Origin of the sequence: Catenulispora sp. EB89, assembly GCF_041261445.1 — a bacterium.
Classification (GTDB): Bacteria; Actinomycetota; Actinomycetes; order Streptomycetales; family Catenulisporaceae; genus Catenulispora.
The window spans coordinates 460,243-508,373 of record NZ_JBGCCU010000006.1 but is presented as its reverse complement, the minus strand read 5'-3'; the positions used below and the strand labels follow the sequence as shown (position 1 = coordinate 508,373).

Below are 48,131 nucleotides of genomic sequence, written 5' to 3'. Positions count from 1 at the left end.
ACAGGACTCGAAGTCCTGGACACACAAGTGCTCACCTGCCAGCGGCTGTCCACCCAGGAGTCTGCCGGATGGCTCACTCCCGAGAATCATTAGGAACACGCACATGAGAAAGATCCTGTCCGCGATCGCCGCCCTGTTCATGGCATTCGCGGGATTAGTGGCCGAAACCGGCAGCGCCAGCGCGGACACGCCCCCCTTCTGGGTCTCGCACGTCTACATGAACATCGGCAACACGGCCAGCCAGACCCAGGCGTCCCAGTACACCCAGCTGATCGGGAGCCTGCGGGCCGCAGCGGGACATGCGTGGCGCGACGGGGTGATGCAGACACAGAGCTCCAGCGACCACAGTCTGATCCGGCTGGATCTGGCGCAGGGCAACGCAAGGATCGCCCTGTGGTTCACCCCCGACAACCTGTACCTGCGAGGGTTCACCACAACCAGCGGCGCCACCTTCTCATTCAACGACTTCAACCTGCAGGCCGCCATGCAGCCGGCCACCGCCTACGGCAACTCCGACCTGCTCCCGGCAGCAGCCACCGGCGGCACCTACATCACGCTGCCCTTCTCCTCCAACTACAACAACCTCGTCCAGGTCGCCGGCCGGGACCGGGCGGCCATGCCCATCTCCTGGAACGACTTCTTCAACTCGTTCTACAACCTGGCATACGCAGACCAGGGCACCCCCGCCACCAACCAGGCGATCGCCCGGGACCTGCTCTTCATGATCCAGTACACGTCCGAGTCGGCTCGCTTCAACGACGTGTTCGGCGTCATGTCTGACATCATGGGCAACGCCGCCCGCTTCTACAACGGCCTGCCGGCTCTCCAACAGGAGGTCGAGAACGACTGGACCCAGATGAGCCGGTACGCGATAAACGTGTCGAATGGGACCAACCCGGCCCCACTCTACGTCGGCCCTAACGCGGGCAACGTCTCCAGCTTCAACGACGTGCAGCGCTTCCTGGCCCTGGCGATGGGCACCTCCGGTTCCACCAGTCCCACCGGCGACTGGAACCACTCCGAGCTGTAGCGGAACGACGTACGTAACCGACACCGCACAGTCCGCCTGAAACGTCCGGCCGCCCATCCCCCTCGGCGGCCGGACTCAATCCCGTGCGGGCGGCGCTGCCCGAAAGGACGCGGGCATCCATCAGGACCCAGATCTGGGTCCTGCGCGTACCGAAGCGCCGCAAGTAAGAACACGCTGTCCCGGCCTCCCTCGCCGCTGGACTCGCAAGGCGGGCGGTCTGCTTCCCGGACCAGCGGCTCCAATGCGCCTTCCGCCGCGGTGGTCAGGATCGGGGACTCGTCCTGCAGCGCGGTGAATGGTGAATCACTGCCGGTCGAGGGCGATCAGCGTGTCCAGGATTTCGGCAGGTTCGGTGCGGGTGCTGTAGTCGGGGTGGACGTCGATCCAGCGGATGGTGCCTGCGGCGTCCACGATGACGACGGTGGGCATGGGGAGACCGTGCGTGTGGTCGGCGTTGACGGCGGTGAGGTCGAGTCCGAGTTTCGCCTGGGTCTGGCGGGCCGCATCGCTGGGAGCGGTGAGGATTCCCAGGCCTCCGGCGATCTGGTTGCCCGGGTCGGACAGGACGGTGAAGGTCAGCTCCTTGGTCTGCTGAATGCTCAGGGAACCGTCCGGGGTCTGCGGGCTGAGCGCGACCAGGGCGATCCCGCGCGAGGTGAGTTCGGGCAGGAGCTGGGTCTGATAGGTGCGTAGCGCGATGTTGCAGTACGGGCACCAAGCCCCGCGGTAGAACACCACGACGGCCGGCTTTCCTGCTCGGGCCTCGGCCAGGGTGGTGGGTCCGCCGTGGACGTCCAGCAGCTTGCCGTCGGGCATGGCGGTTCCGGCGCTGGCGATACCAGCGGGCAGGCCGCCGGCCGCCAGATCGCGCTGTTCCTTGTGGAAGACGTCTGCGACGTCCGCGGGGAGCTGGCCGGCTGGCTGCTGGTGCATCGTGTCGACCTGGTCGGCGATGGTGGGGCTGGTGGTGGTCATGGTCTGCCGTTCTGTAGGGATGGGGTGGAGCAGGAGGTGGTGCGGTGGTCTCGCCGCCGAGCTCCCGAGCCCCGGATTGGCTTGTGCAATCCACTATCGAACTCTAAAAATGGATTGTCTAATCCAAAAACTGGGTTAGACTCGCAGCATGACGAGTCGCGCCGAGCAGAAGCCCCTGACGAGGAAGGGCGAGCAGACGCGCCTGCGGATCGTCGCCGCCGCGGCCCAGCTGATGTTCGAGCACGGCGTCGCCGGCACCACGATGGAGGACGTCAAAGCTGCCGCAGGGGCCAGCAGCTCACAGCTCTACCACTACTTCGCCGACAAGCAGGCCCTCGTCCTGGCCGTGATCGCCTACCAGGACGAGACGGTCGTCGGCGGGCAGGAGCCGATGTTCGTCCAGCTGGACAGCATCGAGGGGCTGCGCACCTGGCGCGACTTCGTGGTCCAGCACCAGCGCGAACTCGAGTGCCGCGGCGGCTGCCCCATCGGATCGCTGGGGAGCGAACTGGCAGAGATCGACGCGCCGGCCCGCAGCGCGGTGTCCACCGCGTTCCTGCGCTGGGAGGCGGGGATCCGCGGCGGCCTTCAAGCCATGCACGACCGCGGCGAGCTGACCGCGAGCCCGGACGAACTGGCGTTGACGATCCTGGCCGCGCTGCAGGGTGGGCTCCTGCTCACGCAGATCCACCGCGACGTCCACCCCCTGGAAGTGACCCTCGACGCCATGATCAGCCATGTCGCGACCCAGACCATCGCCGTATCGCCGGCGCGGAGTGTTCGGGCGGCCGGTTGAGTCAGTCCTTTAACAAGTCAGAATATTCGGCCGGCTCACGGTCGCAACGCGCCCGGTCCGTTCCCACGGGGTTCCCAGGTCACGCAGCGGTTTGAAAACGGCAGCCGACCATCGCAGCCTTTGATCCGGGTCTGGCAAGCAGCCTCGTCATTCTTCCGTAAGCATCGCGCTACGTAATGTCGCAGCCGCCCGGTGACGCCGACTCTGTGTAATCGGATGGCGGAGATCCCGCCGTTCGGAAAGCACACGAGTGAGGACATCTGATGTTGATCTCCAAACGAAGGGCACTGATGGCGGGCGCCGTCGCCGCGGCCGCGGCCGGGGTGCTCACGACAGTCCTGACCACCGGGGCGAGCGCCGTCGCGGCCAGGAGCACCGCGGCCGCCACGCCGGCGCCCGGGAACCTGGGTCCGACCAGCGGCATCCTGCCCGCGGACCACCAGACGCTGGAGAGCGCGCTCCAGATCAACCTGAGCAACGAGACCGCGCGGCTGCCGCTGTACCCGGGCATCGCCTACAAAGGCACCTCCCACGAGGAGAAGGTCTGGTACGTGCTGCTGGACGCCTCCGACCAGGGCGCCGCAGCCGACCTGGGCGTGAACTACGCGCCCAAGCTGGCCAACATCGCGATCGGCGACCCGGCCGCCGTGCAGACCGTGCAGCTGGAGAACCCCACGCCGAAGGCCAACCCCTTCGGCCCGGCGACCATCGACTTCGCCGGCGCCCCGGACTTCAGCCCGACCCGCGTCGCCGTACCCGGCCCGAACGGGTTCCCGCTGGCCACCTTCCAGCCCGGTGCGGTGGCCGGTCCCGGCTACAGCCCCTTCATCAAGATCGCCGGCTCCGACACCATCTACGACGCGCCGATCGTCGCCACCGGCGACGGCCCGTTCGACGTGACGCACCACACCGACACCGGCGACCGCGTGCTGGGCGTCCACATCGGGGCACCGTCCCCGCAGGGCCAGTTCAACGAGTCCTGGGTCGACATGCTCTTCGTCAAGGGCTTCGACGCCGGCCAGCCGATCGTCTACATCTCCACCGACGCCGGCCAGCCGCTGACCGCGACCCTCGAGCGCGCCACCTACGTACCGGCACTGAACAACGCGTCCTTCAACGGCGGCGACGACTTCCTCGGCTCCGCCCGCGAGCGCCTGTTCGGCTTCATCAACGGGCAGACCGGCGCGAACAACCCCAACGCCCAGGGCTTCCAGCACCTGGCCCTGGACGGCGACGTGTCCAAGGACGCCTCGGCGGCCGACACCCAGTTCATCAACGACCTGCGCAACGGCGGAGACCTGCTCAACGTCTTCGGCGACTTCCCCACCGAAACCGACCCGCGGCACTCCAAGGCGTACAGCCCGTTGTGGGACGCGCAGCTCGGCCTGTGGACGGACAAGGCGGTCAAGGAGGGGCTGAACACCCGCCAGATCGACGAGAACCAGGTGTTCAATCTGGCCGCCACCCGCCCCGACCTGCTGACCGGCGTCGACCCGGCGACCGGCCAGCCCCAGCCCTACGGCTCGGTCGGCGTGGACATCGACTGCGCCGTGCTCGGCTACATCAACCAGCCGCCGACCGCCAACCTCGCACCCCCGGCGCCCAACTCCCAGTTCCCGCCGCGGTAAGAGACCGCCAGTACCGAGCTAGACCTGGAGAACCGGCAGCGGCCTGGCCCTTGCGTGCATCACCGCGCGACCTAGGGCCAGGCCATTGCCATCGGGAGTCGGCGTGTCGGACGGACGGGCCAGTCAGACGGCTGGTACCGGCGGATGGCGCCGCGCTCCCCGTCGACGTGGTCATGGTACGAGGTGTCTTCCCTTTTCAGGTTCACCGATGTCCGGTCCGGGTCACGTCTCCGGTCACGTGTCAGGGGTGTAGTGGCCTCGCGCCTGTAACCCGATGACCTATCTCAACATGACGGTTCATCGCGTCACAGACTTCGGAGGAACTCCTTCATGCATCGTGTCGTATCGCACCGGCATCTGAGCCGCACAGCCGTAGTAGCCATCGCCTGCTTGGCGGTGGCCGCGGGCGCTGCCATGCCGGCCACGGCCGCATCGTCCCCCTGGACGGTGGTGCCCAGCGCCGATCCCAGCGTCCAGGCTCAGGACAAGCTGACCGCGGTCGCAGTGGTCAACAGCGGCGACGTCTGGGCGGTCGGCAAGTCCGGCGTCGCGTCGTCCATCATCGAGAACTGGAACGGCAGCACCTGGACCCTCTCTTCGCACCCGGACCCCGGCACCAGCGTCAACGAGCTCAACGGAGCCGCCGCCACCTCAGCCAGCGACGTCTGGGCCGTCGGCCAGACCTCCACCGCCAGCGGCGGCACACAGCCGCTCGTCGAGCACTTCAACGGCACCGCCTGGAGCACCGTGCCGGCCCCGTCCGCCAGCAGCAACGACCAGCTGCTCGCCGTCGCCGCACTCTCACCGACCAACGCCTGGGCGGTCGGCACCTCCAACTTCGCCAGCACCCTGATCGAGCACTGGAACGGCACAGCGTGGAGCGTCGTGACCGGCCCCAGCCTCCCCGGCGCCCACACCGTCCTGCTCAACAGCGTGGCCATCGACAACGCCAGCGACATCTGGGCCGTCGGCCAGGAATCACTGCTCGACGCCAACGGCGGCTTCTGCAACGCCACCCTGGCCGAGCACTTCAACGGCACCACCTGGTCCACAGTGGCCACCCCGCAAAGCACCACGACCTGCAACGTCTTCAGCAGCGTCGCCGTCACCTCGACCAGCGACGCGTGGGCCGTCGGCAACGCCGGCGGCGCCTCGCTGACCGAACATTGGAACGGCACTACCTGGAGCACCGTGTCCAACCAGGGCGGCACCAACGCCACCCTCAACGGCGTGACCGAGCTGAGCCCGAACGACGTCTGGGCCGTCGGCAACGGCAACCGATCCGGATCCGGCACCTCGCTGACCCTCCACTGGAACGGCACCTCCTGGACGACCGTGCCCAGCCCCGGCGGATCGCAGGGCGGCGCACTCTCAGCCGTCGCCGACGTACCGGGCAGCAACACCCTGTGGGTGGCAGGCGACCAGATCAACAACGCACAGACAAACATCAGCCAGACCCTCGTCCTGCGCAACACCACCGGCTGACAAGCCATAGCAGAGCACTTCGACGTCGGTTGCATCCACAGCGCCGCCCCGCCCTTCCCGCCCCTCCCGCGCGAGGGGCGCGGTCCTGATGACAGATCAGGTACCACGAAGTTGTAACGTGCCGCCAGGCAACGACAACCGCTCCCGGGCGCACCCTCTCACTGCACCGGGATGACGACGTCGTTCGGTGGCGGGAGCGTGCCTCCGGTGCGCAGCAGGATCGGGCCGACGGCCGTTCCCGGCGACCTGGGCTGCGTTGGGCACTTTCGCCGTGAACACCTCGCTCAGGAACACCTCCAGGGCGGTGGCGGCGTCCTTGACGCTGCTCTTCCGGATCCGGTCCGCCGCACCGTCGGCCCGCAACCGGTCGGCCTCCGCGCTCTGCTGGGCACCGACCAAGTCCAAGACCGAGCGCTGAACCTGGATCACCTCAGCCAGCTCATCGACCGGGGTAAAGCGTCCGCACATCGCACAGAACACCGCGATCCCGAACACCGAGCACGACTTCGTGCACTGCGAGCACGTCTTCAATCGGCGGCTAGTAACACGGCGCATGTAAGTAGACGGTCGAAACTCTCGCATGGCCCAACCAAAGACGAATTTTTGCATCCTCGTGCGGTGGATCTTCGTCTCGTGAGAGCGTGACGGTGCGCTCGCTGAGCGCTACGTCCGTACTCGTCTGGGGGACTCATGCTCCTTGTGCCGGTTTCGCGCAACCAGCATCCGCTCGCGCGCGAACTGCCAAAGTGGATTTTGGCGGTCGCAGTCTTGATCCTCGTCGGCTTGGTCGCGATCACCGATCGGCAGCCGCAGCAGATCAAAGCCCTTTGCGATTTTTGCTATGCGCTCGCAACGCTTGCCGCCCTGGTCATTGCGCCATCGGCTCTCTCAGGCACGGCCCGTTGACGGGCATGTCTGACGTCGACGGCGGCCACCGGGCCGCCGTCGACGTGGCGCTGTGGGGCAAGTACGCGGGATGAAGTATGAGGGGTCACCCCCCAAGCCGTGGGGACTGACGCTCGATGGTCCGTGCAGGGTGGACGGTCCAGGGACTTACCCCTATGCGGTGGGGACTGGCTGCTCCAGCCACGAGCGCAGCGTTTCGTCAGCGGACCTGCCCCACGCGGTGGGGACGGACTACGCGCCCTGCCCCGGCGGCAGCGGCGGCTCGGGCTCACCCCCACGCGGTGGGGACGGACCGCGGCTACAACCTCGCCGCCGGCCTCGGCACGGGCTCACCCCCACGCGGTGGGGACGGACTGGGAGGTCTCCGCCGACGGCGGCGGCCACTGGGGCTCACCCCCACGCGGTGGGGACGGACAACCCTGGCCCTCCCTCCGGATGCCTCCGGATGGGCTCACCCCCACGCGGTGGGGACGGACCCCACCGTACTGCCGGACTCCCGGACTCCCGGCGGCTCACCCCCACGCGGTGGGGACGGACGCGACCGCCGCGCAGATCCCGGCCATCCTCGACGGCTCACCCCCACGCGGTGGGGACGGACGCGACCGCCGCGCAGATCCCGGCCATCCTCGACGGCTCACCCCCACGCGGTGGGGACGGACAACACCACCTCGGCCAACGCGCCGGGCCAGCAGGGCTCACCCCCACGCGGTGGGGACGGACTGCGGCGACCAGGGTACTGACATACATGGTGACGGCTCACCCCCACGCGGTGGGGACGGACCACCGGATACACCGACAGCCCGACCGGAATGGGGGCTCACCCCCCCCACGCGGTGGGGACGGACGCTTGCTGTGACGAACCGCGGTGCCAACCCGTATGCCAAGGTCGTTCTGGTCGCTGGGATGAGCGGATGACGTCCCGGCCGAGGTATCCCTGCCGCACGACTTCCCGCCGTACAAGACGGTTTACGACTACTTCGCCAAGTGACGGGACGACCGCATGATCGAGACCGTGCACGATGTTCTGCGGCAGCGGTGCGCCGTTCCTGCGGGCGGCAGGGCGCCGACGAAGTCGCCGGGTGCTCCCGCGCACCGGCGACCGCCCCTCACACCCGCCGAAGCCCTCAACGATCTACTATCAATCCAACAGGCCGGTTTTGCTTCCACTGGTTGAATCCGGCCAGTTCACATGATGGGCGTTCACCAAGCGCGCCCGCGACTCGGGCCTGGTGCCCTGCATGGGCTCGGTCGGCGACTGCTACGACAACGTGCTGATGGAGTCGTTTTGGGGCCGGATGCAGACTGAACTGTCGAACCGGCAGCGCTGGCGAACCCGAATCGAACTCGCCAACGCGATCTTCGAGTACCTGGAGATCTTCCACAATTGACAGCGAAGACCCTCCGCACTCGGCATGCTCAGCCCTATCGAGTACGAACTACGGACACCGACGAGCCAGTCGGTAGCCTAGAAACCATCATCTTGACTCGATCATGCCCGGGGCACATCACGCTGCGGCGCGGAGTCGGGGTGGTTCATTTCGGGCTGAGCGTCACCGCCGGTCGCCGTTTTTGGCTCGGTGCGATTGCCAACCACAGTGCGGTCCGGGACCCAGACCGTCGCGCGCTAGCTACAGTGGAGGCGTTAGGTCCCCACGCTGTGGGGGTGCACCCTAGACCGTCGATCCTCGCGGCTAACGTGCCTAACCTTCCTCATCGTATGGGGGTTCAGACAGCTTGACCGACCGCTAACACGGCGCATGTAAGTAGACGGTCGAAACTCTCGCATGGCCCAACCAAAGACGAATTTTTGCATCCTCGTGCGGTGGATCTTCGTCTCGTGAGAGCGTGACGGTGCGCTCGCTGAGCGCTACGTCCGTACTCGTCTGGGGGACTCATGCTCCTTGTGCCGGTTTCGCGCAACCAGCATCCGCTCGCGCGCGAACTGCCAAAGTGGATTTTGGCGGTCGCAGTCTTGATCCTCGTCGGCTTGGTCGCGATCACCGATCGGCAGCCGCAGCAGATCAAAGCCCTTTGCGATTTTTGCTATGCGCTCGCAACGCTTGCCGCCCTGGTCATTGCGCCATCGGCTCTCTCAGGCACGGCCCGTTGACGGGCATGTCTGACGTCGACGGCGGCCACCGGGCCGCCGTCGACGTGGCGCTGTGGGGCAAGTCGCGCAACCTGCCGAGTCCCTACCCACTGGTCTGGCATCTGCTGGATGCGGCAGCGATGGCGGAGCTGCTGTGGGAGGAGTACCTGACCCCGTCGCAGCGCCGTGTGATCCTGGACGGACTGGGCCTTGGCACCGCGCAGGAGTCTTCAGGGCGTGCGCTGCTGGCGTTCTGGGCTGGCCTGCATGATCTGGGCAAGATCAGTCCTGGCTTTCAGCGTGCCGATGCCGACCGTTTTGCTGAGCTTTTGGCATCGGGGTATTCATCGGCGGCTGATTCGGACTACCGGCATGACTGGGTCTCCCAGCAGTCGGTGGCTTTTCAGCTCGCCGGTGCCGGTTACGGCAGCCCGTGGTCTCGGGGCCGACCGGGGTCGTGTCCGGCACAGCGGGTGGCGCAGGTGCTGGGCGGCCATCACGGGCGGTTCTCCGAGGCGGTGCGGTGGCCGGTCGCGCAGACGACGGTTCCGGAGGTCTTTCCCGGGCTGGGCAGTGGACTGTGGGAGCAACAGCGCGCCGAGCATTTCGAGGCGATCAAGGCGCTGCTCTCCGTCGAGCCGCCCTCGCGGGTCTATCCGGAGGCCGCGGCGCTAGTGGCCGGAACGGTGATCATCGCCGACTGGTTGGTGAGCGGCGAGGAGTTTCTGCGTCGGCGCTTGAAGGAGGCCGGCGAGTCAGGCGGGGGTCAGCAGAGTCTGAGGGCGCATCTGGTGGCCAGTCGTCAAGTAGTGCCGGAACTGCTGGCCACATCAGGGCTGACCCGGCCCCGGATCCGCCAGTACGGGTTCGCTGCCGCCTTCCCGGGCATTGCGCAGCCCAACGATCTTCAATGTGGCATTGAGGCTGCGCTGCCGTCGGCGGCGCGGGGTGCAGGGATCTTGGTTGTGACGGCGCCGATGGGCGTGGGCAAGACCGAGACGGCGCTTTTTGCTGCGTCGGTGATGGGTCGTGCTGCCGGCGCTGCGGGGCTGCATTTTGCGTTGCCGACAATGGCCACTGCGGACCAGATGTTCGACCGGCTGCTGGGGTACGCAGAGCACAACCTGGAGGAGCCTGCGACGCTGGCGCTGGTGCACGGAATGGCCGATCTGAACGAGCGGTATGACCCGACGACGCAGGAGTCGGCGACTGAACGCGTCCTCAGCGAGGACGACCGCGGCGGCCCTGGTCGGGTGGCGTTGGCCTCGCAGTGGCTGCGGGGCAACAAGCGGGGGATGCTCGCGCCGATCTCGGTCGGCACGATCGACCAGGTGCTGTTGTCCGTTTTGCCGACGCGCCACAACGTGCTGCGGTTGACGGGTCTGACGGGCAAGGTTCTGGTCGTGGACGAGGCGCATGCCTATGACGCCTATCAGCAGGCGTTGTTGCGGCGGGTGCTGGCCTGGCTGGGGGCGTGCGGGGCGCCGGTGGTCCTGCTGTCGGCGACGCTGCCGGGTTCGGTGTCCAAGTCGCTGGTGCGGGCGTGGTGGCAGGGAGCATGCCCGGATGGGCGGCCGCCGGCCTTCGACCTGCCGTATCCGGGATGGGTACACATCGACGCCGAGACCCGGGCCGTTACCGGCGGCCAGGTGGAGGTGCCGACGGTGGAGTTGACCGTCAGCGCCCAGCCCTACCGCGTCGGGGGCGCGGCCGAACCCGTTGAGGACCTGGCGCGGATCGGCGAGGTGCTGGCTCCGATGGCGCGCATAGGCGGCTGTGCCCTGGTGCTGCGGAACACGGTCGCATCAGCGCAACAGACGTTTGCGGAGATTCGGGAACTTGTGTCGTCCTGGCCGGCCGAGAGGCGGCCGGAGGTGCACCTGTTGCACGCACGTTTCCCCCTGTGGCAGAGGCAGCAGATCACGTCGGACTTGGAGGCGAAGTTCGGCAGGCCGCGATCGGAGGCGCCGGGGGCGCGGCCGAAGTCGGCGATCGTGGTTGCGACGCAGGTCGCCGAGCAGAGTCTGGATTTTGACTTCGACGTGGTCGTGTCCGATCTGGCGCCCGTGGCACAGCTGCTGCAACGTTCCGGACGCGGCCATCGGCACCGGCGACCCGCCGAGGAGCGCGGCGCCTTTCCCGTGCCCGGCTTGGTCGTCTTGGTGCCGGTGAATGCTGCAGGCGAGCTGGAAGCGCCCATTGCCGATGGCTTGATCTACGGTGACGATCTGCTGGGCCACACCACCGAGGCCTTGTTCGGGTCCAAGCGCGTGGATGCTGGCCAAGTCAAGGTCGTTAAGATCCCTGACGACGTGCAAGACCTTGTCGAGCGCGTATACCGGGGCTTCGACGGTACCGATGACGCCGCGATCCAGCAGGCGGCGCTGGCACGGCTGGGTGCGGACCAGGCCGCGGCGGGCGAGGCCGCGACCCGGATGATCCCGGCGCCGGCGGACATGCAGGACCTGTACGAGTTCTCGCGGTCCTATCTGCCTGATGAGCATGCCTTGACTCGGTTGGATGCCGATTCGGTGCAGATGCTGTGCTGTTTCGTGGACGCGGCGGGTCGGCGGTGGCTGGACCCGGGGTGCACCGAGACACTGCCGGAGGTCGGTCTCGGATACAGGGGCCGGCCGTCGCGGGCGCAGGTGCGTCAGGTGCGCCGCTGGTGCATCCCGGTGCGTCGCGGGGCGTGGGCGAAGGATCTGGGCCCGGAGAACGTCCCGCCGGTGTGCTGGGCGGATGATCCGCATCTGGCCGGGGTGGTGTTGCTGCCGCACCGGCTCGATGGGGCGAAACCCCGCCCGGTGTCGGTGGGCACTGTTAGCTTTCTGCTGGATACGGACAGTGGCTTGTTGAGGAGTCAGCCAGGCAGAGGGGGGAGGACTGTGGCCGAGCCGTCATACGGTGGGGTCGGGGGCCGGGGAGCACCGGGGTTCGACCTGCTGACGCAGCCGTGGATTCCGGTGCGGGAGACCGGCGGTCAGACGCGGGAAGTGGGGCTGCTGGAGCTGTTCGAGCGTGCCCACGAGATCCAGGATCTGGCTGTGCCGGTGCCGCCAGCGCAGTCGGGGCTGTGGCGGATCTTGTACGCGATCACCGCGAGGATCACCGGTTTGGACCGGCCTGCCGGGCGGGTCGAGGCCTGGCAGGACCGGCGTGATGAGGCCTTGGATGCCGGGCGGTTCAAGATCGAGGACATTACCGGATACTTCAAGACCTATGCTGACCGCTTCGACGTCTTCGACGCCGAACGGCCCTGGCTGCAGGACCCGCGGCTGGCCCGGCAGTGCGAGAAGAGCTCGGGTGTCAACCGGCTGGTGCTGTCCCGGACCTCTGGCAACAACCAGGTGTGGTTCGACCACAACATCGACGCCGATCCGCAGCCGCTGCGAACCGCAGAGGCGGTGTGGCATCTCATAGCCCAGATGTACTACGGCCCGGCCGGCCGGTGCACTGCCCGCAAGGCCGGAGAGGTGAACGCGGCCGACACCAAGGCCGGACCGCTGCGTCGGGCGGTGTCCTACCACCAGATCGGGACCAGCCTGTTCCAATCGCTGCTGGTCAACATCCTTCCCAGCAAGGGCGTCGACCTTGACCAGGACGAACTGGGCTGCCCCTGGGAACAGCCGGAGCTCCCCGACGCCCTGGCCCTGCCGTCGCGGCCTGCCCGGTTCACCGAACTGCTCACCACGCGCGGACGCCATGCGCTGCTGCTGCGGCCGGCCGCCGACGCCAAAGGCGGGATCGACACCGGCCACGTAGCCCAGGCCTACCTGACGTGGGGCGTACGCGGGGAGGCCGTGCCGGCCGACGATCCGTACCTGGCCTACGTCACCGTCAAGGAAGCACGGTTTCCGCACTCCACCACTGCCGAGCGCGCGCTGTGGCGGGACCTGGACGCATTGCTGGGTTACCGGTCGCACCAGGACACCGCGAAAGGGCGTCTGGTGGACCAGCCCGCCGCGATGGAGCACAGTGCCACGTCGCTGCCGCCGGATGTGCACGGGCAACTGCGGATCAGAGCCTTGGGGTTTGACCAGGACGGCAAAACCACCGACCGGCAATGGTTCACCGCCGACACCCCGGCCGGCGTCCTGCGCTGGGCGGTCCAGCAGAACCCGCAGGCTACCGAGCAGATCGCCAAGCTGCGTGCCGCGGCGGACAACGCCGCCTGGCAACTCAAGACAGCTATCGGCACCGCCTGGGAGACCACCGGCGCCCGCAGCGATGACCAGCTGTGGCAGCAGACGGCCGCCGTCATGTACTGGCCCGCCGCCGAGCAGGCCTTCTGGAGAGCCGTGCGCGAAGGAGACACAGTGGCCCCGCTGCGCCGGTTCCGGCTCGTGGCCCTGGACGCCTACGACCGCACCACCAGAGCCAACCGCTCGACCCGACCCCAGACGATCTATGCCGTGGAACTGGGCCGCGCCCGGTTCTTCCCGAAACCGCAAGCGGCCGCGGCCAGGAAGAGGACCAGCACATTGACCGCACAGACAGCCCCCGGCCCCAATACGGCGGCGGCCAACCTGTTCGTCCAGCAGGTCCGCATCAGGTGCGGTGACAACGGGGCGAGGGCGGCGCTGCGCCGCTCGAAAGCGCAGACGCGGCGCTACCGGCTGGGGGAGGCGGTATTCGGCGTCGTGGAAGCCTCGATGGCCGCAGTCGAACAGCACCAGGGCCGCCAGAGCCCTGCAGGTATTGATGTGGGGGACTGGCAACTCGCCTGCTACACCATCGCGGCCATCGTCGCCGAGGAGGAGCACGTCAGGCGCTCGGCCGGCCCCGACGACGACCCCGATAGCGACGCCGTCTCCGGTCACGACGCCGCGCCGGAAACTGCGGAACCACGTGAAGACCTGGTCGCCGAGGCCTCAGAGCCGGCGCAGGCCGCGAACCGCAAGCCGCTGGCCGCACGTCCTTTGCCGCTGGCCGCGGTGCTGGGGCTGGCCGTCGCCGCCGGGGACCTGAACAGGGACTCGACCACCGACCAGATTCACGCCCTGGCCCGCACCAGCGCTGCTGGCCTGCGCCAACGGCTCCCCTCCATAACCGATCGGCTGATCACCGTCGGCCGCCGTCCGGACTGGGCCGCGCTGCTGCTGGACCTGGCTCGCTGGGACCGGCATCGTGCCGAGATCGCCACGCGCTGGCTGCACACCTACCACCGGGCGGCGCTGTCCAGCGACAACCCCGATCCCAACCAGGACACCGATTCCACTCTCGAGAAAGACAGCGACCCGACATGACCCGTGCACGGTTCATCGATGTCCACGCCCTGCAGACGTTCTCCTACGTCAACCTGAACCGGGACGAGAACAACCGCCCCAAAACCGTGATCTACGGCGGGGCGGAGCGTACGCGGGTGTCCAGCCAGGCTTGGAAGCGCGCGATCCGCGTTCAGCTGCAGGACCAACTCGGACAGCCCGCAGTGCGTACCCGCCTGATCACCCGCGAGCTGTTCGAACTCCTGGTGGCCGACGGCTGGGCCACAGAGCTGGCACAGCTGGCCGTCAACCAGCTGCTGTCGGCCGCCGGTGACCTGAAATCGGAGAAAGCCAAGGACGCCGACGTCCCCCAGACCAAGGTCCTGCTGTTCGTCCCCGCCGATACCCCGGCCAGACTCGCCGCCTTGTGCCGCGAGCACAGGTCCGCACTAGAGGTGCAGGCCGGGTCCAAAAAGCCCACCCAGGTCCTGCCAGACAAAGATGTCGCCGAGATCCTCAAAGCGACCAACTCGATGATCTCGCTGTTCGGGCGGATGCTCGCCGAGATCCCCGGTGGCCAGGTCGACGGCGCGGTGCAGGTCGCCCACGCCTTCACCACCCACGCCAGCGAGCCCGAGCTGGACTTCTTCACCGCCGTCGATGACGCCCTACAGGTTCAGGGCAGCGGCCACATGAGCACCGCAGAGTTCTCCTCCGGCACCTTCTACCGCTACGCCGCAATCGACCTGGACGAACTCACCAAAAACCTGTCCGCCGACCGGGCCGGCGCGCTGGAGGTCACCCGGGCGTTCCTGGCCACCTTCCTCGACGCCCTGCCGGAGAGCAAGAAGAACTCCACCGCACCGCGCACCATCCCCGACCTCGTGCACATCGCCGTCCGCGGCGACCGGCCCATCTCCCTGGCGCCCGCCTTCGAACAGCCCGTGCGGCCCGCCGGCGAGGGCGGCTGGGCCCTGCCCTCCCGGCAGAAGCTCGCCGAATACAGCGGACGCATTGACACCCTGTGGGGCTCGACCGGCCGCCTGTTCGCCGGACACGCCGGTGTGGACGACAAAGACCTCGCCGGACTCGGCGACCGCCACAGCTCCTACACCACACTCATCGACGCCGCCGTCCACGCCGCCACCCAGGCGGCCTCGTGACCGGCGCGCTGCTCAGACTGGCCGGGCCACTGCAATCCTGGGGCGAGCACTCCACCTTCGCCGAACGCGACACCCTGGCCTTCCCCACCCGCTCAGGCATCACCGGCCTGCTGTCCTGCGCCCTGGGCCGGGACCGCAGCCAGCCACCGGGCGAGCTGAACCTGCTGCAGATCACCATCCGCGTCGACCGCGCCGGCACCGACACCGTCGACTTCCACACCGTCGGCGGCGGCCTGCCCAGGAACGCCACCGTCCCCACCGCCGAAAGCGAACGCCACAAACCGGCCTACCGCAGCAAGGCCAACGCCCTGATCTCCCGCCGTCACTATCTGGCCGACGCCGCGTTCCTCGTCGCCCTGGACGGCCCCGACCACGTCATCGACGAGATCTCCAGCGCCCTGGCCGCACCGGTGTGGCCGCTGTACCTGGGCCGCCGCTCCTGCCCCCCGGCCGAACCGGTCCTGCTGGCCACCGGGCTGGAAGACGCGCTCGGGCACCTGGACATCTTCCCGCTGCCCCGCATCGCCCCACGCGGCCAGGACACCGTCAGCGTGGACTTCGTACGCGAGGCCCCGGCGGACTCCGAAGGCGACGCAGCCGGTCCCGGCATCGAGCACGAGGTCTGGGACGTTCCACAGTCCTTCGGCCGATTCAACCGCCGCTACACCAGCCGCCGCGTCCTTCTGGAACCACGCGATCTGCCCGCCGCCTTGTGCGCGGGCCTGGGGATCCACTACATGGACCGCATCGCCCAGCACCTGCGGGGCATCGCCGGGGCCACCCTCGTCCAAGCGGCTCCAGCATGACCGGGCCGTGGCTGGTCAGCCTCCAGTTGAACCTGAACCATCCCGCGGCCCGCCGTGACCTCGCCGACGCCGGGGCCGTCCACCGCCGCGTCATGTCCCTGGTTCGCGACGACCTCGGAGACCACGCCCGCAGCACCGCCGCCGTCCTCTACCGCATCGAACACACCCGTGCCGGAATCAGGATCCTGGCCCAGACCGGCATCGAACCCACACTGGCCAACCTTCCCGACGGCTACGCGCACGTTCCCGAGCCCCGATCCCTGCACAACCTGCTCGCAGCTCTCCAAGTCGGCACATCGATCGCTTACCGGATCACAGCCAACACCAGCAAACGCCTGCCCCGCGAATACGTCGGCAGCGAGGGCAAACCTGGACAGGTCATAGCCCTGCGAAGTCCAGACGCCATCCAGGCTTGGTGGGAGCAGCGCGCGGCACGCAACGGCCTGCAGATCACCTCAGCCGCTACCACGACGCACGACGACATCCGGGCCCGGCGGGTACCAGGCACGCCCCACGCCCAGCATGCCGCCAGCCAATTCGACGGACAGGCCACTGTCACCGACCCCGAAGCCGTCGTGCAAGCTATACGGAAGGGGATTGGGCGAGGCAAGTCCTTCGGGTGTGGGCTACTCAGCGTCGCGTTGATTCAGTGATGTGCGCAGGCGAGCACAAGCACAACTGCTTCACACGGACACGGCCACCCTCGATCCCACGCGGCAGCCCAACGGACTGAACCGTCCGTCCCGTCCGTCATTCAGACCAGCAGTCCACCATGATGAGGTGGGGACGGGCGACGGTTCCGCCCCACCTCCATGGCCTGCGCCGACTCATCCCTCGCAGTTGGGACCTACCAGGCCGCGATGCTGCCCACCACCTGGTGGCTGGGCTCACCCCCATATGGTGGGGACAGACCAGGTAATCGTGCGGTACGCGAACCGCTGGCTGGGCTCACCCCCATGCGGTGGGGACGGACGACGACGAGATTGAGAACTGGGTGGCCGGCGGCGGCTCACCCCCCCACGCGGTGGGGACGGACTGGCTTACGCCCGGGGATATTGACCGACGTACGGGCTCACCCCCACGCGGTGGGGATCGACATGACCTCCGACAGTGCTACGCCCAGGTCATCGGGCTCACCCCCCACGCGGTGGGGACGGACGGCCAGGAGGACGCGCACGAGAAAGAGTCGGACGCCTCACCCCCCAGGCGGTGGGGACGGCCCGGCCCGGCCAGGCCGCTTACCTCGGCGCGACAGGCTCACCCCCACGCGGTGGGGATCGACGAGGGAGCCTCCGAGGAATGGCATGGGGCCCAGGGCTCACCCCCACGCGGTGGGGACGAACCTCCCTGCCCACCGTACTGCCGGACTCCCGGACGGTTCACCCCCACGCGGTGGGGACGGACTCCCAACGCACACAACACAGACGCACGCAGTGGCGACTGGCTCACCTCCACGCGGTGGGGACGGACGCACCTGCAACGGCCAAGCGCCTGCCCGCAGAGGGCTCACCCCCACGCGGTGGGGACGGACATGCGGGTATAGAGCCGGTCGATCTGCTTCGCCGGCTCACCCCCACGCGGTGGGGACGGACAGTTTCTGTGCGCAGCAGAACATCGAGTACGCCGGCTCACCCCCACGCGGTGGGGACGGACGGCACCTGGACCGGCATGACGGAGGCGGCACCGGGCTCACCCCCACGCGGTGGGGACGGACTGACGAAGCGCTCCGGGATGATCTCTCTCGACCGGCTCACCCCCACGCGGTGGGGACGGACTGACGGTGCCGGCGGCACGAGCCGCGGTCAGAGGCTCACCCCCACGCGGTGGGGACGGACCGGCTCCGGGCGCTCGGTGGTCCAGCGGCGCAGGCTCACCCCCACGCGGTGAGGACGGACTCTGCCTGCGCGTTGTTCAGGTCGGCGATCTGGGGCTCACCCCCACGCGGTGGGGACGGACACCGAGGAGCTGGCCGCGCCGATGCCCGATGGCGGCTCACCCCCACGCGGTGGGGACGGACCCAGCCGATGTACAGGTCGCGGTCGGGTGCGGCGGCTCACCCCCACGCGGTGGGGACGGACGAGGAAGTCGTGTTCGGCGCGCGCGGTCGTGGGCTCACCCCCACGCGGTGGGGACGGACAAGCACCTGATCGCCTGGGCGGACGCGCTCGGCGGCTCACCCCCACGCGGTGGGGACGGACACCCTGGACACGACCCGGTACGCCGTCTTGTCGGGCTAACCCCCACGCGGTGGGGACGGACAGGATGAGGCGCGACGACAGGCTGTGAAGGACAGGCTCACCCCCACGCGGTGGGGACGGACGCTCGGCGCCGGCCGGGGCACAGCGACGTTCCGGGCTCACCCCCCACGCGGTGGGGACGGACACGGCACGGACCCGGCGGCGAGGCCTGTCGCCGGGCTCACCCCCACGCGGTGGGGACTGACCTTGCAGGTCAGGGCCAGATTCCGGCCCTGCGGGGCTCACCCCCACGCGGTGGGGACGGACTTGGTCAGCTGCTGCGCCATCAGGCTCTTGGAGGGCTCACCCCCACGCGGTGGGGACGGACCCCATCATGACCGCGGCCGCCGAATACAGCAGAGGCTCACCCCCACGCGGTGGGGGCGGACCCGAACAACAGCACCACGACCGGCACGCAGCTGGGCTCACCCCCACGCGGTGGGGACGGACTGCTTCAGGATCACCTGTGCCGCAAGCAGCACGGGCTCACCCCCACGCGGTGGGGACGGACATCAAGGTCTACAGCGGAGTGCGCCACCCGCAGGGCTCACCCCCACGCGGTGGGGACGGACGAGAATCTGGCCCTCTTCCTCGGCACTCTCGACGGCTCACCCCCACGCGGTGGGGACGGACAACGACATGATCGGCCGGAACTTCTCGTTCAGCGGCTCACCCCCACGCGGTGGGGACGGACCGGCGTGGCAAGCGGCCAGAAAACCCCGACAACGGCTCACCCCCACGCGGTGGGGACGGACCCGCCCAGCCCAGGCGACCACGGCGTCGGCGTAGGCTCACCCCCACGCGGTGGGGACGGACTGTCGCGCGACGTCCAGGAGCACCGCGGCCTCAGGCTCACCCCCACGCGGTGGGGACGGACGGCCACCCGGAGGCGGTCGAGCGCGCACAGAAGGGCTCACCCCCACGCGGTGGGGACGGACTCGCAGGAGCGGCGAATCACCCCGCTGCGGACCGGCTCACCCCCACGCGGTGGGGACGGACTCGGCGAGGCGGTCTTCCTTGTCGCGCCCGGTGGGCTCACCCCCACGCGGTGGGGACGGACGACGACGCGGACTACCCGCAGATCCTGGAATACGGCTCACCCCCACGCGGTGGGGACGGACCTGCTCATAGCTGACCTCTCGAACGGTCTCGGGGGCTCACCCCCACGCGGTGGGGACGGACGACCACGTCCATCCGCACATGCTCCGTCGGATGGGCTCACCCCCACGCGGTGGGGACGGACACCATGCGGGCGCGACTGGTCGCGCTGCGGTCGGGCTCACCCCCACGCGGTGGGGACGGACGTACGCCGCAAGGCCGCCGCCGCCCGCGTCGAGGGCTCACCCCCACGCGGTGGGGACGGACCAGCAGCGGCATCATCGTGATCAACGTCGAGGCGGCTCACCCCCACGCGGTGGGGACGGACGCGTACGACCCCACGGTGTCCATCGCACGCGCCGGCTCACCCCCACGCGGTGGGGACGGACGGCTTCCCCCGCCGGCCGCCCGACCGGCGGGGGGGGGGCTCACCCCCACGCGGTGGGGACGGACTCGGAGGCTCGGGTTCTGCTGGTCGACGACATAGGCTCACCCCCACGCGGTGGGGACGGACGATCGCAGGTCATAGGGATGCGGTCGGCGATCCGGCTCACCCCCACGCGGTGGGGACGGACCATCAGGCTGCCTCGCTCTCGCCCACGCACAGGGGCTCACCCCCACGCGGTGGGGACGGACGGTATGGAGACTGTCATACGGTGCCAAGTAGCGGGCTCACCCCCACGCGTTGGGGACGGACACCGGCGCCCCCGACACCGACGATGATCGTCGCGGGCTCACCCCCACGCGGTGGGGACGGACGTAATCACCTGGCCGTTTCCGAGCGAGGCTCCGGGCTCACCCCCACGCGGTGGGGACGGACTCCCGTGGCCTACAGCATCTCGTCCACGGTGCGGGCTCACCCCCACGCGGTGGGGACGGACGCCCCAGGATTACCCAGGGCGGGGTTCACGGTGGGCTCACCCCCACGCGGTGGGGACGGACCCCCTGGGCGGAGGTCTATGGATGAGCGACATCGGCTCGCCCCCACGCGGTGGGGACGGACCGCATCTCCATCGACAGCAGCAGCGCCGGGATCGGCTCACCCCCACGCGGTGGGGACGGACGGCTGGACGACATCAGGAGAGGCGCCACCAGAGGGCTCACCCCCACGCGGTGGGGACGGACTGGTCCGCGGCGTTGCTGGCCGCGGTCTCGACCGGCTCACCCCCACGCGGTGGGGACGGACGGTTCGCGATCCCGAACCGGGCGCTGGAGATGCGGCTCACCCCCACGCGGTGGGGACGGACTCATCGATCACCGTGACCAGCTGGTTCGAGGGAGGCTCACCCCCACGCGGTGGGGACGGACTGCTTGAAGCCCCCCCGAGCGCCATCTGCGTCGGCTCACCCCCACGCGGTGGGGACGGACAGGCTACCGCCGATGTTTCCTGCGCCTGACCCGGGCTCACCCCCACGCGGTGGGGACGGACCGTCGACGAGCGGGGCCGGCCCCGCGTCGGTGCGGCTCACCCCCACGCGGTGGGGACGGACGGCGCAACCCGGCGGCGTTCCCACCTAATGATCGGCTCACCCCCACGCGGTGGGGACGGACGTCCTCGACGGTCCCCGGCTCGCGGGCGGTGCAGGCTCACCCCCACGCGGTGGGGACGGACAAGTCCGACAGGCCCGTCTCGTCGACCTTGACCGGCTCACCCCCACGCGGTGGGGACGGACGAGGAAGAGGGCCAGATTCTCTACTTGCTGATCGGCTCACCCCCACGCGGTGGGGACGGACCACGGCGTGCTGCACGAGGCCGACGTCGAAACGGGCTCACCCCCACGCGGTGGGGACGGACGTCGAGTCGTTCCTCGATCGCCGCCACACGCTCGGCTCACCCCCACGCGGTGGGGACGGACAAGTCCAACGGCGCCGCGGTGGAGCCGTAGGTGGGCTCACCCCCACGCGGTGGGGACGGACACAAGACCCTCCGCCGCCGCGCGGGTGTGGACCGGCTCACCCCCACGCGGTGGGGACGGACTGGTTCAGTGAGGACACCGGCGCCTCGCCGGAGGGCTCACCCCCACGCGGTGGGGACGGACGCCACCATCGTCTCGATCGCTGCGAGCCCCTGGGGCTCACCCCCACGCGGTGGGGACGGACGCTCGGCGGTCCGGGCCGCAGCTGGGTGTCGAAGGCTCACCCCCACGCGGTGGGGACGGACTTCCACGGCGGCGAGGTCCCGGCCGCCGCGGTGGGCTCACCCCCACGCGGTGGGGACGGACACCCTCGCACCCACTGCCGAGGCCGCCGCCGCCGGCTCACCCCCACGCGGTGGGGACGGACGTCAACGCCAGCATCACCACCGCGCTGTCGACGGGCTCACCCCCACGCGGTGGGGACGGACATGACCGCGGTTAGTAGATACCGCCGGTTGTCGGGCTCACCCCCACGCGGTGGGGACGGACCGAGGTGATCCCAGCCATGATGGCCGCGGCACGGGCTCACCCCCACGCGGTGGGGACGGACCAGCCGTCGTGCCGGAAGTTCGAGTCCGCCTTCGGCTCACCCCCACGCGGTGGGGACGGACCAGGTAGAGGGTGGCGTGCTTGATGGACTCGGCGGGCTCACCCCCACGCGGTGGGGACGGACACGATGTAGAGGCCGGTGAGGACCGCGATGTACGGCTCACCCCCACGCGGTGGGGACGGACCTGATCGGATCCGGCGGTAGCTCCGGCGGCGGGGGCTCACCCCCACGCGGTGGGGACGGACGGCTTCGGCGCGAGCACAAGCACCGCGGTCTTCGGCTCACCCCCACGCGGTGGGGACGGACACCGCTGGACCGATGCTGCCGGCTGGCACGGCTGGCTCACCCCCACGCGGTGGGGACGGACAACCCGGGCTCGAACTCGACGAGCTCGCGGACGGGCTCACCCCCACGCGGTGGGGACGGACCGTACCCGTGGTCCCGAGGCACCTCATCCAGAGGGCTCACCCCCACGCGGTGGGGACGGACGGTCTCGCAGGAGGTGCGCGAGGTCGTCGAGGCGGGCTCACCCCCACGCGGTGGGGACGGACTGAACATCATCGGCTGCCTGGACGTTCCCACCTGGCTCACCCCCACGCGGTGGGGACGGACAGTCCATGGACGATCGGCTGGCTGGCCTGGATCGGCTCACCCCCACGCGGTGGGGACGGACCCGGTCAACTCCTCAACCTGGCCCAGCGCGGCGGGCTCACCCCCACGCGGTGGGGACGGACCGACAGTGACCACGCTCTACACCGCCGAGCAGAGGCTCACCCCCACGCGGTGGGGACGGACTCCCTGACCTGGCGGGCGTGACCGCCAGCGACGGGCTCACCCCCACGCGGTGGGGACGGACAGGACACCTACCGCTTCGAGTGCTGGGCCCTGAGGCTCACCCCCACGCGGTGGGGACGGACGGTGAGCTGCGTCGTGACCTGGCCGACCGCGAGGGCTCACCCCCACGCGGTGGGGACGGACTCCTCGACGGTCGGCAGCAGACTCTGGGAGTCCGGCTCACCCCCACGCGGTGGGGACGGACACTGTGCCGATCCAGAGCGCGATCAGCGCAGCGGGCTCACCCCCACGCGGTGGGGACGGACAGCAGCAGCTCGACGGTGTTCCCGTCGCGGGTGGGCTCACCCCCACGCGGTGGGGACGGACCCTAGGCGCCCGCCAGACGGTTCAGTTGGTCCGGGCTCACCCCCACGCGGTGGGGACGGACGCGGTACGCTCCGCCGCGGACAGATCCCGATCGGGCTCACCCCCACGCGGTGGGGACGGACCCGTACTCGACCACATCGGCGTCCTGGCCCACAGGCTCACCCCCACGCGGTGGGGACGGACCATCGCAGGGGGACTGACATGAGGTTGAACCCGGGCTCACCCCCACGCGGTGGGGACGGACTCTTGCTGACCTGCGGTTGAAGAAGCGCTTTACAGATCCTTGACCAAAGACAGCTCCTGCGGCGCCACCATCCGCATAAGAGTAAGCCCATCTAGATCGATGGGAACACGGCGCCGCAGTCCAGCAGTCGACAACTCAAAGCCCTGCTCGTTGGCCGCTGGATGAATCAACATTGCCGCTCCGCCGCCGACGACCGCGCTCGTCGCCTGCCACAGCTCGTCCCTGACACGAGCTGACATGGTCCCGACGAAGATGCCCGGGAGGACCTCGATCGTCCAGCGGCTCAATGCGCCACGGAGCGAGTCTGGAACCGCAGTCGTGGCGATGACGACCATGGAGGCCATACTCAGTCCCCTTCTGCGTAGTTGATGCCTGAGGCCAGCGCACCGTGCTGTGGGTCCCACAGGTAAACCAGATCCGACTCTGGCTGTCGGCTGAGCGGTGTATTCGACTCCGGCGCCAGAAGATTCTGGATATCAGTGACGATCCGCGGCATGAAACGGAAAAGCCGCATCCCCTCCCGCAAATGGCGCCGAACTGCCTGCTCGGGGTCCGGGCTGTCGTGCGAGGCGAAAGCCAAAGGGATGGTCAGCTCTGCCTTGTACAGGTCGGCGATGTCGAAGAGGAATGAGTGCTGGGTTCCCGTGTGGACGAAGCCGAGTGCCGGACTGCATCCCATGGCCAACACTGCGGCGTGGGCCACGCCGTAGAGGCAGACGTTCGCGGCCGAGAGCGCCACGTTGACCGGGTCTTGGTCGTGCCAGCGTTCCGGGTCGTAGTTCCGCTTGAAACGGCCGATCCGCTGGCGCTCTGCATGAAGGCGGTAGACAGCCTTCATCCGGTGTCCTTCCAGCCCTCGGAGCTGTGCGAGGGTGATGTCCTCGGGAAGGTCGTCATCGAATCGCTTGTGGTACATGCGTCTGGCCACGTCGAGCCGGGAGTCTTCGTTGGCCCAGGCCCTCACCTGGTGTTCGAGCCAGGTGGTTGTCAGGGAGCTGGGCTGGACACCGGAGTAGGTTCGCACAACGCCGGCGCCCACGAAGACGACTGTCGTGCCGTGGCGTGCGAAGGTGGCCATCGCTCGCGAGGTCACAGACGTGCCGGGGCCGAGGAGAACACACGACAGGGCGGCGGTCGGGATGTAGACCGTCTCTGTTCCGCGTCTTGTCTCGATCTGCGCGCAGACACCGGTGTCGTCTTGCACCACACGGACGATGTCGAGGTAGAGAAAGGACAGCGAATCGGCGATCTTGGGGAGCATTGCTACGGTTGGCACCGCGAGGCGGGCTCTCGCGTCTCGCCGGGTAAGTTCTGTCATTCGTGATCTCACTTCAAGCGTTCTATCGGTTGCTTGCTGTATCGAATCAGGGCGCGCCCACAACACAACCTCGGGCGCAGCGGCGAGACTGCATAGGTAGCCAAACCGGTGTGCAGCGAGGCCTCGCTACCGGACAGCCGTGCCAAGGCGACAGCAGCTGGCGACGTTGTCGAGTTGCGGCCGATCGGCGGTCGACACACTGCCGATCCAGGCCCGGCACCGCTGTTTTGAGGGTGTGTAAACGCCACTGCGCGTTGCCGACGAATCGGAAGGCGCGGCAGCGGCACTAACCCCTCACCGAAAACCGCCATGCGGCTGGTGTTTGCGGCGCAGACACGAAGCTCCTGCTGGCGAATAGCCGGAGGCGCCGCGGGGCCACCTGAGAATCAACCGGCGCCAGGGGTACCAGGGCCGCTTCCCGTGCGGCATTCACCAACGGCGGCGCAGTCGCTGACCCCGAGCGTCTCGGCGGGCTTAGTGACTGCACGCCGGCGGTGTCGGCGCGTTCTTGCGATCAGGACAGCCCGTGGGACTGGGGTTGTCGGCGTGATGACCCCGGTCCCACGGCCGCCTTAAGGCCACTGTGAAGCTGTGATCCCATTCCGTTGATGAGGACAGCATGTCGTCGCCATTGCTGCAGCCGGGAGTTGTACCCCAGGCGCGTCGACCAAGGATCTGCTGCCGTGACGTAGTTGCCTCGGCTGCGTATCCAGTACCCCGTGGGGGACACTTGGCGGCATGCATCGATGGGCGTCGGCCGTAGAGCCTGTGGCAATCGAGGCGCGACGGCCCGGCTACGGCAGAGTCCATTCCATCGCGATCTTGAAGGATCGCAGGTCAGCGGCCTGCGCGACATGGACCGATCTGCATGGAGCCCCGCCGGCGGCACGAACCTGCGACGTATTTCCGCAGTTCAGCAGGTGTTTTTCGACGCGCGAACTCGAGGAAACCTTCAACCGGCGACGCCTCGGGTGTTGTATTTCCGCTTGTCAGGCCTGATGTTGACCTGTCGCCAGCTGGAGCCCCAGGGTCTATTCGTTTTGCCGTTATGGGACTGTTTCATGCTATATGTCAGTGGATCTGTGAGCCTGTCACGTTACACTGATCATCTGGTACGGCAGGAGCCTCCGGGATGGACCAGTCCGAGGAGCGGCTAGCGGAGCGTCGCGAGCTGGGGGCTTTCCCCAACACGCCGCAGGACGTAGCGGTGCGGGCCCGGATGGTGCTGGTGCGCAGGCACGGGCTCGCTCGTGGCGAAGTCGCCGCGCAGTGCGGCGTGTCCCTGCAAACCGTCGACCGCTGGGTGGCCCGGTTCGCCGAGCACGGTGCCGCCGGACTCGCCAGTCGGCCACGGGCTCGCACCCAAGTTTGCGAACATGCCCGGGCTCACGCCCTGAAGTTGGCTGCGGCTCCTCCACCACTGTCCACCGGCCTGACCGCCTGGACCCCCGGGCGCTTGCCGACCACCTACGGCTCTGTTCCGTAGTCGGCCGCCGCAGCCGGTTCCCGAGCTGCCAGACTCCGTCCGGGGCCGGCAGCGGGGGAGCGCAGCGACCTTTCCTCTGCTGGTGTTCTTGGCAGCGCTCTTTGAGCGCACAGTTCTCGTGGTTACGTGGTGTTCGTGTTCGTGTTCGTGCTCGTCGGGCGGGTGCGAGGCGCGAAGCAGGCCAGTCGTTGCCGACCAGTACCAACCCGAGTAGTGCCGACGCCCCCGGTACCAGCGGAACTCGCGCTCCGGCATCCCGCCGAGCACGTCGTCCGCCGGCATCCCGTCGAACTCGGCGTCGACGAAACGACCGCCACTATTGCGGTAACGGATGGAGGCTGGCCCGGCCTCAACCGGATCGATCATGGCTAAAGCCGGTGTCAGATGTTTGATTCATGCAGGCGATGCCCACCCGGGGCGCCAAATCGTTCGAACGCTCTGCAAGCCACTCTCGCGGCGAAGGCTCGCGCCGTATCGACCTTGCGTTTACCGGGAGACGTACAGCGATCTGGTCAAGTCGCAGTTGCTCAGGTGCCGCCTACTGCTCTTCGAGCTTGGCCCAGATCCGGGTGATGGCGGCGATGTCATCGTCATCGAGGGGATCGACGAAATACTTCTTCACTGCCCCTTCGAACGTTCGCTTGATTGTCTCGGCGAATTGCCGTCCGCTCTCGGTGAAGCTGATCAGCGATACCCGTCCGTCGCCCTGATCGGCGTTGCGCTGCAGGTGTCCCGCGTCGATGAGGTCCTGGACCAGCCGTGATGCCCTGGTGGGGCTGACGCTCACAAGTTTGCCGGCCAGGGCTCGGACCGACTGCGGCTCGGTGTCCAGGAGCCAGCACAGGATCTCGACGGAGCTGAAGGAGATCTTGTGCTGTTCCGTCAGCACAGCGTCGATCCGCCCGGTGACCGTGGCGTGCGTGAACAGTAGGGCAAACCAGCCCCTGACCTGGTCCGGCGAAATTATCTGTGGCTGTGACACGGGTGCCTTCACACCAGGCAGCATACCTCAGGACCGGATGCCCTCCCATCTAGATGCGCGCGCACGCATCTGCTACGGTGGGTATGTAGTTGCGGAAGGGGAAATCAGCCTCGTTCGCAGAGTTCTGCCAGGACCGATCGCGGATGCCTCGAAGACGGTGGGCTCGCACACCGATCGGCCCGGCGGCCGACAGAAAGGTAACGGACACCATGCCCAAACTGGATGGCAAGGTCGCAGTGATCACTGGAGCGACGTCCGGGATGGCGTTGGCGACGGCCAAGTTGTTCGTCGCCGAAGGCGCCCACGTGTTCATCACCGGACGAGACAAGGCCAGACTGGACGAGGCGGTCGCCGCCATCGGCCACAACGTGACGGGCGTGCAGGCGGACTCGGGAAGTCTGCACGACCTGGCCCGCTTGGCCGAGACCGTGCGGCAGCAGCAAGGGCGAGTCGACGTCCTGTTCGCCAGCGCCGGTCTCGGCTCGGTGTCCGACCCGCTGGGCAGCATCACCCCGGACACGTTCGACGCGCTCGTGGGTGTCAACTTCCGAGGCACCGTGTTCACCGTTCAGTACCTGCTGCCGTTGATGAGCGACGGCGCGTCGATCATCCTGAACGGCACGACCAGCGCGACCAAGGGCATCCCCGGCGCCGGGGTGTACTCGGCGAGCAAGGCGGCCGTACGCTCACTCGCGCGCACCTGGGCCGCCGAGCTGAAGGACCGCGGCATCCGGGTCAACGTCGTCAGTCCCGGCTCGATCGACACCGCGCTCTTCAGCACCGTCGGCCCCGAATTTCGGGAGCAGATCACCTCCGCAATACCGCTGGGACGGCTCGGGACCAGCGAGGAGATCGCGTCCGCTGCGCTGTTTCTCGCCTCGGCGGACGCCAGCTTCGTCACCGGCGCGAACCTGGTCGTCGACGGCGGGTTCAGCCAGATCTAACGGCAAGCAAGTACGCCACTGCGCTCGGCATCGAGGCCCTCCGCGAGCCCGTCACCCCGGGCACGCCGAACCCAGGTCGGCGACCACATTTGCTCGAGGCCGGCCGCACACGAATCACTGAAGGAGAGGCACCGATGCCTGACTATGGTCATCCTCTGCGTTTCGCCACGTTCATCTCGCCCGCCAACTCCCCAGCGCACCGTCCAGTCGAATTGGCGCAGCTCAGTGAGCGGCTCGGTTTCGACTTCGTCACCTTCCAGGATCACCCCTACAAGGCCGACTTCCTCGACACCTGGACTCTGCTGAGCTGGGTGGCCGCGCGGACCGAAACCATTGGCCTGGCCGGCAACGTGCTGAACCTGCCGCTGCGCCAGCCCCCCGCCGTGCTCGCCCGCGCGATGGCCAGCCTCGACCTGCTCTCCGGTGGACGAACGAGCCTCGGGCTCGGCGCCGGCTTCTTCTGGGACGCTGTGCAGGCAGTCGGCGGAGGGCGGCTCACCCCCATGCAGGGCGTGACGGCCCTGGGCGAGGCAATCGACGTGATCCGCGGGACCTGGGACGCCGACGGGCCCGGGACCCTCGACGTCGATGGCGAGTTCTACACGGTCCGCGGCGCCGAGCGCGGCCCCGCCCCCGCACACGACATCCCGATCTGGATCGGCGCCCAGAAGCCGAAAATGCAGGATCTGGTCGGACGCAAGGCCGACGGCTGGCTGCCGTCGCTGCCCACCATGGAACCCGGCGGCCTGCCCAAAGGAAACGCCATCATCGACGACGCCGCACGGGCCGCAGGCCGCGACCCCCGCGACATCACCCGTCTGCTCAACATCTTCCCGGGCCAGCAGACCGCGGAAGAACTGGCCCAGATGACCCTCGAGGACGGCGTCAGCATCTTCATCCTGGCCAGCGACGACCCGGACATACTCCAACGCTTCGCCGCCGAGACGATCCCCGCCGTACGCGATCATGTCGCCCGCGGACGTAAATAACACGCGTGGCAGTCGCACCCGCGGCCAACGCTCTTGGCGCAACCCATCACGATCACGGCGACCAAACCAGTTCAGCCGACCGACCCAGACACGACGGAGGAACACGCACCATGACCACCATCAGCATCCTCGGCTCGGGCAACATGGCCACCGCCATCGGCACCCGAGCGGCCCAGCACGGTCACACCATCGAGATCATCAGCCGCGACACCGCCAAGGCCCAGGCACTCGCCGACCAGATCGGCAACGGAGCCACTGCCGCACCATTCGGCGCAACACCGCTCGGCGACATCGTCATCGTGGCCATCCCCTACACCGACACGGTTTCCGCGGTCGCGAACTACGGCAAGTCACTCGCCGGCAAGATCCTCGTCGACATCTCCAATCCATTCAACGCCGACGCCAGCGGACTCGTGACCACCCCAGGCAACTCGGCAGCCCAGGAGATCGCCGCTGCCGCTCCCAAGGACGCAGCCGTCGTGAAAGCGCTGAACACGATCTTCGGCCACGTCCTCGCTCAAGACATACCGCTCGACGCGTTCCTCGCAGGCGACAGCACCGAGGCGAAGGCACAAGTCGCCGCGTTTCTACAGAGCATCGACCTGCGGCCCCTCGACACGGGCGGACTCCAGATGGCCTCGGTCCTTGAATGGACCAGCATCCTGCTGATGGGGCTGGCGCGAAACGGCGCCGGCTTCAACCTCGCCCTAGGCGCCGAAGTCCACTGAAGATCTCCTCTGGGTCTGGGCCGGCGACTCGTCCTGCCGCCCAGACCCCGAGAGGCCACATAACTAGCCGTGTGCCCGGAACGGCATGTGTGACTGGAGCGACGGGTGTTCGGTGAGCCTCCCTGCCCCGCGGAAGCGCACTACCACCTCCCCAGGAGTCACAGAACACGGCATTTCCGCACGGGCCTCTGATATACGAGCCATAGCCGTGAAAATAAGCGACACCACCCGCCGCCGCTATCAAAATCCCTGAGCTAAGAATGCTTACATTTAGCAAGCGGAGTAAAGTCCGTTTTTGCTCAGAAGGGAAGACCTCATGAGCTATCTACCTAACGGGGCGATCATCCTCCCCGCCGACGGGGGTCGGCCGATCCCCGGTGACGGCGTGATGATCCCCAACCTGATGGGGAAGGTCGCCGCCGATCAGGGCTCAGGCTCCATCGCCGTGATGGAGGGGACGGCCGAGCCTGGCTTCGGCCCGCCTATTCACATCCATCACAGCAGTGAGGAGCTTTTCTATGTCCTCCAGGGCCAGATGGACTTCCAGGTCGGCGACCAGCGGGTAAGCGCCACGCCGGGCACGCTCGTCATGGTGCCGCGCGGAACGGTCCACGCGCCCCTGGTGGTTGGACCCGAGCGGGCGAGGTTCCTGGTCATGTTCGCGCCCGCCGGCCCGGACGGGCTGTTCTACGAGATCGCCGCACTCGCTCAGGAGAACGGCGGGATCATCGATGACAATGACCCGCGCATCGAGGCACTTACAGTCAAGTACGACACGGAGCATGTCGGGCCCCCGCTGCAGTAAGCCGAGTTCGGCGTCGGCCACGCGGCACGCGGAGTACGGGGCGAGGCCGGGGAACTGTAAACGCATGGCGGCCGGCTCGCCCAGCAGAGCATGCTCGGCGAAGCCGTTCGCTTCGGCCTCCAACTCGGAGATCGTCATACCCAGGCGCGCCTCGATCTCGGGGCGCTGCTGCTCGGTGAAAGCCGGGCAGTGCCATGCGGGCTTTCCTTCGGGCGCCCACTCGAAAGAGGCACCAGCTCAGCACCCCCGACGCGGCATTACCGCTCGGACGTCATACGGCTGCTAATGCCGAGTTCGGCATTAGCAGCCCTTCTTCACGTCCCCGGTCTCGTGAAGCAACAGCACCGCACCTTCGCGCCCGAGCTGCCTGCGCTGCATGCCGTCGACGGTCGCCGTCATGAGGAACGGCTGCGCCAGGATCCGCGACACTCCCAGGTCGAAGTCAGCGAACAGCAGCCGCGCCAACTCCAACCGGGACTCGAAGATCACGTGGTTCCGTTCTGTGACTGCCCAGTAGGTGCCCGAGTAGTGCTTCTACCCCAGGTGCCAGCGGAACGTCCGCCACGGACCTGCCTCCAGGAGGCTCCCGAGCGGTGCATCGTGGAACGAGTAATCGGTGAGCTCGTCGTTGCCGTCCCTTGCCTGCACGGCTGCCGTAGCGACATCCACGTCCGACATGCGGTCTCCACCCCCTGGCACAGCCCTTCTACGAAAGCCAGCGTTGGACGAGAAGCCGAACGCCGTCCTGCAATGGCGACCGATTCACCCCAACCGGCGATACTGGCGACCTGGGATTCCGGAAGTCGGGTCCCAAAGGACACCGAGGGGACATCGGGATCCGGAAAAGGGCATCGAAGTCCGGAACCTACAGTAGTTAATAAACCTCGCGGCGGATCGCGACGAGATTATCCCTCCAGTAGCCGGCCAGCGTGCTCAGCTGGACAGTCAGTCCGCTGTGGGGCGCCTCCACCAAGATCCCTTGGCCCAGGTACATGCCTACGTGTCCTGGCGCGGTGACGGTTCCGTCCGATCCTGGGACGAACAGCAGGTCGCCCGGCAGCAAGTGGTTCGTGTCGTAGACCGGCTGGCCGACGGTGGATTGCGCGATGCTGCCGCGAGGGATCGTGATGCCTGCGGCGCGGTAGGCCACCATCATCAGGCCGGAGCAGTCCCAGCTGTCGGGACCGGTTCCTCCCCAGACATACGGCTTGCCGACTTGCGCCAGCGCGAAGCTGATGGCAGTGGCTATGGGGGCGGGGACGCCGGCCGGGATGTGGTAGCTGGCAGCGTTGGCAACTGCTGCGGCGACGGCGATATCGCTCGAATCCTCCGGCGTGCAGTTTTCGCCGCCAGTGAAGGCGACGGCGAGGGCCTGGGCCTCGTCCTCCCATTTCGCGTAGGCGTCGGGGAAACCGCTGTGCTGGACAGATTGGGCGGCATCGGTGGTGGACATCGAGCGCCAGCCCGGGACTTGGAGCAGTCTGCCGTAGAACTGCCGGGCGGCGTACATCGGAGTCAGGATCTGTGCGGGGCTGCCCCAGCCTTGGGACGGGCGTTGCTGGAACAGCCCCAGGCTGTCTCGGTCCCCGTAGTTGAGGTTCTGGAGGCCGGACTCTTGTAGTGCGGTGGCTATGGCGATCGCCTCGCCGGGGGCTGGGACGCCCATGTTCATGCCGACCTGGGCGATGATCTGGGCGTTCGACAGTTGTGCAGCGCTCAGGTTTCCGGTGTGGGCTGAGTTCCCACGGAAGCCGGCCGTGCATATGGATGTCGTGGTCGAGTCGGGTGCTGTGATGATGGCCCCTGCTATGGCGGCGACTGCGGCTACGGCGAGCAGGGGCGCCGATATCGCGGCGGCTATGGCGGGCTTGACGGGCATGCTGCTCTCCTCATCAGGCGGGCTGCGCCACGAAGGTGACGGGCAGTGCGGTGACGGCGTGCTGCCGATGATCGGGCTTCCAGGGCAGGTCGTGCTCGGGGATGGCGAGCGCGAGGTTCGGCAGCCGGTGGATCGCGGTCCACAAGGCGGTGCGCACTTCCATGCGGGCGAGCGGGGCGCCGAGGCAGTAGTGCGGTCCGTGGCCGAAGCCGAGGTGCCCGTTGGAGGCCCGTTCGAGGTCGATGTCGTCGGGGTTGGTGATGTACTGCGGGTCGCGGTTTGCCGAGCCGATAGCGAGCAGGACCGTCTCGCCAGCGGGCACAGTCCGCTCGCCGACGTGGATGTCTTCGACTGGGAAACGCCGGATTGCGGTGAGCATGGGTCCGTCTCGCCGCAGCAGTTCCTCGACGAGTGCGGCCATACGGGGTGTGTGCGGATCGGGTTCCTCACGGACGAGGTCCGCCAGCCCCGGTTCGCCGAGGACGGTGGCGATGCTGTTGGAGATCAGGTGCACGGTGGTCTCGAAACCGGCCCACAGGATGAGGAACGCCAGCGATGTCAGCTCGTTCTCGGTCAGTCGGTCGTCACCGTCACGAGCGGCGATCATCGCGGTGAGCAGGTCGTCGGCCGGCTCGGCGCGCTTACGTTCGATCAGGTCCACCAAGCAGGCGTGCATGCCGGCGACGAGTTCGCGGGTGGAGGGGCGATTCGGGTCGTTCGGCGTCATCAGCGATCGGGTGTAGGCCTGGAAGGCGGCGCCGTCTGACTCCGGGATCCCGAGCAGGTCGCAGATGACGACCACGGGCGTCGGGACGGCGAGCGCGTCAACGAGGTCGGCATGTCCGTCCGCGGCGATCGCGGCGATCAGCCGGTCGACGGCCGCCTGGACGCGCTCGCGCTGAGCCTCGACGCGGCGGGGGGTGAACGCGGAGGAGACCAGGCCGCGAAGTCTGGCGTGTGCCTCGTCATCGACGTTCATCAAGTGCTCGTCGAGGGCCGGCGGTAGGCCGAAGCCCTGGTATCCGTGGCGCGAGTTGCGCGTCTCGATCGACATGCGCGGGTCGGACAGCAGTGCTTTGACGTCGGCGTATCGGCTGATCACCCAAACCTGCCCGCCGCTGGGCTTGACCGCCTGGTGGGCGCCGCCGGCCTCACGTAACTGCGCGTACGCGTCGTACGGGCAGCCGGACAGGTGTGGGGCCATTTCGATCGGCTCGGTGAAGGGCTGGCTGGTGCTCATGCGATACCTCCGGTCGGGGTCAAGTCGGTGTCGGCGAGCTCGTGAGGCATCGCCGACCGCTTGGTGAAGTGCTTGGTGACCTTCAACAGCCACGCCAGTTCGGCGTCGAGGTCGGCGGGGGAGTTTCCCGCTGTGGGCGACGAAGTACGTTCACCGTGGGTCGCGGCTTCACGGGCGTCGAGCGCGGCATGGATCTGTTCGGCGGTGACCGCGGCGTCCAGGTCGTCGTTCACGAGACCGCGGCTGGCGAAGAGCACGCGAACGTGCTCCGCGTATGCAGGGTCCTGGTAAGGCCGGAGCGTGAGGATCCCATCGCGGATCTCCACGATCCGTCGCGCGACGTGATACTCCACATCGCTGAGCACGCGCGTTGCGGTGCGCATTCTGCCCATGACGCTCCTGGAACCGGGGCTGCGCGGGTCATCGAAAGCGATGGAGGCATCCAGCGAGTAGAAGCTCGCCCACAGCGGACGCAGCCGGATGTAGGCGATCAAGCGCCGTGAACGTTGAGCGAGCGCGGAGATGCGCGGTCCCCACCAGTGCAGGGTCAGACCGATCATGACCAGAAGTGCGCCAAGTCCAGCGCCGACTTCGGCCACGTTTTCCAACGGGGAGATGTCGACGTCGGCAAGGGCGGCGGCGATGTCGGCCAACCGAGTGAGGCTGTAGAACAGTCCGATGGCTGCGCCGATGCTCGCAGTGATCAGGCCGGTGCGGAGCCAGCTGGGGCTCATCACCTTCGCGTACCGCCGGCACAGGCGGATGACCTCGACTTCGGCGGTCGTGTAGGTCGTCAGGTAGATGAAGAGGTAGGTGTCGTACTCGACCGATCCGCCGTACCAGTCCTTGAACGACTGCTGGAGGTGGTGTGTGGAGTCGCTGTGTACGAACAGCGTGATCATCGCGGTGAGCACCACAGCCACGATCGAGATCGTCACCTTGATACGGCGCCGTGCCTGATCCGGGCTGTAGGACCACAGCTGCAGGAGGGCAAGCTGGCTGGCGCTGTAGCACACGACCAGGCACATCGTGATGAGCGTGTTCGACTCGGGCAGGCCGGTCCAAGCGTCGGTCCGGTTCCAGACCTCTGACCATCCGGCGGTGAAAATCAGCGCGAAGGACAGGTAGAGGAACCAGGCAGCCAGACGCGCCGGTTCCTTGATGATGGCGGGGAACCGCTTAGCGCTGGAGAGCACGACCGTCCAGGCGAACAGCGCGGTCAGCGGATACAGGGTGGTGTTCATCGCTCACCTCGCGACAGAGAGGTCGTGATGCGCGCGATGACCTCATCGGCGCTGGGATCCGTGGCTCGTGGCACTTCTCGAAGTGGTTGGCGTCCGATCCGGCGCAGAATCAGCGTCGCGATGAGCTCCGCCTCGAACTCGTCGTCCTCGGCGTATGAGTCCCGCCCGAGCACCCGGAAGACGTCGCTGACCTTCGCGCCGGCCGCGATGGTCCGCGCCAGGTCGTTGCTGAGCTCCTTGCCGGGCACGTGGGCGCGCAGGATGTGCCCGATCTCGTGGAAGACGATGTGCTGCTGGTGCAGCAGCGAGGTGTCCTCTTCGTAGAAGACGTAGTCGGCGTTGGACGTTCTCATCCAAGCCCCGCACAGTCCGCCGATCACCATCGAGTGCGACATCAGGACGATGCTTCGGCCGAGGAGCCGACCGAGTTGTGCACAGAATCCCTGGAGATCGAACGGGGCGGGGAGGTCGAGGCCGGCGACCAGCGCCGAGCACTCGCGGCGCGACTGCTCTCGATTCACCGCAGTTCACCCGGCGCTCGAAGCGGCACGAGTCCATGCCGCAGCGGGGCGGACCAGCGGTCGAGTGCTACTCGTCCGTGTCGGGCGCCGATTCGGCCGGCGGCAGTCCCTCGACCTCGCGCACCCGGTCGATCATGCTCAAGACCAGCTTGACGCTCTCCGGCGGCAGCCCGACCGTGCGCATCGCCACGTCCTGGACCCCGGCGTGCTGGAGTGCGGCGACCAGCTTGAGCTGCTCGTTCGTCTCCTCGGTGTCCTCGTGCTCGTCGAAGTACGACAGCGGGACCCCGAAGAACTTCGCAAGGCCCTGGATCGCGTCCATCATCGGGTTCGTTCTGACCCCGTTGACCAGCTGCGACAGGTACCCGACCGAGATCGACGCTCCGCCCTCGGCCTCGATCGCCCGGATGGCCTCCCGGTAGGAGTACCTCTTGCCGTCCGGCTTGCGCTTGTTCTCGAACAGGTACTGCAGCCGCTCGGCGATGACGCCTGGGTCGGCCGTGCTGGGATGCGGTGACTGCTCGTCGGGCGGAGTCCGTTCGCCGGTCGCAGCAGGCGTCGCCGGCTCCTCGCCCGCTCCCTTGGCCTGCTTGCTCATCGACGGTCCCTTCTCGGCGTGCCAGCTGCCCGAATGCTGTCCGCTCAGGTGAACATTGCTGGGTCATTTCAGCTTACCTCGTTCGCTCCGGTTGACGTGTCCGACATGCGACAGCTTATGGTGGTTTCACACTGTTCGCAGAGATGAACAGTTGGCCCGCATCCGAGAACCGCTCGGGATGCCTCGGCCGGATCCGCGAGGCGTTCGCGCCTCGCCGAACGCCTAAGGAGCAGGTGAAGGCCATGATCGGGATGCTCATTCAGCAGGCCGCAGTCCAGGTGCTCAGTCACGCCGCCAGCGTGATCCCCGACCCGCCGCCGGCGGCGCCGGTCGGATCGGGCGCGATCGGCACCTTGTTCTCATGGCTCAAGTGGGGCGCTCTGACCTGCTGTGCGGGCGCCGCTGTCATCGGCGGCTGCATGATCGCGCTCGGTAACACGTCGCGGAGGGCCGAGATGGCCGAGCGCGGGAAAGTCACTCTGTTCAGCTCCGTCGTCGGTGCGGTCGTGGTCGGGTTGGCGGTCACGCTGATCACCGCTTCGTACGGCTTGAGCTAAGCCCGCCGCCGATCGCACGCGTATCGCCACCACCAGGAGTCACAATGCGTAACCCTATCGGCGCAAAGCGCCTATTTCCGGGAGCTATCGCCGCCGGTGTCGTGCTGGTCATCGGGGCAATCACCGTCCCGTTGATCTGCGGCCGTGACGACCGGCCCGCCGGGACGAAGCCCGCGATCCCGGCGCCCGCCCCTCCCCCCGCAGCAGCTCCATCGGGCCCGATTTCGCTGGTTCACGGTGCCCGCGTCGCCGACGGCATCGAGGTCGGCTTTCCGCACACGCCCATCGGCGCAGTCAGTGCCGCGTCGGAGTACGTCGACGCCGCGGCATCCACGCTCGATCCGGACTACGCCGCGTCGGTGATGCGCGTGGCCGGCGACCCGGGCAACACGGCCCTGCCGTCGAGCCTCGCGACGAGCATCCTCAAGCTCCGGTCCGAGTTGCAGCTGCGGTCGGACGGGCCGCTGGATCGGCCGGTGACGTTCCAGACCACAGCGCAGATGTATCAGCTGCGGAACGTCGCGGCGGACGACGTCCTGGTCCTCCTGCTCACCGACAGCACGTTCGTCAACGCGCAAGGCGGGACAGCCCAAACCACCGGCGTGTTCCCAGTTCAGATGCGTTGGATCGCGGGGGACTGGAAGATCGGGGCCATCGGCCGCACCGGCCAGGACTACTCCTCGCTGGCCGCCACTCCGGATACTCAGGACGCTGTGAAGCGGGGCTGGCTCGCCCTCATCGCGGCTACCGGCGGCGCGTCATGAGCCTCGCCCGCGTGATCTTCGACCCTCCAGGATCCGGCTCCGGCTGTCTTGACGGAGACATCGGCAAGTGCCTTTCGGATGTGGCTGCGCTACCCGGCAAGGCAGCCGGCGCGGTCGCGTCCGGCGCTGAATCCGCGGTCGGTGATGTCGCCAGCTCGGCTTGGGATTCGATCTGCCATTCCTTCGCCGACGCCTTCGCCTCGGTGTTGAAGTGGTTCGGCGGCGTGTTCGCCTCGATGCCTGATCCCGATCTCGGGTCCATCCACGGCGTGTACGCGATCAGCCTGACGCTCGGCATGGTCGTCGCAGTCGTCCTGTTGATGGTGCAGGCCGGCTCCGTGGTGTGGACGCGTTCCGGCGCGCCGCTGGCACAAGCGCTGACCGGGTTGCCGAAGGCCGTGCTGGCCTCGCTGCTCACGCTCGCTGTCTCCAGCCAGATCATGGCGGCGTCCGACGACCTGGCGAACTGGATCGTGTCGTCCAGCGGCAGCAGCATGACGGAGTTCACTGAGCGGCTGACCACCTTGCTGGCAGTCAGTACGCCGACGGGACCGGCGATCCCGTCGGTGCTGCTGTTGCTGTTCGGCCTGATCGGCATCGGCGTTGTGCTGACGCTGTGGCTTGAGCTCGTGCTGCGCAACGCCGTGTTCTGCGTCATGGTGGCGGTCGCGCCGATCAGCGCGGCTGGGCAGATCGGCTCCACGACCACTGAGTGGTGGCGAAAGCTGGCCAAGGGCGGAGTCCAGCTGGCCATGGTCAAGCCGGTCATCGCACTCGTTTTCGCTATCGGCCTCGACAAGACCGGAAACGCGACCGGCATCACTGGGGTGATCTCCGGGATGGCCGTGCTCTTCATGGCCGTGTTCGCCTGGCCGGCCATCGGGCGTCTGTTCACCTTCACCTCGGTCACGATGGGCGGGGCGATGGGTGCGGGCGCGCTGGTCGGTGCGGTCGCCAACCGCACGGCCGGTGGTGGGCCGGGCGTCGACCCGGCTGCGTTCGGCCAGTTCTCCGAGCGTCAAGCCATGTCGGCCCACGCCGCACGCGGCGCCGGGGCCGGCGCGGGCAGCACTGCGGGATCCGGGGCGTCCGCTGGGCCTGCGGGAGTCGCGGTCGCCGCACTCCAAGCTCTGCACAAGACGATCAATGCGGTGGGCTCGCGGATGGAGCAGCAAGCCGGCCACGCAGGGCTGGAGGGCGCCAATCCTTCGGCATACCCCGCTGGATACCCGATGTACGGCTCCGTCCGGATGCCGCGCGGCGCGATCTCGTCTCGGTCAGGCAGTTCCAGCGATGAGCCTTCGGTCTCTGGGGGACCGACCGGCAAGGCCACGAACAACGGAAAGGCGTGATCAACATGAACTCACGTGTTCCTGCCCGGACCTACGTCGGCTGGCAGCACGAGAAGGTGCACTTCCTGCTCGGACTCTCTGGTCGCCGCGCCGCCCTCGTCGGAGCTGCCGTCTTCTTCGGCCTGCAACCACTCGCCTCCGGCAACCTCGCCGGCGCCATCGTGTTCTGGCCGCTCGCCCTCCTGCTCGCGGGATGCGCCTACGTGCATGTAGCGGGCCGCACCCTCGACGAATGGGTGATCACCGCGGTCTCCTTCAGCCTTCTGAGGTTCCGCCACAAGACCGAATTCTTGTCCGGGGCCTTCGCCCCGGAGCGCGGTCTCGAGCCGCCCCGCCCGGACCTGCCCGGTGTGCTCGCACCCGTGCGGATCCTCGCGGCTCACGACGGCGTGGGCAGGGAGATCGCAGTCCTGCACCACTCGCACGCATGTACCTACACGGCGGTCGCGCTGGTCGACCCGGCCGGATTGGGTCTGCTCGATGCTGATCGTGCCGAGGCGATGGTCCAGGCTTGGGGCGAGGTACTTGCCTCGCTGTGCACCGAGGAACAGCCGATAGCCCGGCTCCAGTTCGTGTCGCGCACCGTGCCGGAGACCGGGGGAGCGCTGCGTTCCTGGCACACCGCGCACCTCGATCCCGCCGCTCCGCTCGCTTCGGTCATGGCGAACGAAGCGCTGCTCGCCGCAACGCCGGCCACGTGCCGACGCCAGATGTGGCTGGCAATCTCTCTTGACGCCAGACGTGCCTTGACCGCAATACGTGCGGCGGGTGGCGGCGACAAGGGAGCCTTCCGAGTTCTCGGCCAGCAAGTACGGGCACTGAGTCCGCAGCTCGCCGGGGCCGGCATCAAGATCCCACATTGGCTGGACACACCGGCGCTCTCAGAAGCCATTCGCACGGGGTTCGACCCGCACGCGGCGGCCTTGCTCGACCAACGCCGCGCAGAGGCGGACGAGCAGGTCGGCCACGGCGACTTGCCCATCGTCCAAGCCGGCCTTGATCCGGCGGCCGCCGGCCCGACGGCGGCTGAGAACTCGTGGTCGTCGTATCGACACGACGGCGCGGTATCGGTGACCTACTCGATTCACGCGTGGCCGATATCGCCGGTCTACGCGACTGCGCTGGCGTCGCTGCTGGCTGACGCGACCCACAGGCGCTCGTTCTCGTTCGTCATCGAGCCGCTCGGGCCGCGAGCGGCGCAGAAGGCAGTGATGGTCGAGCGTACGAAGCGCGAGGTCGGTATCAGGCTGCGTGCTCGTACCGGTCAGGCCGTCTCCGCTTCCGAGCAGGTGGCGCTCGACCGGGCCGCGGCGCAGGACGCCGAACATGCGCACGGGTCTGGCCTGTGCCGCTTCACCGGCTACCTCACCGTGACGGTCGACGACCCGAACGAGCTGCCGGACGCTTGCGCGCAGGCAGAAGCCGGCGCTGCTCTCATCGGAATCGAACTGCGGCGGATGTACGGCGCTCAAGACACCGGCTTCGCCATGACCCTTCCCGTCGGTCTCGGCCTTCCGGCGAAGCGGTGGTGACCACGATGGGTACGACCGTCAGCAAGCGTCGTCAGCTCGCCGCAGCTACAAGCCTTCCGGCCATCGCAATTACTGAGCTTCGACCTCTGGCTCCCGCTGCTTCTACACCGCCTTCCACGATCGGTCGGACTGAGCCGTGCCTGCCGAGTAGGGCTCCGCGGCGCGGGATCAATCGCCCCTACTCCGGCCGTGCCGCCCTCGCTCCGCCACCTCGGGTCTATCGGGCCGCAACTGCACAGCTTGCTGGGCTCTACCCGTTCCTGTACGGCGGTAGCGTCCCGGCGGTCGGCCCGTACGTCGGCACGAACCTGCTCACCGGCGCGGCGTTCTCCTGCCACCCCATCGCCTGGCTCAACCATGGACTGATCACCAACCCCAACGTGCTGTTCACCGGCATACCCGGGGCGGGCAAGTCGGCATACATCAAGGCCCTTTCTCTGCGCTTGATGTCCTACGGCGTCAAGACTCTCGTCCTCGGCGACCTGAAGAACGAGTACAAGGAACTCGCCCATGGGCTCGGCGTGGAGCCAGTTCAGCTGGGGCCAGGACTTCCCGCCCGGCTCAACCCCCTCGACGCCGGCCCGCTGGGTGAAGATCTGCCCAGTGATCCCGTCGAGTTGGAGGAGCGCCTGGCCGAGATCCACCGACGGCGGCTCACGCTCCTCAATGCTCTGCTGTCCACCAAGCTCGGCCGCCCGCTGTCGCCGACGGAAGAGGCTGCCGTTTCCCTCGCCATCCACGAGGCGACAGGTCAGGCCGGTGCGGCTACCGCCCTGGTAGACCCGACGCTGCCGCAAGTGTGGGCAGTGCTTCGTGACCCGACTGGCGAGATGGCGCGGGACCTGCGGGTACGCGGTGGGGACTCCGAAGAACTCCGCGACATGGTGCGGCAGGTCGCTGATGCGCTGCGCGCGATGGTCCACGGCTCGCTCTCGGGCCTTTTCGACGGCCCCACCACTGTCGCCCTCGACTTCACCGCACCGATCCAGACCGTCGACCTCTCCCGCCTCGACGGTCGCGGAGACGAGACGATCGCGATGACTCTCGCCTGCGTCTCGTCCTGGGGCCAGTCCGCGATCGACGATCCGGCGGGGCCGGTCCGCCTCGTCGTGCGCGACGAGCTTTGGCGCGCGATGCGGATTCCCGCGATGGTGCGCAAGCTCGACGGCGACCTGCGTCTGTCCCGTGCTACCGGAACGATCCAGGTCCTCGCCACACACAGGCTGGCCGACTTCGAGACCGTCGGCGCCGCTGGCAGCCCGGAAGCGGCCATCGCGGCGAACCTCATCGCCAGCTGCGACGTGCGAGTGTGCCTGGCCCAGGACGTCGCTCCGCTCGCCATGACTCGCGACGCCATCGGGCTCACGGGCCCCGAGTGCTCGCACATCGCCTCCTGGGGCGCGGCGCACATCGGCCACGCCCTGTGGAAGGTCGGTCGACATCACTCGGCCGCGGTTCGTCTGGAGCTGACACCGCTTGAGCGCGAGTGGTTCTACACCAACCAGCGGATGTCCGCGTAGACGGAAGGAGGTTGGTTCGTGATGGCTACGCCTTCCGCAGGCCCTTCTCCCGCTCGGCACCTGGTGCACGACGGCAAGGACTTCGTCATCATGCTCGCCGTCGGACTCTGCGTGGTTGCTGGAGTCGGCACCTGGCTGTGGGGGGAAGCAGCCGGGCTGTTGGCGCACGGTGTCGCGCCTCATGTCCCGCCTGCGCGGAGTCTGTCGATCGTGCTGCACCTCGCCGAGCATCTGCGTGACCCGCGTACGGCTTGGCCGGCTGACGCGGCTGCGATCCTGCCGGGACCCGTGCTCTTCTACTGCGCCGGCCTTCTCCTACTCGCCGCCGGCGCCGGGCTGACCGTCGTCGGCGCTCGCGTATGGGTGCGGTTCAGACGACGCGACGACGGATTCGCAACGCGCAGAGACCTCACGGTGCACCTTGCTGCGTCGGCCGTCACCAAGCGCGGGCCGGTGGTACGCCCGAGCCTGAGGAAGGCGCCGTTCGGGCTGACCGATGTCGGGCTGCCGCTCGGCCACTCCATTCCGGAGAAGGTGAAGCTCGCCGTCTCCACCGAGGACTCCGTCGTTGTGATCGCTGCTCCCCGTCAGGGCAAGTCCTCGCAGGTGGTGATCCCGTGGGTTCACCGCTGGCCGGGCTCCGCGCTGGTGACGTCGATGCGGATGGACGTGCTGCTGGCCACCGCGGCGCTGCGAGGTCGACGAGGACCGGTCGCAGTCATGGCTCCGACTGGGATGACGTCGTGGTCTTCGATGGTGCGATGGTCGCCTACTTCCGGCTGTAAGAACCTGGACAAAGCCCGTGAGCGTGCCGAGGTGATGGTCACCGTCGGGCGCAGTGAGAAGCAGGACTCGTCGAACGCCGGGTACTTCGGCGCCAACGCCACCAACTTGCTCACCCTGTGGCTGCACGCCGCCGCGCTCGCCGGCCGCTCCATGCTCGACGTGCTCACGTGGTCGCTCAACGACCGGGACGACACCCCCGTCAAGCTCCTGCGCGATCACCCGGACGCTGCACCCGGCAGCGCCCAGCTGCTGGACGGCCTCTACCGGACGCCGCCGGAGACCAAGTCCGGCCTGTGGACCACGGTCCAGACCGCGCTCGCTCCGTTGCTTTCGCCGACCGCGCAGGCCACGTTCTGCCCGGAGGCCGAGTCCGAGTGCTTCGACCTGGAGTCCTTCTTGCGATCGAAGGGGACTATCTACCTTCTGGTCGAAAGGAAGCAGGCCAGTGCTCTCGCTCCGCTCATCGCGGTGTTCGTCGACGAGCTGATTGAGACCGCGAAGCGCATCGCGGACACGATGCCCAGCGGGCGACTCGACCCGCCGCTCGGTCTGTTCCTCGACGAGATCGCCAACGTCGTCCCGCTCCCGTCCCTGCCCGACCTGATGTCGTTCGCCGGCGGCTCAGGCATCTTCATCGCCGCCATCCTCCAGTCCCGTGCCCAGGCCGAAGCCCGCTGGGGCGCTGAACAGGCAGCGATGCTCTGGGGCGCGGCCACCGTCAAGCTCATCCTCGGCGGCCTGTCCGGCAACGAGTTGCGTGACCTCTCGGAGAACTTGGTCGGCGAGTACGACCGGCACATGACCACCTACCAACGCTCGGACGATGGCTCGATCACCACCGGGACCTCGATCCAGCAGCACAAGACCATGACGGCCGAGGACATCCGCACGCTCAGCTCCGCCGCGCGCGAGGCGCTCGTCATCCACGCCACCACTCCAGCGGTGAAGATCCGGATGACCCGCCACTACGAAGGCCCCGACGCGGCGCTGTACGCCCAAGCAGAAAGGGACGCGTACACCACACTCGCTGGCCTCTGCGCGACAGCGATGAAGGAGCGGACCCCGTGAACGGCTTCGACGACCGTCACACATCGCCACCTTCAGTCGCCCCGAGCGCCGGACGCCGGATTCGTGGCCGGCCTCGGCAGACTGCTAACCGTCTCACTCGCAAGCCGCGGGCTGCGTCGGATGTCGCGGGACCTGGCGAGGGCCAGCCGAGATCCAGCGACGCTCACGTCCCCCTGATCGAGTGGCACGCGATGACCGAGCCGGAGTACACGCTGGCGTGGGAGGAACTGCGCGGCTGGACTGCGTGGCTCGTCGGTCGCTACCGCCTGGTGCTCGAAGACCGGCTACCCGATTGTTGGCCACGGCATCCCGAACTGATCGAAGAGCTATGGGCTCTGCGTGCTTGGCGGATGGAAGCGTATGGGCCCGAAGGCGCCGGTCAGTCAGCCGTCTACTGGCATCAGGCCCTTGTCACCTTCCTCGGGCACGTTTCCATCTGGTGGGCCGGTGGCTGCCGCGCTGGCCACGCGAACCCGACCACCGACCTCAGTCCTGAGCGAATCCGTGGGTGGGCGTACCCCGATCCTCTTGCCGGCGTTCCGCAGCACCTGCGCCAGCCCTCATCCGAACAAGGGGTGATCACCATGCCCGAACTCAACGTCGTCACCGCAGCGCAGATGCGTGCCCTGACAAACGCCGGCCTGGCCCATCCGCAGCACGAGACCATCGTCGCCTTCACCTACTACGACGGCTCCTGGTGGGCCTTCGGTCCGCGCCAGGACGACGACGAAGACGCGATGTGGTTCCGCGCCGACGACGTGGACCTCGCCTTCGATCGCACGTTCAGCCGCCAGCCCGTCTCCACCGACTGAGACACGAAACCGAAAGCGAGAACTCCCATGACCACCACCGAACTCCGCACCGGCAGGGCGGACCACCAGGCGTACATCGAGGCGGTCCGGGTTGCGCTCCTCCTGGAGGACATCCAAGTCGGCGACGCGACCTTCAACGCCGGCGCCGTGCGCACAGCGGCGATGACGCTGCTTCCACCCGACGACGACTTCGACGAGCCCTGGCACCACACCTTCGCCAGCGCCGAGCGCGTGGAACTGCGCTGGAACGAGGAAGACGGTTGGTCCCTGCTGGCCCTTCATCGCAGTGACGACAAGAACCTGCCCACGATCTGGCGCCCTGGCTTCGGGGCCGTCCTGCCAGCCAACGAGATCCGCACCTGGCTTGCCCTGCTGCTGGCGATGCCGGGCGTCTCGCCGAGCCAGGAAGACGGCCCGTACCGCTCGCACCAGACAGACGATCCCGAATTCGAAGCCTCCCTGGCCTTCTACGCGATCTGAGCTGCCCGCACAGCGCCGGCTCGCCGCCGGACCGCACCACACGGAGGCCGCACCATGGCCGAATCCACCGCCACCCAGACCGCGGACATCGGTCCGATTACACGCGCTCGCGCCAGCCTGGCCGCGCTGGAACGGCTGGACCGGATACGCCAGGCTCCGCACAAATCTCCGACGTCGGGAGACCTCACGATCCTGCGCGGATGGTCCGGCTGGGGCCCGCTCGCCCCGGCTCTGGAGCGTTCGCGAACCGGCAGCTGGAAGGAGATCGGCGAGCGTATCGCCTTCCTGCTGCCGAAAGATCATTACAATCACGGAGTTCAGGCGACCTATAACGCCTTCTACACGCCGCCGCAGATCACGTCGGCATGCTGGCGGATCCTCACCGACCTCGGATTCGCCGGTGGGAAGATCCTCGAGCCAGGTTGCGGAGCCGGCGCCTTCATCGCCGGCACCCCCGACGACATACCCGCGGCGTGGACCGGTATCGAACGCGACCCCACCACGGCCGCCATCGCTCGCGTCCTGCACCCTGAGGCCACGATCCATGCCCAGAGACTGGAGGAGACGTCGCTGCCGTCGTACGGCATGGACGCGGTGTTGGGCAACGTGCCGTTCGGCGAGACCAAGGTCTACGACCCGACCACGCCGCGCGAACTAACTGCGAACCTGCACAACTACTTCATCTACCGCTCGGTGAAGACGTTGCGACCTGGTGGCGTCGCGGTGCTGGTCACCTCGCGGTACACCCTGGACGCCGCCGGGAGCACCGGCCAGATGGCCCGGGCCCTGATAGCGCACGAGGCCGACCTGCTCGGTGCGATACGCCTGCCCAACGACGCTCTCACCTCCGGCGGCACAGAACCCCTCGTCGACGTTCTGGTGCTGCGCCGTCGTCGCGCCGGCGAGCAGCCTCTTCCCGATCAGGATCAGTGGATCACAACCAGTGCGTCGGTCGGCGGTCAGCAGGTCAACAACTACTTTCTGTCGAACCCGAACATGGTGCTCGGTGAGCTGGCCGAAGACAGCGCGCCGCGCTGGGGCCGGACTCTGCGGGTCGATGCCCGTCCGGACGACCCGCCCGTTGAGCTCGCGATGGCGGCCGCTGGGAGTGAAATCGTGCGCCGGGCGACCGAGGAGGGCCGGCGGTGGCGGGTAGACGTCGGAGCCTCGCCGATCACCCGTGAGACCGCCCCCTTCGAGATGCGTGCCGACGGCAAGAAGGAAGGCTCGTTCCATCTGGTCGAGGGTGTGGTGCACGAAGTCGTCGAAGGTGCGCTCGTCGTGGTTGAGCGGCCCGGCAAGGAGTTGCCGAAGCTTGTCGCGCTCCGCGACGCAGCTCTAGCCCTGTTGGACGCCGAGTCCGATCACAGCCGGACTGACGAAGACCTTGCTCCACTTCGCGCCAAAGCGGCACGTCTCTACGACACTTACGTCAAAGCGCACGGGTACCTCAACCGATACACGGTCGTAGAGGGGAAGCCCGACGAAGACGGCTCAGTGACTTCCTCGCGGCGCCGGCCGGCAATGGGCGGGTTCCGCCGTGACCCGGACTTCGTCACGGTTCTCGCCCTGGAGAACTTCGACGACGACACCCGCACCGCGGTCAAGGCCGCTCTGCTCACGCGTCGCGTCAACCGGCCGCGCGAGCGGGCCGCTCACGCCGAAAGTCCGGCTGAAGCCATCGCACTGTGCCGTGACGAGCTCGGTCGCTTCGATTTTGGACGCGTGGCTGCGCTACTCGGAATGGACGCCGAGGAGGCAGCGCGGCAAATCGCCGAAGTCGCGTTCATCGACCCAGACACCGACGCCTGGGCGCCGGCTGACGAGTACTTGACCGGGAATGTGCGGATCAAGTTGAGGCAGGCGAAGACGGCCGTCGCCCGCGGCGAGGATCGTTTCCAGCGCAACATCGCGGCCCTCGAAGCCGTCATCCCCGCGGACCTCGAACCTGAGCAGATTGAGGCCAACCTCGGCGCGCCGTGGATACCAGCCGCCGATGTGCAGGAGTTCGCTCGAGAACTACTTGGGTTCCCCGTACGCATCTGGCGTGAGCCACGCACCAGCACCTGGAGTGTGACCGCCAGTCGGCGAGCGGAGGAGTCCACAGCAGCTACCACTGACTGGGGGACGTTCCGGCTTAATGCCTATCGGCTCCTCGAATACGGTCTCAACGGTAAGGCCCCTGTTGTCTACGACGTCATCGACGACAAGCGGGTGCGCAACCAGGACGAGACCATCGCTGCGAACGACCGTCTCGACGCCATCGCTGCCCGGTTCGCCAACTGGTGGCGGGAAGACCCCGATCGCGCCGACCGTCTGACCCACGCCTACAACCAGGTCTTCAACGCCGTCGTGCCCAGGAAGTACGACGGTGCTCACCTGACCTTCCCCGGTCTGGACGCCGAGTTCGAGCCGTATTCGCACCAGCGCGACATGGTCGCCCGGATGATCTCGGGGGAGGACGCGCTGTGTCCGTACCCGGTGGGCACCGGCAAGACGGCGACCATGTTCATGGCCGCCATCAAGCTCAAGGCCTTGGGGCTGGCGTCCAAGCCGCTGATCATCGTGGTGCCGTCCACGCTTGAGCAGATCGCCCGCGACGGCAAGCGCCTGTTTCCCAACGCCCGCATCCTCATGGCGGGCAAGGAGGATCTTGCGACGGCCCGTGGCCGGAAGCTGTTCGCCGCGCGCTGTGCGATGGAGGACTGGGACGCGGTGGTCATGTCTCACCCCTCGTTCACCTCGATGCCTGTCCACCCGACGGTCAAGGCCGAGTACGTGACGACGCTCGCTGCGGACTACAGAAGTGCGTTGATCTCGGCCAAGGCGGAGGGCGCCGAGCCACGCAAGATCAAGCAGATCGCCAAGATGGTCGACAACCTGGATGCGCAAGCCAAAACGCTGCTGAACCACGCCACCGATGACGGGGTCTTCTTCGAGCATCTTGGCACTGACTATCTGCTCGTCGACGAGATGCACTACTTCAAGAACCTCGGTGTCCCGGTGCACACCGACGGCTTCGCGGTCAACGGATCCAAGCGTGCCCAAGACCTGGACATGAAGCTGAGTTGGCAGCGCAGCCGGCATCCCGGCCAGCCCGTGGTCACCGGCTTTACCGGCACTCCGGTCTCCAACTCGCTGCTCGAACTGTACGTTCTCCAGCACTACCTTCAGCCGCATCGTCTGGAGGAGCTCGGGCTGGCCTCGGCAGATGCATGGGCAGCGCAGTTCGTGC

Annotated in this window: 37 protein-coding genes and 2 CRISPR repeat arrays (1 of these 39 running past the window's edge); of the genes, 25 read left to right on the top strand and 12 right to left on the bottom strand. The window is 67.9% G+C overall.

Annotation, left to right across the window (positions count from 1 at the left end):
• The first annotated feature begins 103 nt into the window (after positions 1-103).
• A complete protein-coding gene (locus ABH920_RS16610) occupies positions 104-1,030 on the top strand; it encodes a ribosome-inactivating family protein (RefSeq protein WP_370349877.1) in 927 nt (308 codons plus the stop codon).
• A 303-nt stretch (positions 1,031-1,333) separates the two neighbouring features.
• Here ABH920_RS16610 and ABH920_RS16605 read toward each other — a convergent pair whose 3' ends face one another.
• The gene (locus ABH920_RS16605) at positions 1,334-2,005 is read right to left on the bottom strand and encodes a peroxiredoxin-like family protein (RefSeq protein WP_370349876.1); all 672 of its coding nucleotides are present in this window, start codon (positions 2,003-2,005) and stop codon (positions 1,334-1,336) included.
• Positions 2,006-2,153: 148 nt separating this feature from the next.
• On the opposite strand from ABH920_RS16605, the gene ABH920_RS16600 reads away from it, so the two are divergent.
• The 3 genes from ABH920_RS16600 to ABH920_RS16590 all read left to right on the top strand — a co-directional run bounded on the left by ABH920_RS16600 (position 2,154) and on the right by ABH920_RS16590 (position 5,914).
• Positions 2,154-2,801 carry a TetR/AcrR family transcriptional regulator gene (locus ABH920_RS16600; protein ID WP_370349875.1) on the top strand — a complete coding sequence of 216 codons (648 nt, stop codon included), beginning with the start codon at positions 2,154-2,156 and terminating at the stop codon, positions 2,799-2,801.
• 263 nt (positions 2,802-3,064) lie between these two features.
• Positions 3,065-4,429 (top strand): hypothetical protein, encoded by a 1,365-nt coding sequence (locus tag ABH920_RS16595; RefSeq protein ID WP_370349874.1) that lies wholly within the window; start codon positions 3,065-3,067, stop codon positions 4,427-4,429.
• A 330-nt stretch (positions 4,430-4,759) separates the two neighbouring features.
• Entirely contained in the window at positions 4,760-5,914 is a 1,155-nt protein-coding gene (locus ABH920_RS16590) for a hypothetical protein (RefSeq protein ID WP_370349873.1), read from the top strand.
• Positions 5,915-6,010: 96 nt separating this feature from the next.
• On the opposite strand, the gene ABH920_RS16585 is transcribed toward ABH920_RS16590, so the two are convergent.
• Positions 6,011-6,409 (bottom strand): hypothetical protein, encoded by a 399-nt coding sequence (locus ABH920_RS16585; protein WP_370349872.1) that lies wholly within the window; start codon positions 6,407-6,409, stop codon positions 6,011-6,013.
• 195 nt (positions 6,410-6,604) lie between these two features.
• Here ABH920_RS16585 and ABH920_RS16580 point away from each other — a divergent pair, with 195 nt between their 5' ends.
• The 7 genes from ABH920_RS16580 (at position 6,605) to cas6e (ending at position 16,738) form a co-directional block, all read left to right on the top strand.
• Positions 6,605-6,820 carry a hypothetical protein gene (locus tag ABH920_RS16580; protein WP_370349870.1) on the top strand — a complete coding sequence of 72 codons (216 nt, stop codon included), beginning with the start codon at positions 6,605-6,607 and terminating at the stop codon, positions 6,818-6,820.
• Between the two features lie 83 nt (positions 6,821-6,903).
• Positions 6,904-7,665: direct repeats of the CRISPR family, unit length 28 nt; unit sequence GGCTCACCCCCACGCGGTGGGGACGGAC.
• Between the two features lie 393 nt (positions 7,666-8,058).
• The gene (locus tag ABH920_RS16575; RefSeq protein ID WP_370349871.1) at positions 8,059-8,208 is read left to right on the top strand and encodes an integrase core domain-containing protein; all 150 of its coding nucleotides are present in this window, start codon (positions 8,059-8,061) and stop codon (positions 8,206-8,208) included.
• Between the two features lie 506 nt (positions 8,209-8,714).
• Positions 8,715-8,930, top strand: coding sequence for a hypothetical protein (locus ABH920_RS16570; protein ID WP_370349870.1), 216 nt, complete (start codon positions 8,715-8,717; stop codon positions 8,928-8,930).
• A 5-nt stretch (positions 8,931-8,935) separates the two neighbouring features.
• Positions 8,936-14,158: a type I-E CRISPR-associated protein Cse1/CasA gene (casA, locus tag ABH920_RS16565; protein ID WP_370349869.1), complete on the top strand. Its 5,223-nt coding sequence runs from the start codon at positions 8,936-8,938 to the stop codon at positions 14,156-14,158.
• Positions 14,155-15,279 (top strand): type I-E CRISPR-associated protein Cas7/Cse4/CasC, encoded by a 1,125-nt coding sequence (gene cas7e, locus ABH920_RS16560; RefSeq protein WP_370349868.1) that lies wholly within the window; start codon positions 14,155-14,157, stop codon positions 15,277-15,279. The genes casA and cas7e overlap by 4 nt, the downstream gene beginning before the upstream one ends.
• Positions 15,276-16,085: a type I-E CRISPR-associated protein Cas5/CasD gene (gene cas5e, locus ABH920_RS16555; RefSeq protein WP_370349867.1), complete on the top strand. Its 810-nt coding sequence runs from the start codon at positions 15,276-15,278 to the stop codon at positions 16,083-16,085. The genes cas7e and cas5e overlap by 4 nt, the downstream gene beginning before the upstream one ends.
• Positions 16,082-16,738, top strand: coding sequence for a type I-E CRISPR-associated protein Cas6/Cse3/CasE (gene cas6e, locus ABH920_RS16550; RefSeq protein ID WP_370349866.1), 657 nt, complete (start codon positions 16,082-16,084; stop codon positions 16,736-16,738). The genes cas5e and cas6e overlap by 4 nt, the downstream gene beginning before the upstream one ends.
• A 231-nt stretch (positions 16,739-16,969) precedes the next feature.
• Positions 16,970-23,291: a CRISPR direct-repeat array (repeat unit 28 nt; unit sequence GGCTCACCCCCACGCGGTGGGGACGGAC).
• A 29-nt stretch (positions 23,292-23,320) separates the two neighbouring features.
• On the opposite strand, the gene cas2e is transcribed toward cas6e, so the two are convergent.
• Positions 23,321-23,635: a type I-E CRISPR-associated endoribonuclease Cas2e gene (gene cas2e, locus ABH920_RS16545; RefSeq protein ID WP_370349865.1), complete on the bottom strand. Its 315-nt coding sequence runs from the start codon at positions 23,633-23,635 to the stop codon at positions 23,321-23,323.
• Between the two features lie 2 nt (positions 23,636-23,637).
• A complete protein-coding gene (gene cas1e / locus ABH920_RS16540) occupies positions 23,638-24,609 on the bottom strand; it encodes a type I-E CRISPR-associated endonuclease Cas1e (RefSeq protein WP_370349864.1) in 972 nt (323 codons plus the stop codon).
• A 1,132-nt stretch (positions 24,610-25,741) separates the two neighbouring features.
• On the opposite strand from cas1e, the gene ABH920_RS16535 reads away from it, so the two are divergent.
• Positions 25,742-26,095: a helix-turn-helix domain-containing protein gene (locus tag ABH920_RS16535; RefSeq protein WP_370349863.1), complete on the top strand. Its 354-nt coding sequence runs from the start codon at positions 25,742-25,744 to the stop codon at positions 26,093-26,095.
• Between the two features lie 538 nt (positions 26,096-26,633).
• Here the strand turns inward: ABH920_RS16535 and ABH920_RS16530 are convergent.
• Positions 26,634-27,089 (bottom strand): MarR family winged helix-turn-helix transcriptional regulator, encoded by a 456-nt coding sequence (locus ABH920_RS16530; protein WP_370349862.1) that lies wholly within the window; start codon positions 27,087-27,089, stop codon positions 26,634-26,636.
• A gap of 197 nt (positions 27,090-27,286) precedes the next feature.
• Here ABH920_RS16530 and ABH920_RS16525 point away from each other — a divergent pair, with 197 nt between their 5' ends.
• The 4 genes from ABH920_RS16525 to ABH920_RS16510 all read left to right on the top strand — a co-directional run bounded on the left by ABH920_RS16525 (position 27,287) and on the right by ABH920_RS16510 (position 30,543).
• Positions 27,287-28,021 carry an SDR family oxidoreductase gene (locus ABH920_RS16525; RefSeq protein WP_370349861.1) on the top strand — a complete coding sequence of 245 codons (735 nt, stop codon included), beginning with the start codon at positions 27,287-27,289 and terminating at the stop codon, positions 28,019-28,021.
• Positions 28,022-28,155: 134 nt separating this feature from the next.
• A complete protein-coding gene (locus ABH920_RS16520) occupies positions 28,156-29,010 on the top strand; it encodes an LLM class flavin-dependent oxidoreductase (RefSeq protein WP_370349860.1) in 855 nt (284 codons plus the stop codon).
• A 110-nt stretch (positions 29,011-29,120) separates the two neighbouring features.
• Positions 29,121-29,738: an NADPH-dependent F420 reductase gene (locus tag ABH920_RS16515; protein ID WP_370349859.1), complete on the top strand. Its 618-nt coding sequence runs from the start codon at positions 29,121-29,123 to the stop codon at positions 29,736-29,738.
• Between the two features lie 316 nt (positions 29,739-30,054).
• On the top strand, positions 30,055-30,543 hold the full coding sequence (locus tag ABH920_RS16510) for a cupin domain-containing protein (protein ID WP_370349858.1): 489 nt from the start codon (positions 30,055-30,057) through the stop codon (positions 30,541-30,543).
• A 300-nt stretch (positions 30,544-30,843) separates the two neighbouring features.
• Here the strand turns inward: ABH920_RS16510 and ABH920_RS16505 are convergent, their stop codons facing one another.
• From ABH920_RS16505 to ABH920_RS16475, 7 genes are all read right to left on the bottom strand, one after another.
• Positions 30,844-31,032: a hypothetical protein gene (locus ABH920_RS16505; RefSeq protein ID WP_370349857.1), complete on the bottom strand. Its 189-nt coding sequence runs from the start codon at positions 31,030-31,032 to the stop codon at positions 30,844-30,846.
• 45 nt (positions 31,033-31,077) lie between these two features.
• Positions 31,078-31,221: a hypothetical protein gene (locus ABH920_RS16500; RefSeq protein ID WP_370349856.1), complete on the bottom strand. Its 144-nt coding sequence runs from the start codon at positions 31,219-31,221 to the stop codon at positions 31,078-31,080.
• 196 nt (positions 31,222-31,417) lie between these two features.
• Entirely contained in the window at positions 31,418-32,422 is a 1,005-nt protein-coding gene (locus ABH920_RS16495) for a C40 family peptidase (RefSeq protein ID WP_370349855.1), read from the bottom strand.
• 13 nt (positions 32,423-32,435) lie between these two features.
• Positions 32,436-33,662 carry a cytochrome P450 gene (locus ABH920_RS16490; protein ID WP_370349854.1) on the bottom strand — a complete coding sequence of 409 codons (1,227 nt, stop codon included), beginning with the start codon at positions 33,660-33,662 and terminating at the stop codon, positions 32,436-32,438.
• Positions 33,659-34,906, bottom strand: a complete 1,248-nt coding sequence (locus ABH920_RS16485) for an MAB_1171c family putative transporter (protein WP_370349853.1) — start codon at positions 34,904-34,906, stop codon at positions 33,659-33,661. The genes ABH920_RS16490 and ABH920_RS16485 overlap by 4 nt, the downstream gene beginning before the upstream one ends.
• Positions 34,903-35,427 carry a hypothetical protein gene (locus ABH920_RS16480; protein ID WP_370349852.1) on the bottom strand — a complete coding sequence of 175 codons (525 nt, stop codon included), beginning with the start codon at positions 35,425-35,427 and terminating at the stop codon, positions 34,903-34,905. Before ABH920_RS16480 ends, ABH920_RS16485 begins: the two co-directional genes overlap by 4 nt.
• A 67-nt stretch (positions 35,428-35,494) precedes the next feature.
• Positions 35,495-36,025: a helix-turn-helix domain-containing protein gene (locus tag ABH920_RS16475; protein WP_370349851.1), complete on the bottom strand. Its 531-nt coding sequence runs from the start codon at positions 36,023-36,025 to the stop codon at positions 35,495-35,497.
• Between the two features lie 233 nt (positions 36,026-36,258).
• On the opposite strand from ABH920_RS16475, the gene ABH920_RS16470 reads away from it, so the two are divergent.
• From ABH920_RS16470 to ABH920_RS16430, 9 genes are all read left to right on the top strand, one after another.
• Positions 36,259-36,582, top strand: coding sequence for a hypothetical protein (locus tag ABH920_RS16470; protein ID WP_370349850.1), 324 nt, complete (start codon positions 36,259-36,261; stop codon positions 36,580-36,582).
• A gap of 44 nt (positions 36,583-36,626) precedes the next feature.
• Positions 36,627-37,346, top strand: a complete 720-nt coding sequence (locus ABH920_RS16465; protein ID WP_370349849.1) for a hypothetical protein — start codon at positions 36,627-36,629, stop codon at positions 37,344-37,346.
• A gap of 80 nt (positions 37,347-37,426) precedes the next feature.
• Positions 37,427-38,698: a hypothetical protein gene (locus ABH920_RS16460; protein ID WP_370349848.1), complete on the top strand. Its 1,272-nt coding sequence runs from the start codon at positions 37,427-37,429 to the stop codon at positions 38,696-38,698.
• Between the two features lie 5 nt (positions 38,699-38,703).
• Positions 38,704-40,230, top strand: a complete 1,527-nt coding sequence (locus tag ABH920_RS16455) for an SCO6880 family protein (protein ID WP_370349894.1) — start codon at positions 38,704-38,706, stop codon at positions 40,228-40,230.
• A 380-nt stretch (positions 40,231-40,610) separates the two neighbouring features.
• A complete protein-coding gene (locus ABH920_RS16450) occupies positions 40,611-41,750 on the top strand; it encodes a type VI secretion protein (protein WP_370349847.1) in 1,140 nt (379 codons plus the stop codon).
• A 21-nt stretch (positions 41,751-41,771) separates the two neighbouring features.
• On the top strand, positions 41,772-43,604 hold the full coding sequence (locus ABH920_RS16445; RefSeq protein ID WP_370349846.1) for a type IV secretory system conjugative DNA transfer family protein: 1,833 nt from the start codon (positions 41,772-41,774) through the stop codon (positions 43,602-43,604).
• A 191-nt stretch (positions 43,605-43,795) separates the two neighbouring features.
• Complete coding sequence (locus tag ABH920_RS16440) at positions 43,796-44,416, top strand: hypothetical protein (protein WP_370349845.1); 621 nt, start codon at positions 43,796-43,798, stop codon at positions 44,414-44,416.
• A gap of 27 nt (positions 44,417-44,443) precedes the next feature.
• A complete protein-coding gene (locus ABH920_RS16435; RefSeq protein ID WP_370349844.1) occupies positions 44,444-44,896 on the top strand; it encodes a hypothetical protein in 453 nt (150 codons plus the stop codon).
• Positions 44,897-44,950: 54 nt separating this feature from the next.
• Positions 44,951-48,131: the beginning of a bifunctional DNA primase/polymerase gene (locus ABH920_RS16430; RefSeq protein ID WP_370349843.1), read on the top strand. It continues 4,142 nt past the right edge of the window; the window shows 3,181 of its 7,323 coding nt (coding positions 1-3,181); its start codon is at positions 44,951-44,953; its stop codon lies off the right edge, out of view.

Bases quoted from the DNA above. Each gene is read 5' to 3' on its own strand.
- ABH920_RS16610 (WP_370349877.1), top strand. From the start codon at position 104: ATGAGAAAGATCCTGTCCGCGATCGCCGCCCTGTTCATGGCATTCGCG.
- ABH920_RS16605 (WP_370349876.1), bottom strand. From the start codon at position 2,005: ATGACCACCACCAGCCCCACCATCGCCGACCAGGTCGACACGATGCAC.
- ABH920_RS16600 (WP_370349875.1), top strand. From the start codon at position 2,154: ATGACGAGTCGCGCCGAGCAGAAGCCCCTGACGAGGAAGGGCGAGCAG.
- ABH920_RS16595 (WP_370349874.1), top strand. From the start codon at position 3,065: ATGTTGATCTCCAAACGAAGGGCACTGATGGCGGGCGCCGTCGCCGCG.
- ABH920_RS16590 (WP_370349873.1), top strand. From the start codon at position 4,760: ATGCATCGTGTCGTATCGCACCGGCATCTGAGCCGCACAGCCGTAGTA.
- ABH920_RS16580 (WP_370349870.1), top strand. From the start codon at position 6,605: ATGCTCCTTGTGCCGGTTTCGCGCAACCAGCATCCGCTCGCGCGCGAA.
- ABH920_RS16575 (WP_370349871.1), top strand. From the start codon at position 8,059: ATGGGCTCGGTCGGCGACTGCTACGACAACGTGCTGATGGAGTCGTTT.
- ABH920_RS16570 (WP_370349870.1), top strand. From the start codon at position 8,715: ATGCTCCTTGTGCCGGTTTCGCGCAACCAGCATCCGCTCGCGCGCGAA.
- casA (WP_370349869.1), top strand. From the start codon at position 8,936: ATGTCTGACGTCGACGGCGGCCACCGGGCCGCCGTCGACGTGGCGCTG.
- cas7e (WP_370349868.1), top strand. From the start codon at position 14,155: ATGACCCGTGCACGGTTCATCGATGTCCACGCCCTGCAGACGTTCTCC.
- cas6e (WP_370349866.1), top strand. From the start codon at position 16,082: ATGACCGGGCCGTGGCTGGTCAGCCTCCAGTTGAACCTGAACCATCCC.
- cas2e (WP_370349865.1), bottom strand. From the start codon at position 23,635: ATGGCCTCCATGGTCGTCATCGCCACGACTGCGGTTCCAGACTCGCTC.
- cas1e (WP_370349864.1), bottom strand. From the start codon at position 24,609: ATGACAGAACTTACCCGGCGAGACGCGAGAGCCCGCCTCGCGGTGCCA.
- ABH920_RS16535 (WP_370349863.1), top strand. From the start codon at position 25,742: ATGGACCAGTCCGAGGAGCGGCTAGCGGAGCGTCGCGAGCTGGGGGCT.
- ABH920_RS16525 (WP_370349861.1), top strand. From the start codon at position 27,287: ATGCCCAAACTGGATGGCAAGGTCGCAGTGATCACTGGAGCGACGTCC.
- ABH920_RS16520 (WP_370349860.1), top strand. From the start codon at position 28,156: ATGCCTGACTATGGTCATCCTCTGCGTTTCGCCACGTTCATCTCGCCC.
- ABH920_RS16515 (WP_370349859.1), top strand. From the start codon at position 29,121: ATGACCACCATCAGCATCCTCGGCTCGGGCAACATGGCCACCGCCATC.
- ABH920_RS16510 (WP_370349858.1), top strand. From the start codon at position 30,055: ATGAGCTATCTACCTAACGGGGCGATCATCCTCCCCGCCGACGGGGGT.
- ABH920_RS16500 (WP_370349856.1), bottom strand. From the start codon at position 31,221: ATGTCGGACGTGGATGTCGCTACGGCAGCCGTGCAGGCAAGGGACGGC.
- ABH920_RS16495 (WP_370349855.1), bottom strand. From the start codon at position 32,422: ATGCCCGTCAAGCCCGCCATAGCCGCCGCGATATCGGCGCCCCTGCTC.
- ABH920_RS16490 (WP_370349854.1), bottom strand. From the start codon at position 33,662: ATGAGCACCAGCCAGCCCTTCACCGAGCCGATCGAAATGGCCCCACAC.
- ABH920_RS16485 (WP_370349853.1), bottom strand. From the start codon at position 34,906: ATGAACACCACCCTGTATCCGCTGACCGCGCTGTTCGCCTGGACGGTC.
- ABH920_RS16475 (WP_370349851.1), bottom strand. From the start codon at position 36,025: ATGAGCAAGCAGGCCAAGGGAGCGGGCGAGGAGCCGGCGACGCCTGCT.
- ABH920_RS16465 (WP_370349849.1), top strand. From the start codon at position 36,627: ATGCGTAACCCTATCGGCGCAAAGCGCCTATTTCCGGGAGCTATCGCC.
- ABH920_RS16455 (WP_370349894.1), top strand. From the start codon at position 38,704: ATGAACTCACGTGTTCCTGCCCGGACCTACGTCGGCTGGCAGCACGAG.
- ABH920_RS16445 (WP_370349846.1), top strand. From the start codon at position 41,772: ATGGCTACGCCTTCCGCAGGCCCTTCTCCCGCTCGGCACCTGGTGCAC.
- ABH920_RS16440 (WP_370349845.1), top strand. From the start codon at position 43,796: ATGACCGAGCCGGAGTACACGCTGGCGTGGGAGGAACTGCGCGGCTGG.
- ABH920_RS16435 (WP_370349844.1), top strand. From the start codon at position 44,444: ATGACCACCACCGAACTCCGCACCGGCAGGGCGGACCACCAGGCGTAC.